This is a genomic window from Bradyrhizobium sp. USDA 336 (assembly GCF_044908355.1).
Lineage (GTDB): Bacteria > Pseudomonadota > Alphaproteobacteria > Rhizobiales > Xanthobacteraceae > Bradyrhizobium > Bradyrhizobium yuanmingense.
In genome coordinates this window covers 6,909,694-6,966,506 of record NZ_JBIYDC010000002.1, presented here as the reverse complement: position 1 = coordinate 6,966,506, position 56,813 = coordinate 6,909,694, and the positions used below count along the sequence as shown (strand labels likewise).

Here is a 56,813-nt window from a genome sequence, read left to right as displayed (position 1 = left end):
CGCGGCGATCGGAATCTGCCGTTTCGCGGCGGCCTGCACGAAGCGGAAGCCGGAATAGACCATCAATGACGAGCCAACGATCAGCATGGCATCGGCCTGCGCCAGATGCTCCTGCGCCGTGGCCACCACCTCACGCGGCACGTTCTCGCCGAAGAACACCACGTCGGGCTTGAGGATGCCGCCGCAGGCTTCGCAAGGAGGCACCTCGAAGGAGGAAAAATCCTCGTGCTCCAGATCGGCATCGCCGTCGGGTGCATCGGCGGCATCGAGCGTCAGCCATGCCTCATTGGCGCGGCCGAGCGCGTGCTGAAACTCCTCGCGCGGCGTCTTCGCCCCGCAGCCCATGCAGCGGACCAGATCGAGCCGGCCGTGCAGGTCGATCACCTGCCGATGGCCGGCCGACTGATGCAACCGGTCGACGTTCTGGGTCAGCAGCATCCCGCACCGGCCGTTCGCCTCGAGCCGGGCCAGCGCACGATGAGCATCGTTCGGCCTCGCCTGGCCGAACCGCCGCCAGCCGATCAGGCTGCGTGCCCAATAGCGCCGGCGGGTTGGCTCCTCCGACATGAAGGCCTGAAAATTGACCGGCTGGGTCCGTTTCCAGTTGCCCTGGCTGTCGCGATAGTCGGGAATGCCCGAATTGGTGCTGCAGCCGGCGCCCGTCAGCACGAACAGGCGTTCGTGCCGGCCGATGAAATCCTGGAGCGGAGGTTTTGCCGGAGGGGCATTCGTCATGGCGCATGATGTAGTTCGCGCCGGCCCGTTTTGCCAGATGACGACAATCCCGGCGCATGGCGGCCGCATAGCCGTTATCGCGGCGACCGCCGTCCCGTGAGATCGAGCGGACGAGCTTTCTCTTGTCCCGCGATCCGCGCGGCCTGCTGCAGCGTCAGCCTGAACTCGTCCCGCTTCTCGTGCACGGAGGCGATCGCATGCCCGACCGCAACGCCGAGGCCGACCAGTGCGGCTTCGGAGAGCTGCAGGCTCGCCTCGATGGTTTCCGGCACCGCATCGGTTGCGCCGATCGCGTAGAGGTGCCGGGCATGATCGGCATCCCGCGCACGCGAGACGATCAGCACGTCCGGCCGCACCGCCCGGACCCGCTCGACGACGGCATCGATCGCCGGCCGCGACTGGATGGTGATGATCACGCCGGTCGTCTGCATCAAGCCGCAGGCTTCGAGGAAACCCGGCTCTGTCGCATCGCCAAAATAGACCTTGTGACCGTCGCGGCGATCACGCGCCACGTCGACGGCCGCGTGATCGACTGCGATGTAGTTCAGGCCATGGCTGGTCAGCAGGGAGCAGACCACCTTCCCAACACGGCCATAGCCGACCACGATGGCGTGCGCGCGGTCGCCGGGCGGCCGCACCGCGAGTTCGGGATCGGGCGTGCGTTCGCTGCTCAGTTTCGCGGCCAATTTTCGTCCAAGAATGCTCAGAAGCGGCGTCAGGGCCATCGTCACGGCGGTCACGGCGACGGCAAAGCTCGACACGCGGGGCTCGATCATGCCTCCGGCCGCCGCCATTCCGATGCTGACGAAGGCGAATTCGCCGACGGGGCCCAGCAGGAAGCCGATCTCGATCGCCGCCGGCCATGACAGCCTGAAGAGGCGCCCCAGGATGATGAGCACGATCGCCTTGCCGACGAGAATGCCGACGACGGCGGCCAGCAGCCAGACGGGCTCGCGCAGGAACACGCGGACGTCGATGGCCATGCCGACGGTGAAGAAGAAGATGCCCAGCAGCAGGCCCTTGAACGGCTCCACGGTGGCCTCGATGGCCTTGCCATACTCGGTCTCCGCCAGCATCAGTCCTGCAACGAAGGCTCCGAGCGCCATCGACAGGCCGGCCTGGTGGGCGGCAAGCCCTGCGCCGACAATGACGAACAGGGTCGCGGCAACGAACAACTCCGTCGAATGGGTGCCTGCAACCATCTGGAAGAGCGGACGCATCAATAGCCGTCCGACCAGCGTGAGGAAGGCTACCGCTAGCACCGCCTTCAGGACCGCACTGGAGATATGCGCCACGACCGAGCCACCGCTTCCCGCGCCGAGCACCGAGACGAAAACCAGAATGGGGACGACTGCGAGGTCTTGAGCCAGCAGCACCGAGAAGCTGGCGCGCCCAGCCGAGGTGGAAAGCCGCCTCTCGGCGGACAGGAGCTCGAGCACGATCGCCGTCGAGGACAGCGCAAGGCTCGCGCCGAGGATCACGGCCGTATCGGAGCTCTGCCCGAAGAGAAGCGCCACGCCGAAAATCATCGCCGACGTCGCGAGGACTTGCAGGCCGCCGAGCCCGAACACCAGACGCCGCATCGTCATCAGCCGTCTGAAAGACAGCTCGAGCCCGATCAGGAATAGCAGGAACACAATGCCGAGATTGGCGATACCCTCGACGTTCTTCGCGTCCGTCACGGTGAACCAGTACAGGAACGGGAGGTCCTTGACGAGCGAGCCGAGCCCGAGCGGACCGAGAATGGCGCCGGCCCCGAGATAGCCCAGCACCGGATTGATGCCCCAATGCCGGACGATCGGCACCACGACGCCGGCGGTGCCGAGGACCACCAGCGCGTCACTATAGGCATTGATGTTGATGGTTGTGGTCACGGGCCCTTCACGTGTCGGCGCTCGCCAATAGCGGCAGCGCCATCCACGGTCGATAGCACACGGCGCCGCAGACCCCCAACCGGTCGCGCCCCTCTATCCCACGCGAGGCGCGCGCAACCCCAAGCCGGTTTTCAGCTTGCCCAGTTCTCCCGAAACTCTGGAAACAGCGTCAGGCCCCCGCAGGCATAGATGGTCTGCCCGGTGATGTAGCTGGCGTCCTCCGAGGCGAGGAAGGCGAACACCGCGGCGATCTCTTCCGGCGTGCCGACGCGCCCCATCGGAATGTGGGAGGTGACGACGCCGCGCTTCTCCGGATCGCCGGTCCAGGCCGCATTGATCGGCGTGTCGATCGCGCCGGGACCAACCGCATTGACGCGGATGCGCTGGCCGGCGAATTCCAGCGCCAGCGTGCGCGTGAGATTGGCCATGCCGCCCTTGCTGATCGAGTAAGCGAGATAGCCGGGTTTGGGGATGATCTGGTGGACGCTGGAGCAGTTGATGATGCTGCCGCCTGCGCCGCGCGCGACGAAATGCGCCAGCGCCTTCTGGGCACACAGCACGGCGCCGTTCAGGTTGACGTCGATGATGCGGCGATAGGTTTCGACGTCGAGCGCCTCGCTCGGCGATTCCCGCTGGAAGCCGGCATTGTTGACGAGACAATCGAGACGCTTGAAGCGCGCCAGGACCGTCTCGAACATCGCGGCGATGTCCTGCTCATTGCCGACATCGGCCTTGACGACGATATGGTCGAGCCTGCCATGGCCGCGATCGCTCGATGCGGCTCGTGCGAGCGCGAGCGTCTCGTCCGCCCCCTCGGGACTGCCGAAATAATTGATGGCGACGGTCGCGCCTTCCTGGGCGAGCCGGATGGCAACGGCACGACCGATGCCTTGTGAGGCGCCGGTCACCAGCGCGTACTGGCCGACGAGGCGCGAGGGAAACGGGGTCGAGCGTTCGGTTTGCGGCATGTGTTTTCTCCGGGATGCATCATCATGGATGGATCCGGCGTTTTGTTCCATCCCTCGCAGATGCCGGCATCTAGTCGGCTCGCTGCGCGCGCGGCGAGGTCAAGATCTGATAGAGGATGATCGCGCCGAACGTCGCGGTGCCGATGCCGCCGATCGTGAATGCACCGAATTTGAGCGTGAGATCGCCGGCCCCTGCGATCAGCGCCACCGCGACCGTGATGAGGTTCGCAGGATTGGCGAAGTCGACCTTGTTCTCGACCCAGATTCGTCCGGCCATCGCCGCGATCAATCCGAACAGCACGATCGAAAGCCCCCCGATGACGGGACCCGGGATGGACAAGATGAGCGCGCCGAATTTCGGCGAGAAGCCGAGCAGGATCGACACCAGGGCTGCGAACGCAAACAGCAGTGTCGAATAGACCTTGGTCGCCGCCATCACGCCGATGTTCTCGGCATAGGTGGTGACGCCGGTACCACCGCCGCACGCCGCCACGATGGTAGCTAAGCTGTCGGCGAAAAGGGCGCGGCCAAGATAAGAATCGAGGCTTCGGCCGGTCATGGCGCCAACGGCCTTGATGTGCCCGAGGTTCTCGGCAACGAGAATGACGGCAACCGGCGCGATGAGGAAGATCGCATCGGCATGGAAGCTCGGCGCAGTGAAGTTCGGCAGCCCGAGCCACGGCGCGGCCGACAATTGCGTGAAGTCGATCGGCTTGCCGAAGCCGAGGCCGTTCGCGAACAGCAGGTACAAGAGATAGCCGCCGAGCGCCCCGAGGATGATCGGTAGGCGGCGCCACAGGCCTGGTGCTGCAACGGCGACCACGCCGATGATCAAGACGGTGGCGAGGCCGATCCAGGTGTCGAATGCATTGGCGCTAACTGCCTTGACCGCAACCGGCGCGAGATTGAGGCCGATCGCGGCGACGACGGCGCCGGTAACGGCCGGCGGCAGCAGCCGCTCGATCCAGCCGACACCGGACCACATCACGACCAGCGAAATCAGGCCATACAGCACTCCGGCGCCGACGATGCCGCCGAGCGCAACCGACAGGTTCGGGTTCGGCCCCTGCCCGGCATAGCCGGTGGCGGCGATGACGACGGCGATGAAGGCGAAGCTCGAGCCGAGATAGCTCGGCACGCGCCCGGCGACGATGACGAAGAAGATCAGCGTGCCGACGCCGGAGAACAGAACTGCAACGTTGGGATCGAACCCCATCAACAGCGGCGCGATGATCGTCGCACCGGACATCGCGACGCAATGTTGAAGACCCGAGACGATGGTCTGGCCCCAGGACAGCCGCTCCTCCGGCATGATCACGCCCGAGGTCTTGAGCTTCCAACGTGGAAAATAGCTCTGCTCGTCCGAGCCTGTTGCGATCGTCATGTTTCCACCCAAGTTCGGCGCAACGACCGATGGTCGTGCCAACAGACAAAAACGTGATTGTCGCTTCTGCGGCGCCCATCACATGATGCAAATCATGCACGATCAATCCGTTCCCGAGCCTACATTATGACACAGATTGCGATCCCGTCAGCCATCCAGCGCCGGCACCAGCCCTGGTACAAGATCCTGTACGTCCAGGTGCTGATCGCGATCGCACTCGGCGTGCTCATCGGCTATGTCTATCCCGATCTCGGCAAGGCCTTGAAGCCACTCGGCGACGGCTTCATCGCGCTGATCAAGATGATGATCGCGCCCGTGATCTTCTGCACCGTGGTGCACGGCATTTCCTCGATGGGCGATCTGAAGCGGGTCGGCCGGGTCGGGCTGAAGTCGCTGATCTATTTCGAGACGGTCTCGACCGTGGCGCTCGCGGTCGGCCTTCTGGTCGGGGAGATTCTCCAGCCCGGGCACGGCTTCAACATCGATCCGGCAACGATCGACCCGAAATCGGTGGCGACCTACGTCACCAAGGCCCACGAAGAGGGCATCGTCGCCCATCTGATGGCGATCATTCCCGACAGCTATCTCGGCGCCATTGCGCGCGGCGACCTCTTGCAGGTGCTGCTGATCTCAATCCTGTCCGGCTTCGCCATCGCCTTTCTCGGCAAGGCCGGCGAGCCTATTGCGGATGCGATCGACAAGGCGGCGAAGATGTTCTTCGGCATCATCCGCATCATCGTGCGCGTCGCGCCGATCGGCGCCTTCGGCGCGATGGCGTTCACCGTCGGCGCCTACGGCCTCGGCTCGCTGCTCAATCTCGCCGCGCTGATCGGCACGTTCTATCTGACCAGTATCCTGTTCGTGCTGATCGTGCTGGGTTCGATCGCCCGGCTCGCCGGCTTCTCGATCCTGCGCTTCATCGCCTATATCAAGGACGAGCTTTTGATCGTTCTCGGCACCTCGTCCTCCGAGACCGTGCTGCCGCAGATGATCCAGAAGATGGAGCATCTCGGCGCCTCACGCTCCGTGGTGGGCCTCGTCATCCCGACCGGCTACAGCTTCAATCTTGACGGCACCAACATCTACATGACGCTGGCGACGCTGTTCCTGGCGCAGGCGACCAACACCCATCTGACCATCTGGCAGGAGCTCGGCATCCTCGGCATCGCCATGATCACCTCCAAGGGGGCCTCGGGCGTGACCGGCGCCGGCTTCATCACGCTCGCCGCGACGCTGTCGATCGTGCCTGATATCCCGATCCAGTCGATCGCGATCCTGGTCGGCATCGACAAGTTCATGAGCGAATGCCGCGCGCTGACCAACCTGATCGGAAATGGCGTTGCCTGCGTGGTCATCAGCATCTCCGAAGGCGAGCTCGACCGCGACGCGCTGCACGAGACCATGGCGCATCCGCTGGAGATCGGTGAGGCGCTGGAGCCGGGTGGAGGCACGCCGTCGTAGGCCGCGCAGTCGATGGGCAGACGAAGCCTAGTTCCGATGCGGTAGTTTCCCGGAGTAGAAAATCGATGCGGCCCGCGTCACAACACTGGCGTTGGGATCACGGATTTATACTCATTTTTTCCGCCCGACGCGCTGGGGGCAGGGCGTCGGGCTTTTGGTAATCACAGCCAGATCCAGAGCGCCAGGCGGGATCAGACGATCCCGCCATCGATGCGCGGCAAATTGGCGGCAAGTTCGATCCGCCGCGTGATCCCGATCGCCTGCAGGAACGCCTCGTCATGGCTGACGACCAGCAGAGCGCCGTCATAGGCCCGCAAGCCGGCCTCGACGGCTTCGATGGACTCGAAGTCGAGATGATTGGTCGGCTCGTCCAGGATCAGCAGCGACGGCGGCGGCTGCCCGCCCAGCACGCAAGCGAGGCCCGCGCGGAACATTTGCCCACCGCTCAGGCTCCCGACGATTTGCAAGGCGGCATCGGCGCGAAACATGAACCGGGCCAGCGCGGCATGGCACTCGTTCGCACCGGCCTTCGGATTGAGACGCCGAAAATTGTCCAGGATGGAGCGCGCCCGGTTCGAGCAGGCTGACCTTCTGGTCGAACAACGCGAAATCCGGCCTGACCCGCACGATGCCCGCAAGCGGACGCAGCTCGCCCACGATGAGCTTCAGCAGCGTCGTCTTGCCGGAGCCATTGGGCCCGACCAGCGCGACGCGCTCCGGCCCGACCACCGCAAATGAGAGGTCGCGCAGGACAGGCTGCTCCGGCCGAAAGCCAGCGCTGACACCGTCAAGCCAAAGCACCTCCCTCCCCGCCGGCAGGTCGGTTGCGGGCAATTTGACCGAGAGCGGCTGAAGAACCTCGATGCGCCGGCGCGCCGTGTCGATGGCTTGAAGTGCTTCCGCGCGCTGCCGCTCGGCGATTTGCGCATTCTTGCCGCCGGTGTCCTCGCTGCGATCCTTGCGGGCGCCGGCCAGGATGCGCGGCATGTCGCCCTTGGCGCGCTTCTTTCTGCCGCCGCTGTCCTTGCGCGCTTTCTTCTCCGCGGCCTCCTGCGCCCTCCCGTCGATCTCGGACAGGCGGTTCTCGGCAAGCGCGAGATCGTGCCTCACAGCCGCGAGCTCGATGGCCTTCTGCGTTCGAAAGCTGCTCCAATTGCCGCCATATCGTGTCGCGCCGAGCGACGTCAGCTCGACGATCGCATCCATGGTGTCGAGCAGTGTCCGGTCGTGGCTGACGATAATCGCGCCGCCGCGCCAGGCAGCCAGCAGATCGGTGACGGCCTTGCGTCCGTCCTGGTCGAGATTGTTGGTGGGCTCGTCCAGCAGCAGGAAGTCAGGCGCAGCGAACACCAGCGCGGCGAGACGAACCCGCGTGATCTGGCCACCGGACAGGCACGACAGCTCCGTATCGGGAGACGGATCGAACCCGAGGCGCGCCAGCGCGGCCCCAAGCCGCGTCTCGAGCGTCCAGTCGACCGCAGCGACCTCGTCGGCGGAGGCGTCGCCCCGCTCGGCACGGCGCAGCAACTCGAGCGCTGGCCGCACACCGAACATATCCGCCACGGTCGCGCCGGCAAGAACCTGCACGTCCTGGCGTAACAAGCCGATAGTGCCGTTGATCAGAACGCGTCCCGACTGAGGAATATGTTCTCCGAGCATCGACGCAAGCAGCGTCGTCTTGCCAACGCCGTTACGGCCGACGAGACCAGTTCGCTCGGCGCCGAATGTCAGATCGAGGTTTGAGAAGAGAGAGCGGCCGTCAGGCGTGGACAGCGACAAGTTCGACAGGATGATTGAAGCGGGCATGGAGTTCCCCGTGAGCAAGGCGGATGGGCGTTGCGGTCGGGGTGAAATCCATGGCTGCGAAGATCCTGATTGAGGAATTCTCTAACTAGTCCCATCAAAGGGCGAGATCAAGGCGCGGCACGAGGAGGCAACAGCGTGATGGGCGCTGTCGTCCTTCCTCGCCGTGCGCCATCAGCCCTTGAGCGCGGTCACCACCACCTCAATTAGCGCGCCGCCGCCGAGATCGGCGACGCCGACGGTGGCGCGGGTCGGCAGATTGTCGCCGAAGAATTCGGTCCAGGCCGCGTCCATCTCCTTCTTCTTGGAGAGATCGGTGACGAAGATCGAGGCGCTGACCACGCGCGACTTGTCGGTTCCCGCCTCCTTCAGATAGCCGGCGATCTTGCCGAGGATGTTGCGGGTCTGCTCACCCATCGAGACCGAGGTGTCGTCGGCGATCGTGCCGCCGAGGAAGACGAAGCCATTGGCTTCGACGGCGCGGTGCATGATGGGCGTGCGGATGCTGCGGGTGATGCTCATGATGTCCTCTTGTTCCTTTGTTTGAGCATGATCTTTTCGGCTATTCGGATCATGCTAGAGTGCGGAAGGGTGGAAGCGGTCGATGCCGAGATCACTGATGCGGGTCTGGGTGCCGCCGTTGACGATCAGCTCCGCCATCACGGCGCCGGCGCCAGGGCCGAGCTGGAAACCGTGCAGCGAGAAGCCGAACTGGTGATAGAGGCCCTTGTGACGCGAGCTCGGCCCGAACACGGGAATGTCGTCCTTCATCTTGGCTTCGATGCCGGCCCAGGCGCGAACGATGGTGGCGCTACGCATCACCGGAAACAGCTCGAACACGATCTGCGCGCTGGTCGCAAGGCTCTTCCAGTCCAGCACCGTTTCGTTGCGGTCCTGATAAGGCGTAGCCAGATGGCCGCCGCCGATCAGCACGGTGCCGTTCTTGAACTGCTTGAAGGACAGCTTCCGGCCGCGCAGGATCACGACGGGGTCGATGAAGTGCGGAACGCGCGAAGTGATCATCAGCATCGGCGCCACGGTCTCGACCGGCACCGGCTCGCCGAGATCAGCCGCGATCCTGCCCGCCCAGGCGCCGGCCGCATTAACCAGCACCGGCGCGGCAAAGCTCTCCGAACCCGCATCGACGTGCCAGAGACCGTCGTTGTGGCGGATGTTGCCGGCCGCGACGCCTTCGCGCACGGTCGCACCTAACTGCTCGGCCTTGCGGCGGAACGCCGTCGTCGTCTGCGCCGGATTAGCCGCGCCATCCCGGCGCGAGACCACGCCGCCGGGACAGGTCTCGGCCACCGCCGGCACCAGCCGGCGCAGTTCGGCGGCGCCGATCAGCTCTTCGTGGGTGAAGCCCAGTGCGTTGAGCTCGGCGACCCGCGCGCGGCAGGCCGCGAGCTCGTCCTCGTTCTCAGCGACGAGAACCTGGCCGTAGCTCTCAAAGCTGCAATCGTCGTCGAGGAGCTCCGAAATCTTCTCCCAGATTCCCATCGAGCGGATCGACAGCGGGATCTCCGGGATGTGCCGGGCGAGCTGACGAACGCCACCGGCGTTGACGCCCGAGGCGTGGCGGCCGGCATAGTCCTTTTCGATCAACACCGGCTTCAGGCCGGCGAGACACAGATGCAGCGTGGTCGAGCACCCGTGGATGCCGCCGCCAATGACGATCGCATCCACGTTTGTGCTCATCCGCGCACCACGGCCTTGACGTCGGCCTCGCTCTTCGGAACGGCGGCGAGCTCGGCCAGCGTGATCGGCTTCACCGGCGCGCGCAGGCGGTAGTAACCGATCTCCTGCGGGGTCTTGCCGCGCGCCTGCGCCATCAGCTCGGTGACGGTGAGGCCGCAGAGCCGGCCCTGGCACGGGCCCATGCCGGTGCGGCGATAGGCCTTGAGCTGATTCGGTCCGGTCGCGCCGATCGCGACGGAATCGAGCACGTCCTTCGCGGTCACCTCCTCGCAGCGGCAGACGATAGTATCGCCCGAGGGAACGCGGAAGTGCGGCGCGGGGCGGAACAGCGTGTCGAGAAACAGGCGGCCACGCTCGGCCTTGGCGAGGTCGGAACGGAGCGTCGCCATTGCGGGAAGTTTTGCGGCAGAAGCGGGCGCCAGTGCTTCGACCGCGGCGCGCGCGGCAATGCGACCGCGCACCACGGCTGCACTCGCGCCGCCGATGCCGGCCCCGTCACCGGCGATCGCGATGCCGGCGACCGACGAATTGCCGCTCGCGTCCAGCACCGGCGACCAGCAGAGCTGCAGATCATCCCAGCGATGCTCGATGCCGGCGGACATCGCCAGATTGACGTTGGGCACGACACCCTGATGCAGCAGCAACAGATCGGCGGGAATGGTCTCGCGCTTGCCGCCGGCGACATAGCTCACGCTGGCAAGCTGGCCATCACCGGAAGCCGCAAGCTCGGTGACGCCAGAGACGACCTGCACCTTTGCCTTCACTTCGCGCACCATCGACAGGCCCTTGGCGAAATAGGGCGAGGTCAGGAACGCGAAGGCATGCGGCAGCGCGGCGAAATAATTGCCGCGCTCGGTGGTGTCTAGAATACGATCGATGCGGCCGCCAAGCCGCAGGATCTGCGCGGCGAGCAGCCACAGCAGCGGCCCCTGCCCTGCGATCACCGTGCGTCCGTCGGGCACCAGCGCCGAGGACTTCAGCATGGTCTGCGCCGCGCCCGCGGTCATCACGCCCGGCAGCGTCCAGCCGGGAATTGGGAAGGGCCGCTCCAGCGCGCCGGTCGCGAGAATCACGCGTTTCGCCTTGACGAAGGCCGAGGCGCCGCCGATCGAGACGGCAATATCGAGATTGCGGTCGAGGCTCCAGACAGTCGCACGCTGGATGACTTCCGCGCTGCTCGCGCGCAGCGACTGCACGAGCTCGGCCCCGACCCAATAATCGGCGCCGAGCTGATTGCGCTCGGTGACCGGAGTCGAAGAAATCGCACGGAACACCTGACCGCCGGGGCCGATGTTCTCGTCGAGCAGCAGCGTCGAGAGGCCAGCCTCAGCGGATGTTGCGGCAGCAGCAAGGCCGGCAGGCCCGGCGCCGATCACCACGACGTCATAGTTTTCGCGCTTGGGAGCCACGCTCATTTTCCGATCTCCCGCTTGCCCTTCTGAATTTCGATCTGCATGCCCTCGGCGACGGGCACGAGGCACCCTTGCCGGTTGCCGACGCCGTCGATGGTGACGAGGCAGTCGAAGCAGACGCCCATCATGCAATAGGGCAGACGCGGCGCGCCGCTGACAGCGGTGGAACGCCGTGCGTCGCAGCCCGAGGCCAGCAGCGCGGCAGAGACGGTGTCGCCCTGGCGCGCTGCGACGGCGACGCCGTCGACGAAGATCTGCACCTCTGGCCGGTTGTCCTGTTCGGATCGCTTGAACATGGGGATGCCTCTTGGCTCCTTCTCAGAATCTCTAGTAGCCGCTGCTGTTCGCCGCGCCTGCGCCGCCAAAGCGGCTGGCTGAGAACGCGCCGACCAGCTCCGGCTCGAGCGCGCCCTGCGCCACCATGCGCGCGATCTCGAAGGCGTGGTTGGAGGCGAGCGTCACGCCGGAATGGCAGCAGGCGACGAAGGCGCCGGGATGCGTCTCCGACCGGTCGTAAATCGGAAAGCCGTCCTGCGGCATGACGCGAATGCCGGACCAGCTCCTGACCACGTTGAGCCGCGCCAGATGCGGAAACATGCGCTGCGCGCGATCGGCCATGACGCCGCTGATCGACGGCTTCAGCGTGCGATCATCGACCTCGTCCTCCTTGCTGTCGCCGATCATCACCGTGCCCTCGTCGGTCTGGCGGATCGTGGTCAGCGGATGCGGCAGGAACGGCATGGTGCGCTCGGTCACGACGACCTGGCCGCGAGTCGGGCCCATCGGCGCAAAGAGGCCGACCATCGGCGCCAACGTCTGGTTGGCATTGCCGGCGGCAAGCACGATCTTGGCGGCACGCAGCTCGCCCTGCGGCGTGGTCAGGCGAAATTCGCCGCCGCTCTTGCTGATCGCCGAGACCGGGCGCTCCGGAAAATAGTCGATGCCGAACGCAATGAAGCCGGTGTGGAAGGCGCGGAAAGTGCGCAGCGAATTGACGTGGCCGTCGAGCGGACAATAGCTGCCGCCGGAGACCTCGGGGCCGATCAGCGGTAGTGCCTTCTTCACCTCGGACGGCCGCAGCATCTCCATCTTGTAGTCGGCCGCGCCGACCTGGTTGTGCATGCGCTTGACGAGCTCGGTGCGCTGGCCGAACTCGTCCTCGCCGAGCGTAAGATGAAAACCGCCGTTCTGCTGCAGGGCGACGTCGAGGCCCGTCTGCTGCTTCAGCTCGGAGGCCAGCCGGCCCCACGCTTGCGAGGCCTGCACGGTCCACCGCGTATAGGCAGGCATGCCGAGCCCTTTGCTCTGCACCCACACCAGCGCGAAGTTCGCGCGCGAGGCGCGCTTGGTGATGTCGCCTTCGTCGAGCACGGCGACCTTCTTGCCGAGCCGGCCGAGGCCCCAGGCAATGGCGGAGCCGAGCAATCCGCCGCCGACGACGGCGACGTCGTATTCTCCTGGCATGAGTTCTCCTATCGTCCCGTATCGCCCTTGCCGGCGAGCACACGGTCGAGCCCGTAGAAGCGGTCGAGCAGAATGAGGGCGGCCATGGTGATTGCGATCACGCAGGCCGAGACCGACGTCACAAGCGGATCGATGTTGTCCTGGATGTAGAGAAACATGCGGACCGGCAACGTCTCGGTCCCTGGCGCAGCAAGGAAGACGGTCATGGTGAGATCGTCGAAGGACTGGATGAAGGCGAGCGCCCAGCCGCTGATGACGCCGGGCAGGATCAGCGGCAAGGTCACGCGGCGAAACAGCGTCCAGCCGCCGGCGCCGAGCGAGACCGCCGCCATCTCGACCGTGCGGTCCATGCCGGTCGCCGCCGCCAGCGTCAGCCGCAGCGCGAACGGGAACACGATGATGACATGGGCGATGATCAGCGCGGCAAAGCTTCCGCCTAGTCCCGCCGAGGTGAAGAAGCGCAGGAAGGCGATGCCGAGCACGACGTGCGGGATCATCAGCGGCGACAGGAACAGCGCCGCCAGCGCATCACGGCCGCGGAAACGATAGCGCGCGATTGCGAGCGCCGCCGGCACCGCGAACAGGAGCGCCACGAGCGAGGACAGCGCGCCAAGGCCGAGGCTGACCCAGAATGCATGGATGAACTCGGGGTAGTTCGCGATGGTCCTGAACCAGCGCAGCGAAAACCCGTTGGTCGGCAGCGACAGAAAACCTTCGGGCGTGAAGGCGACAAGACAGACCACCAAGATTGGCGCCACCATGACGATGACGAAGACGGTGTGGAAGATCAGCGCGAGCGGTCCGTTCCGGCTCATCGGAACACCTCCGCATAGCGGCGCTCGATCAGCGCGTTGCTGCCGACGACGATCAGCACCAGTGCGGCCAGCAGCAGCGTCGCGACGGCGGCACCGAGTGGCCAGTTCAGGGTGTTGAGGAATTCGTCATAGGCGAGCGTTGCCGCGACCTTGAGCCGGCGGCCGCCGATGATCGCAGGCGTTGCGAAGGCGCTGGCCGAGAGCGAGAACACGATGATGGCGCCCGACAGCACGCCCGGCATGATCTGGGGCATGATGATGCGGCGGATGATGGTCGCAGAGCCCGCGCCGAGCGACATCGCGGCATTCTCGATCTGCGGATCGAGCCGCTGCAGCGCCGCCCACACCGAGAGCACCATGAACGGCATCATCACATGCGCGAGCGCGATCACCACGCCTGTTTCGGTGAACATGAAGGGAATGGGGGAGCCGATTAGCCCGAGTGACATCAGGAGCTTGTTGACCAGCCCGTTGTTGCCGCCAAACAGCAGGGCCCAGCCCAGCGTGCGCGCCACCACGGAGATGAGAAGCGGCCCGAGAATGACCAGCAGGAAAAAACTCTTCCAGCGGCCGCTCATGCGGTTGAGGATATAGGCTTCGGGTGCCCCGAGTAGCGCCGTGAGCAGCGTGGTCAGGATCGCGATGCGGAAGGTCCGCCAGAACATCTCGGCGTAATAGGGATCGGTCGCGATCTCGTGCCAGTTCTTGAGGATGAAGACCGGCTCGATGCCCTTGTACTGGCCCCAATCGTGGAACGACAGCATCACCGTCATCGCCAGCGGAATCAGCAGCACGCCGACGAATAGCATCAAAGCGGGCGCGGTCAGCACCCACGGCGCGCGCAGGCTGCGCTCCTCGGCCGCCATGCTCATGCGCCGGCCCTCGCGCGCACGCTCATGTCCTCGGGCCGCCAGGTGAGGCGAACCGCGTCGCCTTCGGCCGGCTGCGCTTTGCCGTCGTTCTGGCGGATCACGATCGCCGGGCCGCATTCGCTGTCGCACTGGAACAGCCAGTGATTGCCCTGGAAGATGCGCGTGATGATCTTTGCGCTGAGCCCCGTATCGCCGAAGCCGATTCTTTCGGGACGCACACTGACGGTCACGGGACCGCCAAGCCCCGCCGGCGCCGGTGCGCGCCAGGAGCCGGCCACCAGTTGCGTCGGCGCCACGGTCCGGTCGATCATTCCGGCAAAGTCGTTGGTCTTGCCGAGGAATTGCGAGACGAAGGCCGAGGCCGGCTTCTCATAGGTTTGCTGCGGCGTGCCGATCTGCTCGATCTTGCCCTGGCTCATCACCACGATACGGTCGGACAGCGACATCGCCTCGTTCTGGTCGTGCGTGACCAGGATCGTGGTGGTGCCGACGGTGCGCTGGATCTGGCGCAGCTCGATCTGCATCTCCTCGCGCAGCTTGGCGTCGAGGTTGGACAGCGGCTCGTCGAGCAGCAGCACGCTCGGCTTGATCACCAGCGCACGCGCCAGCGCCACGCGCTGCTGCTGGCCGCCGGACATGCGGCGGGGGTGACGGTCCTCGTATCCGGCGAGGCCCACCATCGCGAGTGCGGCGCGGACGCGTTCGGACCTTTCAGCGCGCGGCACGCCACGCATCTCCAGGCCGAAGGCGACGTTCTCCGCCGCGGTCATGTGCGGAAACAGCGCGTAGCTCTGGAACACGATGCCGAGGCCGCGCTTGGCCGGATGGATCGCGGTCAGGTCCTTGCCCTCGAGCCGGATCGCACCGCGTGTCGGATCGAGGAAGCCCGCGATCATCTGCAGCGTCGTGGTCTTGCCGCAGCCGGACGGGCCGAGGAAGGAGATGAACTCCCCCTTCCCCGCCGACAGGCTGAAGTCATCGACCACGGTCTGCGTGCCGAACTGCTTTGCGACCCGATCGAGCTCGAGATAGGCCATGACGCTGTCTCCGCGGCGACCGATCAGCGTTCGACCTCGCGATTCCAGCGCTTGGTCCACTCCTCGCGCTTCTCGTTGATGACGGTCCAGTCCGGATTGTAGAGCTTGGCCGCGCGCTCGCCGATCGGCGCCATCTTGCCGAGCTCGGGCGGGATCACCAGCGATTTCAGCACCGGGCCGTAGCCGTAATCCTTCAGCATCACGAGCTGGGTTTTCGGATCGAGCAGCATCTTGACGAAGCTCGCAGCCAGCGGCGAAGCGTTGGGCTTGTTGATCGGGCACGCCGTGGTCAGCAGAGTCGCTGCGCCTTCCTTGGGATAGACGAAGTCGACAGGGAAGCCGGTATTGGCGAAGCTCTGCACGCGGCCGGTGCCCCACACCGCGATCACGGCCTGGCCGGACTGGAACAGCTCGGTCATCTTGCCCGGCGACGGCTCATAGGCCAGCACGTTCGGATTGATCTGCTCCTTGAAGATCTTGAAGCCGGACTCGACGTTGGTCTCGCCGCCGCCGTTCATCTTCGACAGCATCACCAGCGCTTCGAGGCCATAGGTGTTGTTGATCGGCGGGATCACGAGCTGTTTTGCGTATTTCGTGTCCTTCAGATCGTTCCACGAGGTCGGCGGCGCCCAGCCTTTCTCCTTGAACACCTTGGTGTTGTACATCAGGCCGGTAGCGACGATGCCGATCGCGACGGCGCGATCGTCCTTGAAGCGCGCGGTGTCGTAGAGATCGGCGGGCAGGCCGTCGAGCTTGCCGCAGAAGCCGAGCTGGATGGCCTGGTACATCGGGCCGTCGTCGACGATGGCAACGTCGATCTGCTGGTTGCCCTTCTGGGCCTGGAGCTTGGCCAGCGTGTCGGTGGAGTTGCCAGCGACGTATTCGACCTTGACGCCGTTCTCCTTCTCGAAGGCCGGGATCACCTCGTCGCGGATGGTCTTCTCGAACGAGCCGCCATAGCCGGCGACGTAGAGCGTCTTTTGCTGGGCCGAGGCGGCCGAGGGAACGGCAATGAGCGCTGCGATGCTGACCGCGGTCAGAAGGCGAAAAGTCTTCATGTGGACCGATCTCCAATACCGGAATGAGGTGACGTGCCGACGAGTCTCGCTTGGCTGAAGCGCGTTGCCGCATTCCCTTCCGCGCGAATCCCTCTCCGATCAGGGCTCCGGCCCCCATTCGGTGGGTTTTGGCGCGATCTGGAGGTTTGAACCCCTCCAATCTGCTGAAAAAGCGGGCTGTCTCCAGTCCTGATGAAAAAGATCGCAGACCCAAGCTTCCATCGTCCAATGAATAATGGCATCCTCTGCATGCCGAAATGTTATGGATGGGGTTGGGGATGGCGCGGATCAATTCGCGGCAGGTGGAGGCCTTCCGCGCGACGATGCTGACTGGCAGCGTGACCGAGGCGGCGGCGCTGATGAAGGTGACGCAGCCGGCCGTCAGCCGCTTGCTGCGCGACCTCCAGGCCCTGCTCAAAATGGAGCTGTTCGAGCGGCGCGGCACCGGTCTGGTGCCGACCGCCGCGGCGATGGCGCTCTACACCGAGGTCGAGCGCTCCTTCGTCGGCCTCGAACGCATCACCGCGGCGGCGGAAGAAATCCGTGGCCGCCGCACGGGCTCGCTGCGCATCGCAGCACTGCCAGCGCTGTCGAACGGCTATCTGCCGCGGCTCACCGGTCACTTCCTGAAGGAGCGGCCCAACCTCAACCTCGCCTTCTTCGGTGTCATCTCGCCGATCGTGGTCGACTGGGTGCTGAACAATCAATGTGACGTCGGCTTTGCCGAGGTGCCGATCGCGCATTCCGGTCTGCCGAGCCAGAGACTGCCGGCGCCAGCGCGCGTCGCAGTGCTGCCGACCGGTCATCGCCTCGCGGAGAAGGAAGTGCTGGAGCCGCGCGATTTCGAGGGCGAGACCTTCATCTCGCTGTCGGCGGGATCCTCGAGCCGGCATCTCGTCGACCAGGTCTTCCACCGCCACGATGTCCGCCGCGTGCTGCGCGTCGAGACCACGCTGTCGGAGATCATGTGCGGCATGGTGTCGTCGGGCCTTGGCGTCGCGATCTGCGATCCCTTCACGGCGCAGGAATTTGCAACGCGCGGCGTCGTCGTGCGCCGCTTCCTGCCGCGCATCGATTTCGAATTCTCCGCGGTGTTTCCTGCGCAGCGCAGCCCGTCGCCGGTGGCGCTGGACCTTGTCGAGACCATGCGCAAGGCGCTGGCGGAGTTTGAGGATGACGAAGTCGGGGTCAGCCGTTGAACGCGGCCTGCGCCTCCGGCAGGTCCCAGATCTTGCCGATCGCGGCGGTGCCCGCCGCAATAATCGCAGCTTCGTCCGCGCCGAGATAGCGTCCCTCATCGACCAGCACGCGACCATCGACCATGACCTGATCGATATTGGCGCGGTTGGCGAGTGCGATCAGCGCGCGCCGCGGGTCGAACAGCGGCTGCAGATGCGGATGGGTGAGATCGACGACGGTGAGATCGGCCGTCGCGCCCGGCTCGATGCGGCCGAGATCCGGCCGCTTGATGACGTCGGCGGCCACCGTCGTGTTCGCTTCGATCAGCTCGGGAGAGTTCGCGACGTCGGGGCGCGCCGAAATGATCTTGGAGATCAGCGACGCCGCATTGAGCTCGCCGAGCAGGTCCATGTTGTAGCCGTCGGTACCGACCACGGTGCGGACGCCGTGCGCGGCGAAGCGGCTGAACGCCGCGGTGATCCCAGCGCGCGCGAACACGCGCGGGCAGTTCAAGACGGTCATGCCGCGCGCGGCCATCAGCTTGAGATCGTCGTCGCTCGAGAACATGCAATGCGCCGCCATCAGATCGGGGGCGAGTAGGCCGAGCCAGTCCAGATATTGCGCCGGGGTGCGGCCGCCATGACGCTTGCCGATGGTCTCGACCTCGGCGCGGCTCTGCGCCATGTGCGTGGTGATGGGTACGCCAAGCTCGCGCGCCCGGGCGGCGCAGGCCTTGAGCAGATCGGGGCCGCAAGTGTCGGTGGCATGCGGGCTCATGGCAAGGCTGATGCGGCCGTCGCCGCGATTATTCCAGCGCTGATAGAGCGCGTCCCACGTCGCCATATCCCCGGCGCCGTCATCGCCGGAATATTGGACCACACCATCCGGCCCGGCCTTGGCGTCGGACGTCGAGAACAGATAGGGCGCGCCATAGAAGCGGATGCCCATCTCCTCCGCCGCGTCGAACATCTCGGGGATCGAGTTGCGGAACGGCTCCATCACCGTGGTGGCGCCGCCCTTGAGCAGCTGGAGGATGCCGAGCCGCGCCACCGCAAGCCGCTCCTCCGCCGACAGGATATCGGCGCCGCGCTTGGTCAGCGGCAGCAGCACCGTGTAGACGATGCTCTGGTTGTTCTTGCGGCCGTTGCCGTCCTCAGTGTGACTGCGCGCCACCGCTTCCGAGAAGCAATGATTGTGCAGGTTGAGCAGACCCGGCAGGACGAAGCGGCCTGGGCGATCATAGACCTGATCGGCGCGCGGCTTGTCGCGCGTGATCGCCGCAATCTTCTTGCCTACGACCAGAACCCAGTGGTCGCGCAAGACATCCTGCGCGCCGTCTTTGCGTGACAGCACATAGCTGCCGAAGATGGCTGTGGTGCTCATGCGGGGCGCACGTTCCAAAACACGGCGGTGCCGTCGAGAATGCCGGTGATGGCCTTGCGATAGGCCGTCGGCTGCTTGTAGAGGCCGATCGGAATATAGGGGATTTCCTCGAACGCCACCCTCTGGACTTCGCGGCAGATGCGCTGCTGTTCGGCGAGCTCGGAGGCCGCCAGCCACTGGCTGCGCAACTCGCCCATCTTCGTGCTCGCGTACCAGCCGGCGACCTTGCCTTCACCGCGGATGTTGGTGTTGCCGGCCGGGTTGAGCCAGTCGATGCCCTGCCAGTTGCCGACCGCGGCGCTCCAGCCGCCCTGCGGAAGCGGATCCTTCTTCAGCTGGCGCTGCAGCACCACGGCGAAATCGAGGCCGGCATATTCGACGTTCATGCCGGCCTTGCGCAACGAGTCCACCGCGATCTCGCCAAGCGGCTTTTGCGCCAGCGAGTTGGTCGGAACGAGCAGCACGATCTTCTCGCCGTTATAGCCGGCGGCCTTGAGGTCAGCCTTGACCTTGGCGTAGTCGCGCGGGCCGCGGAACACGTCGAGGCCGACGTCGTTCGCCATCGGCGTACCGGGTGCGAAATAGCCGACCGGCGAGACCTGGAACGCCGGATCGGTGCCGGCGACGGCGGTCATGAACGCGGACTGGTCGATCGCCCCCAGGAGCGCGCGGCGGATGGCGGGATTGTCGAACGGCGGCTGCAGGTGGTTGAGGCGCAGCATGCAGGCGTAGCCTCTGGGATCGAGGATGCGCGTCTCGATATCGCCGGCGGCCTTGATCACCGGCAAGAGATCGTGCGGCGTGGTCTCCTGCCAATCCTGCTCGCCGGTCTGGAGCGCGGCAACGCCGGTGCCGGCATCGGGCGTCGTGGTCCAGACCACGCGATCGTAGTGCACGATCTTCGGCCCCGCGGTCCAATCCGGCTTGCCGTCGGTGCGCGGCTGGTAGCGCTCGAATTTGGCATAGGCGTTGCGGGCGCCCTGTACGCGCTCGTCGGCGAGATAGCGGAACGGGCCGCTGCCGATCACCTCCGTGAGCGGCTTGAACGGATCCTGGCTCGCCAGCCGCTCCGGCATCATGAAGCAGGCATTGATCGCGGCCTTGCCGAGCGCCTGCGGCAGCAGCGGAAAAGGACGCTTCAGACGGAAGCGGATGGTGCGGTCGTCGGCAGCGGTGAGCTCGGCGGTCGCCTCCATCAGCTCGCCGCCAAAGCCGTCGCGCGCGGCCCAGCGGCGGATGCTGGCAACGCAATCGCGGGCGAGCACGCGCTCGCCGTCGTGCCAGAACAGACGATCACGAAGCGTGAGGTCCCACTGCAGCTGGTCCGCGGAGATGGCGTGGCCCGACAGCATCTGCGGCGAGACCTGGAGCGAGGCGCTCATGCCGTACAGCGTGTCGTAAACCATGAAGCCGTGGTTTCGCGACACCTGTGCCGTCGAATAGATGGGATCGACGAAGGCGAGATCGATGACGGGGATGAAGCGCAGCGTGGATTGCGATTCAGCGCGGACGATACCCGGCAGCGACAACGCCGGCAGGGCCACGCCAGCCTTGAGGAGCGAACGGCGGGAGATCGACATTATCGGTGACCCGCTTCGTGACGCAGGAAGTTTTTCGCGATGTTCTCGCCGGTGGTGATCCAGACATCCGGGCACGACTTTGCGTAAGTCAGGAACTCGCGCAGCAGACGCAGCCGCATCGGGCGGCCGCTGCATTGCGGATGCAGCACGGTCGTCACCATCGCGCCCCAGTCGCGGACCTCATCCAGCTCGTCCTTCCACATCGAGAGCACGTGCTCCCTAGGAAAGATCGAGCGCGGGCTGAAACGCGCGGACAGGCCGTGCATCCAGTCGTCATAGCTCGCGGTGACCGGCAGCTCGATCGTGCCGGGCTTGCCGTCGGCGAGGCGATGGCGATAGGGCCTGACGTCGTCGCGGAACGAGGACGTATAGACGATACCGTGCCGCACCAGCGCGACGCGCAGTTCCTCCGTGAACTCGCCATAGGGCGCGCGATAGCCGGTCGGCTTGACGCCGAGCCGGCGCTTCAAAGCCTCGAAGCCGCGCTCCAGCTCCTCCTCGATCCAGGGATCGCCGGGATCCGGCAGCAGATGGTGATAGCCGTGATGTCCGATCTCGTGACCGGCCTTCAAGATGGATTCCGCCATCGCCGGATGCGCGTCGACCGACCACCCCGTGACGAAGAACGTCGCCTTGAGATCGAGCTGGCCGAGCAGCTCCAGCAGCTTCGGCGTGCCGACGCGCGCCTCATAGCCGCCATAGCTCATGGTGATGAGCCGCTGCGCATGACCTGCGTCCTTGCTGGTCCAGGCACTCTCGGCGTCCACGTCGAACGACAGGAACATCGCGGATGTGCACGGCTTCGGCCAGGGATATTCGGGCGCGGGACCCGCGGTGTTGGCCGGAACGAGCGGAATGCTCTGGAGTGCCTTACTGTCCAGCATTGATGGTCGCCTTCTCGATTGCGTTGTCGCTCAATTTCCACTTCGCCAGCAGCGTCTTGTAGGTGCCGTCCGCGATCAGTGCGTCGACGGCTTCCAGCATTGCCTGCTGCAATGCCTTCTCCTTCACCGGCAGAGCAATGCCGGTGAATTGCTGTGCGATGGGCTCGCCCACGGTCGCATAGGTGTTGGGCTCGAGGTCCATGATGTAGGGCAGCGTTTCGTTGCCCTGGGCGGCGGCATCGATGCGGCCCTGCCGCAGCTGGGTGCGCGCATCGGCCGAGCCGTCGGTGCCGACGACCTGGATCGGATTGCTGCCGCAGTTCTTCTCGCTCCACGCGGTGATCTGGGCCGGGAACATGGTGCGGCGGCTGGAGCCGACCTTCTTGCCGCACAGCGATACCGCATCCTTGAATTCCGCCTTGCGCGACGCCTGCACGAAGAACTGCGGGCCGCTGCGCAAATAATCGACGAAGGTCGCGACCTCGTGCCGGCTCGCATAGTCGGTGAAGCCGGACAGGATGGCATCCACCCGCCCGGTCGAGATCGAGGGCATGAACTCGGCAAAGCTGGTCTCGGTCCATTCGATCTTGACGCCGAGCTTGCGGCCGATGGCTTCACCGAGATCGACGTCGAAGCCGGAAAGCGCGTTGGTGGCGGGATCGCGGAACTCCATCGGCGGATAATTCGGCACGACCGCCACCTTGATGCTGCCGCGCTTTGCGATTTCAGGCGGCAATTCGGCCGCCATTGCCGACGCGCTCATGACGCCCAGGAACGCCGCTGCAAGCAAAAGTCTCTTCATCACATACCCCCAATGTCAGATCACTGCCGATAGAAATGCCTTGGTGCGCTCCTCGCGCGGCGCGCCCAACACGTCGGAGGCGCGGCCCTGCTCGACGATCGCGCCCTGATCCATGTAGACGACGCGGTCGGCGACCTCGCGGGCGAAGCCGAGCTCGTGCGTCACCACCATCATTGTCATGCCGCTTCGCGCCAGCTCCTTCATGACCGCGAGCACCTCGCCGACGAGCTCGGGATCGAGTGCGCTGGTGGGCTCGTCGAACAGCATCAGCATCGGCTTCATGGCGAGCGCCCGCGCGATCGCGACGCGCTGCTGCTGGCCGCCGGAGAGCTGCGCTGGATAGGAATCCGCCTTGGCCGCCAGCCCGACGCGGCGTAGCAGTTCGGTCGCCTCGGCGCGCACCTCGTCCGGTTTGCGCCCCTGCACCTGGGTCGGGCCTTCCATGATGTTCTCCAGCGCGGTCTTGTGCGGAAACAGGTTGAAGCGCTGGAACACCATGCCGGTCTTGAGCCGCTGCCGCCCGATCTCGCGCTCGCTGAGGCGATGGAGCTTCCCGCCTTGCTCGCGCACCCCGAGCAGCTCGCCGTCGAGCCAGATGCCGCCGGCATCGATCGTGGCGAGCTGATTGATGCAGCGGAGCAGCGTGGTCTTGCCGGAACCCGAGGCGCCGATCAGGCACATCACCTCGCCGGGCCAGACGTCGAGCGAGACGTTGTTGAGAGCCTGAAACTCTCCAAAGTTCTTGGCTACGGAGCGGATCGCGACGAGCGGTTTTGTCATCGCGCCAGCCGCAATGTGCCGCGCGCAAAGCGGCGTTCGAGCAACATCTGGAGCGGGGTCAGGATCGAAACCGCGAGCAGGTACCAGAGCCCGGCGACGATCAGGAGCTCGATCACGCGCGAATTGGTGTAGTAGATGTTCTCGGCATTGTGCAGCAGCTCCGGATACTGGATCACGCTGGCGAGCGAGGTCGCCTTCACCATGCTGATGAACTCGTTGCCGAGCGGCGGAAGCACGACGCGCATCGCCTGCGGCAGCACGATCCGGCGCAGCGCCCGCAGCCGTCCCATGCCGATCGCCTGCGCCGCCTCATATTGCCCGATATCGACCGACAGCATGCCGGCGCGCATGACCTCGGAGGTGTAGGCGCCCTGGTTGATGCCGAGCCCGAGCAGCGCGGCAAGGAACGGCGTCATGACGTCGACGGCGCGTGCAGACCACAGGCCGGGAATACCGATGGTCGGAAACACCAGCGCGAGGTTGAACCACAGCAGCAGCTGCAGGATCAGCGGCGTGCCGCGGAACAGCCAGGTGTAGCCGGCGGCGACCGACTTCAGCACCGGATTGGGCGACAGCCGCATGATCGCGACGACGATGCCGAGGAAGATGCCGAGCATCATCGCCAGCACCGCCATTACCATGGTGTTGACGATGCCTTCGAGGATGACCTTTGCGGTCAGGAAGCGGCTGACATAGGACCATTCGATCTGGCCGTTCGCAAAGGCGCGCGCGATCGCCGCCAGCACGAGGACGATCAGGGCCGCGCTGATCCAGCGAAACCAGTGCGGTTCGCGCGCGATCCGCATGCCCGACAGATCGGGAAATCCTTGCGCGAGTGCCGGCGCCTGCTTCATTGCGGCGCCGCGTTCAGCATGGGCTGGGCGACTGCATTGGTCCCCAAGCCCCATTTGTCGAGAATGGCCTTGTACGAGCCGTCAGCGATCATCGCCGCGAGCTTCTCCGTCACGACCTCGCGCAAGACCGCATCGTCCTTGCGGAACATGATGCCCTGATAGCCCCTGGCAAAGGGCTCGCCGACGGTGCGATACTTGCCGGGCTCCTGTTGCTGCGCATAAGGCAACGTCTCGCTGCCCTGCACGGCGGCGTCGACGCGGCCCTGCTTGAGCTGGTTGCGGACGTCGATGGAATTCTCGCCCGGAACGTACTGGATCGCGGGCTTGCCGACCGGCTCACAATTTTGCTTGCTCCACTTCTCGATCTCGACCGGGAAGCTGGTGCTGCGGGTGGTGCCGACCTTCTTGCCGCAGAGATCGGTGGCGTCCTTGGCCGCGCTCTCCGCCATCACGAAGAACTGCGGGCCGGTCGCGAGATAATCGACGAAGTCGGCGGTCTCGCGCCGCGAGGCACGATCGGAAATGCCGGAAATGATGAAGTCGGCGCGCTTGGTCTGGAGCGAGGGGATCAGCTCGGCGAACGGCGTCTCGCTCCAGACGATCTTGAGGTCGCCAAGCCGCTTGGCGAGCTCTCTCGCCAGATCGATGTCGAGCCCGACCAGCTCGTTGGTTGCGGGATCGCGATATTCCATCGGCGCGTAGGTGGAGTTGACTGTCAGCTTCAGCGTGCCGGCCTGCTTGATCTCCGCCGGGAGCTCGGCGCCTCGCGCCGACGTCACCGCGGCCAGCGCCGCGCAGGCAAGCAAATACGAGAGGCGTGTCATGTCAGCTCCTTTTGCCAACGCCGCGACCGGCCGTTGGTCAATCTGCGTCGAGAACGGCCGGCTCGATGATGCCGGCACGCTCGGTGATCACCCTGTATTGCTCGGGCCGCCGGTGGGCGGCGAAGTTGAACATCTTGTCCTTGCCCTGGCGGCAGAGATCGAGATCGATGTCGGCGACGATCACCTCGTCGGCCAGCGTCTGCGCCTGCGCGACGATGCGGCCGTTGGGATCGACGATGCAGGAGCCGCCGATCAGGCCGGAGCCGTCCTCCTCGCCCGCCTTCGCCACCGAAATCGCCCAGGTCGCGTTCATGTAGGCGTTGGCCTGCGTCACCAGCGTCGAGTGGAAGGTGCGCAAGGCTCCGTCTTCGGTCGTGCCGCCGTTGGGATCGTAGGCCGCCGAATTGTAGCCGATGCAGACGAGCTCGACGCCTTGCAGACCGAGCACGCGCCAGGATTCCGGCCAACGACGATCATTGCAGATCATCATGCCCATGATGGCATGGGCCCAGGACGAGCCGGCGCGGAAGGCGGGAAAGCCGAGGTCGCCATATTCGAAGTAGCGCTTCTCGAGTTGCTGGTAGCGCGCGCCCGGACGCGGCTCGACCGAGCCCGGCAGATGCACCTTGCGATAGCGGCCGAGAACCTCGCCGTCGCGATCGACCAGGATGGAGCAATTGTAGCGCCGCCCCTCCGCCGTCAGCTCGGCATAGCCGACGTAGAAGCCGACGCGGAGCGCACGCGCGCGGTCGAACAGCTTTGCCACGGCAGGGTTCGGCATGCTGCGCTCGAAATACCGGTCGAGCGCCTCGCCTTCGAGCAGCCAGCGCGGGAAGAAGGTGGTGAAGGCGAGTTCCGGAAACACCACGAGGCTCGCACCCCGACCGGCCGCCTCCTCCAGCATGTCGAGCATCCGCGACAACGTGTGCTCGCGCGTATCGGCTTTTTGCGTCGGCCCCATCTGAGCGGCGGCGGTGCGAACGACACGAACCAAGATTGCCTCCAATCTGTGCGCGTTGCTGCCTCAATGGGCGAACGAACCCTTTGATGCGACGTGCAAATCCGCTGCCATTACGGGCAAGCACTGCTGCAAAATCAATTCGCGTTGCTATGATGTTTTGGCCCTGACTATAATCGGCAGTGATATGAACCTGCGCCAGCTCGAGATCCTTCGCGCCGTGATCCGCCACCGCACCACGGTGGCGGCGGCGGACGAGCTGGCGCTGTCGCAGCCGGCGGTCAGCAACGCGCTGAAGACGATGGAGGCGCAGGCGGGCTTTGCGCTGTTCGAGCGCGTCAACAACCGGCTGTTTCCAACCGCCGAAGCGATGGCGCTCTACAAGGAGAGCGAGGCGATCTTTGCGCTGCACGCCAAGCTCGAGAACCGCATGCGCGATTTGCGCGAGAACCGCGCCGGGCATCTCGCCATCGTGGCCACGCCGCCGCTCGCCTACAGCATCATTCCGTCCGCGCTGTCGGGCTTCCTGCGGCGCCGCCCGGAGACGCGGGTGTTCTTCGATGTACGGCGCTACGAGGGGATCATCGAGGGTGTGCTGAGCCGCGTCGCCGAGCTCGGCTTCGCGCTCGGCCTCACGCATCATCCCGGCATCGCGCATGAGGTGGTGCACACCGGCGAGATGGTCTGCGTGCTGCCGCCACAGCATCCGCTCGCGGAACGACCGGTGATCTCGGCCGCTGATCTCTCCGGCCTGCCCTTCATCGGGCTCGAACGCGGCACGCGGCTGGGCGAAGCCGTGCGCGACAGCTTTGCCCGTGCCGGTGCGCCGTTCCGGCCGACGGTCGAGGTGCGCTACTGCAACACGGCCTGCGTGCTGGCCGCCGCCGGCGTCGGCGCGGCGGTGGTCGATCCCTTCTCGCCGCGGCAGAACGGCGGCAGCGGCCTCGTCGTCCGTCCGTTCACGCCGACGACGCAGGCGGTCGCCTATATGTTATGGTCTGAAGCCGAGCCGCTGTCGCGTCTGGCCAAGGCCTTTCTCAACGAGATCCGCAAGGAGAGCGCTCTGCTCGAGCGCACAGCGCCGCACCAGCAACATGGGGCAGAAAGCGGCTGAGCTTCGCAACCTTTTGACCGGGAGGCCCATGGCACGCATCACCATCATCGAGACCGGAGAGGTGCCGCAAAAATACCGCGAGCGTCACGGTTCATTTCCGGACATGTTCGCGCGCATGATCCGCGCCGAGGAGCCGGCCGCGACGATCGAGGTCGTCAGCATCCCCAACGGCGATGCACTTCCCGATCCGAGCAAGCTCGAGGCCGTCCTGATCACCGGCGCGGCGGCCGGGGTCTATGACGGGCTCGACTGGATCGCGCCGCTGGAAGATTTCGTGCGGACGGCTTACGCCAACAAGACACCGATGGTCGGTGTCTGCTTCGGCCACCAGCTGATCGCGCAGGCGCTCGGCGGCACCGTGCGCAAATCGGAGCATGGCTGGGGCATCGGCCGGCATGTCTATCAGGTGCTGCCGGAAAACGGCGTCATCGACGGTGAAGCGGTTGCGATCGCCGCCTCGCATCAGGACCAGGTGATCGAGCCGCCAAACGATGCGCTGACGATCCTCTCCTCCGAATTCACCCCGCATGCCGGCCTGCTCTATGCCAATGGCGCGACGCTGACAGTGCAGCCGCATCCGGAATTCGATGTCGGGTTTGCGCAAGTGTGCTGCGATCTGCGCGACGGCAAGGCACCTGATGAAGTCGTCGCCACCGCGAGGGCGTCGCTGGCGGAGCCGATGGATAATGCGAAGCTCGGCGGGGCGATTACAAGATTCCTGACGAAACGGTGAGTTCACCTCGCCCCGCTTGCGGGGAGAGGTCGGATTGCGCGCGGCGATGCGAAGCATCGTCTGCGCAATCCGGGTGAGGGGGGACTCTCCGCGAGTCCGTCTGCCATCGAGTTTGCTGAGACAGCCCCTCACCCCACCCCTCTCCCCGTAAGAACGAGGAGAGGGAGAGGAAGCGGTTCAGAACGGATCGCTTCCCAATCCCGGCACATCGGCCGGTCGCGGGCCCGGCGCCGCCCAGTGAAACCGGCGGTCCTTCTCCGCAATGGCGATGTCGTTGATCGACGCCTCGCGCCGCTTCATCAGGCCGTGCTCGTCGAACTCCCATTGCTCGTTGCCGTAGGAGCGGTACCACTGGCCGCTTGCATCGTGCCATTCGTACTGGAAGCGCACCGCGATCCGGTTGCCGTCGAAGGCCCAGAGGTCCTTGATCAGGCGGTAATCCTGCTCCTTCTCCCATTTGCGGGTGAGGAAGGCGACGATGGCCTCGCGGCCCTGAAACACTTCCGAACGGTTGCGCCAGCGGCTGTCCTCAGTATAGGCGAGCGAGACGCGCACCGGATCGCGTGAATTCCAGGCGTCCTCGGCCATGCGGGCCTTTTGCGCGGCGGTCTCGTGGGTGAAGGGTGGAAGTGGCGGGCGCGACATGATGGCCTCATCGGTTGATCGGGACCGCGAATGTATCGTCGCAATCAGCGGAGTCGATAGGCCATCCACTATCGAGCGATCACGAAACCAGATCGGCCTTCATCAATTGGCGGATCGATTTCGGGATCGGCTGGGCGCGGCCGCCGCTGATGAAGGCAACGCGGACCTCGGCTTTCACCAGCACGTCATCACCGCGCCGCACCTCCTGCGCCAGCATGATGGATGCCCCCTTCACCGCGACCGGCCAGGTCACGACGTCGAGCACGTCGTCCATTCGCGCGGGCTTCAGGAAGTCCAGATGCATCGAGCGCACCACGAAGGCAAAGCCGGCGCCGTCCGTCTCGGCCTGCTCGAACAGCACCTGCTGCTCGGCGCCCATCAGCCTGAGATGATTGGTGCGTCCGCGCTCCATGTAGCGCAGGTAATTGGCATGATAGACGATGCCGGAAAAATCCGTGTCCTCGTAATAGACGCGGACCTGCATGTGGTGGCGGCCGTCGCGGATCTCGCCGTCGAGATGAGCTGTCACGTCCGGAGCCTCTTCGCTGGTCGGTAACCGGCTCGTTGTGCGCAAAAACAGCCGGACGCGCAAGCGTGTTAGGACACAACCGCCCCGGACCTTCCCAGCGTCACCTCGACGATCTCAGGCGGCACGCCGAAGCGGAGCGGCATGATGCTGCAACCGAGGCCGCCCGAGACGATGAGATCGCATTTCAGGCGGAAATGGCCATAGGCGAGCCGCAGGCCGTTCTTGGGTGCGACGGCCGGGGACCAGCCGAGCAGGCGGACCTGGCCGCCATGGGTATGGCCGGACAATTGCAGCGCGACGCGCGCGGGCACGAGCGGCGCGATATTGGGCTCGTGCGCGAGCAGGATGACCGGTGCATCGTCGGTGATCTTGGCCAGCGTGGCGTTGAGATCGTCGGCACCGAAGTGCGCCATGCTCCGGAAGCGCCGCGCCGGCAGGAAGGCGAGCTGATCGCCGAGGCCGGCAAGCCAGAACGGACGTCCGTCCTTGGTGAGGCGGACGGCATCATTCTCGTAGACGGGGATGCCGGCCGCCTCCAGCGCCCGATGCGCGATGGTCGGCCCGTGCCCGGCCCGCTGCACGGTCCTGTCGTCCCAATAATCGTGATTGCCCATCACGGCATGGACACCGAGCGGTGCCTTCAGGCGCCCCAGCACCCTTGCCCATTCGCTCGACGGAATGAAGCGCGTGACATGGTGAAGGCCGGCGACATAGTCGCCGAGCAGCACGATGAGATCGGCATTGAGCGCATTGGTCCGGTCGACGATGTCCTCGATGCGCTCCAGCGACATCCAGGGATCGCAGGCATGGATGTCGGCGATGGCGGCAATCTTCAGCGGAAAATCCGCCGGCCACTGCCGCGGCGCGGGATGATAGCGCGTGACGCGCAGCCGCAGCACCGGCTCGACGCCGACGCCATAGGCGGCGGTCGAGACGCCGAGGGCGGACAGGCCGCCGATGGAACGGATGAGGTGACGACGCGTGATCATGGAAGCCCGATGATGATGCGGCGTCTTGATGATATCCGATTGGAGCGGAATTGGGATGCTTTCGTGCAGATCGTCTGCACGAGGTTAACGGAAATTCATCAAAGCCGGAACGGCGCGGTTCAGCAGATCACTCGTCGCTGTCATCCGTGCCGAACAGGCCGAACTGCGCCGCCGCATCGCGCGAGGGCTCGGCGAGGCCGAGATGGCGGAAGGCGTGCGAGGTCAGCAGGCGGCCGCGCGGCGTGCGCTGTAGATAGCCGCACTGGATCAGATAGGGCTCGATGATGTCCTCGATGGCATCGCGCGGCTCCGACAAGGCCGCAGCCATGGTCTCGACGCCGACCGGGCCGCCGCCATAGTTGAGCGCGATGGTCGAAAGATAGCGTCGATCCATGGCGTCCAGCCCCGCGGCATCGACCTCGAGCGCGCTCAGCGCGTGGTCGGCAATCTTGCGGTCGATCTTGTCGGCATCGGCCGCGGACGCGAAATCGCGCACGCGGCGGAGCAGGCGGCCGGCGATGCGCGGGGTGCCGCGGGCGCGGCGCGCGATCTCGTTGGCGCCGTCCGCGCTCATGCCGACGTTGAGCACGCGCGCGCCGCGGCTGACGATGCTCTCCAACTCCTCGATCGTGTAGAAGTTGAGCCGGACCGGAATGCCAAAGCGGTCGCGCAAGGGATTGGTGAGAAGGCCGGCGCGCGTGGTGGCGCCGACGAGGGTGAATTTCGACAGCTCGATCTTCACCGAGCGCGCCGCCGGTCCTTCGCCGATGATGAGGTCGAGCTGAAAATCCTCCATCGCGGGATAGAGCACCTCTTCCACCGCGGGGCTGAGGCGATGGATCTCGTCGATGAAGAGCACGTCGCGCTCTTCGAGATTGGTCAGCAGCGCAGCGAGGTCGCCGGCCTTGGCAATGACAGGCCCCGAGGTGGCGCGGAAGCCGACGCCGAGCTCCTTTGCGACGATCTGCGCCAGCGTAGTCTTGCCGAGGCCGGGCGGGCCGACGAACAGCACGTGATCCAGCGCCTCGCCGCGCTTGCGCGCCGCCTCGATGAAGATCGAGAGATTCTTGCGCGCCTGCGCCTGGCCGACGAAGTCGGACAGCGATTGCGGCCGCAGCGCGGTGTCGCCGACATCGTCGCTGCGCCGCTCGGGCGAGACCATGCGGCTGGCCTTGGGGTCGCTCACTTCGCGAGCTCCTTCAGGCCAAGGCGAATGAGCTGCGCCGTCTCGGCGCCCTCACCCGCACTGCGCGAGGCCGAGGCAATCGCGGCGGCGGCCTGCGGCTGGCCGTAGCCGAGATTGACCAGGGCGGAGATCGCATCAGCGACGGGCCGCGGCGCGCGCTGGTCGTCGACGGCGCCGGCAAGATGCACGACGGCGGGATCGACATTGGCGAAGGCCGGCGCCTTGTCCTTCAATTCGGTGACGATCCGCTCGGCGACCTTGGGGCCGACGCCGGGCGTGCGCGCTACCGCGGCCTTGTCGCGCAGCGCAATCGCATTGGCGAGATCGGCTGGCGACAGCGTGCCGAGCACGGCCAGCGCGACCTTGGCGCCGACGCCCTGCACGGTCTGGAGCAGGCGAAACCATTCGCGCTCCTGATCGGTGCGGAAGCCGAACAGCTTGATCTGGTCCTCGCGGACATAAGTCTCGATCGACAGCACGGCGGCCTCGCCCGGCGAAGGCAGATGCTGCAGGGTGCGCGAGGAGCAATGTACCTGATAGCCGACGCCGCCGACGTCGAGGATGACGAAATCCTCGCCGTAGGAATCGATCAAGCCCTTGAGCTTGCCGATCATATCAAGACCTCATTCGCGGCAGAGTCTTCTCCATCGTCATGGCCGGGCCTGACCCGGCCATCCACGCCTTCAACGCCGACAAGAAAGAACGTGGATGCCCGGGACAAGCCCGGGCATGACGGCGAGAACGCGTGACGACCAATCATATCCCCACCACCTTCAGCCTGAGAGCGGTGCTCTGGCGATGATGGGCGTGGGTGATGGCGATGGCGAGCGCGTCGGCTGCGTCCGCGGACGGCGGCTCGGCCTTCGGCAGCAAGATTTTCAGCATCATCGCGATCTGTTGCTTGTCGGCGTGGCCGGCGCCGACCACGGTCTTCTTGACCTGGTTCGGCGCGTATTCGGCGACAGAGATGCCGAACATTGCGGGCGCCAGCATGGCAACGCCGCGGGCTTGGCCGAGCTTCAGCGTCGCGACGCCGTCCTTGTTGACGAAGGTCTGCTCGACCGCAGCTTCCACCGGCCGGTGATTGGACAAGACGGAAGCGAGCCCTTCATGGATAGCGAGCAGCCGGCTCGACAGCGGCAAATCGTCGGGCGGTTCCACCGAGCCGCAGGCGACGTAGACCAAGCGATTGCCCTCGGCCTCGATCACGCCCCAGCCGGTGCGGCGCAGGCCGGGGTCGATGCCGATGATGCGAACGGGGCCACGAATCGGGAGCGCAGTCATGCGCCAGTGATAGCGGCTGGCTGCCCTGGAGGAAACAGAAACAGAACGGAAGTAACAGGGGAAGTAGGGCCGTCGAGCCCTACCCGCCCATCTTCGCAACAAGCGCGTCCGACACCTCGAAATTGGCGTAGACGTTCTGCACGTCGTCGTGCTCGTTGAGCAGGTCCATCAGCTTCAGGAGCTTCTCGCCGGTCTCGTCGTCGACCGCAACCGTGTTCTGCGGCTTCCAGATCAGCGCGGCCTTGCGCGGCTCGCCGAACTTGGCTTCCAGCGCCTTGGCGACATCGCGATAGCTTTCCGTCGAAGCGTAGATCTCGTGACCGTTCTCGCCAGAGACCACATCGTCGGCGCCGGCCTCGATCGCGGCATCCAGCACCGCATCGTCCGAGGCGACGCTGCGGTCGTACTCGATGATGCCGGTGCGGTCGAACATGAAGGAGACCGAGCCGGTTTCGCCGAGATTGCCGCCGGACTTGGTGAAGAAGGAGCGGATGTCGGAGGCGGCGCGGTTGCGATTGTCGGTCAGCGCCTCGACGATGACGGCGACCCCGCCGGGGCCGTAGCCCTCGTAGCGGATCTCGTCATAATTCTCGCCGTCGCTGCCAAGCGCCTTCTTGATGGCGCGCTCGATATTGTCCTTCGGCATGTTCTCCTGGCGCGCAGCGATCACGGCGGCGCGCAGGCGCGGGTTCATGGCGGGGTCGGGGGTGCCCAGCTTGGCAGCGACGGTGATTTCCCGCGCCAGCTTGCCGAACAGTTTCGACTTCTGGGCATCCTGCCGCCCCTTGCGGTGCATGATGTTCTTGAATTGGGAATGTCCGGCCATGCGTGGTCTCTTGATGGAAGCGTGCGTCAAGGTAAATGCGGGAAGCGCGGCCTTATAGGCCGCCCACCCACCGGAATCAAAGGGCTCGGCTTGTCCTGAGGTAGCCCTGTAAAGGTAACCGCCGCCATGGCGCCCGCCTAGATGTCAGGCACCGTTAACCCTGATTTCATTCCGGACTGCGAAAATAGTGCCCGACCGTTCCCCGACAAGAGAGACCCGATGGCGTTCGGACTATTTCGGAAGCGTCTGCCGGACACGGCCGCGCCTGCGGCAGCCCCGGAGGCTGCGCAGCCGGCAGCCCCTGCCGCACCCGCCCCGACCGCCGAAAGTGATTCGGCCCGGGAAATCCTGGAATTGCTGGAACTCGAGCTCGGCGCCATGATCCGCCAGCTCGAGCGCGCCGCCAATTCGGTGGCCGGCGGCGCCGAGGCGACCGCGGCGACCCTTGCCGCCATTCGCGACCGCACCGACGCCCTGACCGGCCGGACCAACGCGGCGCAATCCACCGCCTCCACCTTCGCCCATGCCGCCGACAAGTTCACCCAGTCCGCGCAAGGGATCGGCGCGCAGGTCCGCGAGGCCGGCAAGCTCGCCGACGAGGCCAGCGCCGCCGCCCAGGAAGCCCGCGCCAATGTCGACCGCCTGCGCGAATCCTCCGCCGCGATCGGCAACGTCGTCAATCTGATCGCGCAGATCGCGCGGCAGACCACGCTGCTCGCGCTCAACTCGACGATCGAGGCCGCGCGCGCGGGCGCAGCCGGAAAAGGCTTTGCCGTCGTCGCCACCGAGGTCAAGGCGCTCGCGGTGCAGACCCAGAGCGCGACCGAGGAGATCACGAAGAAGATCGATGCGCTCCAGCGCGACGCCGCCGGCTCGGCGGACGCCGTGCACCGCATCTCGCAGGCGATCGAGGCGATCCGTCCGGTGTTCGACACCGTCAACGGCGCGGTCGCCGAGCAGAATGCCACAACCAGCGAAGTCTCCGGCAATGCCGCCAGCGCCTCGGAGTTCATCATCTCGGTCGGCGAGAGCGCAGCCGAGATCGACGCGGCGACCAAAGCGGCCGAGACCCATGGCGAGAGCGTCGCCAGCGCCGGCAAGGCCGTCACCACCTTCGCCCGGAAGCTGAAATCGCGTTGCGCGGTGCTGCTGCGCCAAAGCGAGCACGACGACCGCCGCAAGACCGAGCGGCTGCCCTGCCACCTCAAATTCGAGACCGCGCGCGGCGTGATGCCGGTCTATGAAATCGCGATGGAGGGCGTGCTGATCGGCGGCGCGGACGCAAGCCGGCTCGGGGCGCAAGCAACGATCGAAGGCAGCTTAGAGGACATCGGCGCCTGCCGCCTGCGCGTGATCGAACAATCCAAGGCCGGCGCCCGCGCGCAATTCGTAGGCGCCACCGCTGCGCTCAGCGAGAAGATCGAGGACAAGCTCTGGTCGATCCATGAGGAGAACACCGAGTTCGTCACCCGCGCCATGGAAGCGGGCAATGCACTGACGCAGATATTCGAGCAGGCGGTTGCGCGCGGCGAGGTCAAGCTCGACGACCTCTTCGACACGGACTATTTGGAAATCGCCGGCACCAATCCGCAGCAATACCGCACCAAATATCTCGACTGGGCGGATCGCGCCCTGCCGCCGTTCCAGGAAGCCTTTCTGGCGCGGGAGTCGCGGATGGCGTTCTGCGCCATGGTCGACCGCAACGGCTTTTTGCCGGTGCACAACAAGATCTATTCGCATCCGCAGCGGCCGGGCGACGTCGCCTGGAACACGGCCAACAGCCGCAACCGGCGCATCTTCAACGATCCGGCGGGGTTAGCTGCCGCGCGCAACCTGCGATCGTACCTGGTCCAGAGCTATGCGCGCGACATGGGCAACGGGAACACGGTGATGATGCGCGAGATCGACGTCCCGATCCGCGTGCAGGGCCGGCACTGGGGCGGCTTCCGCACGGCCTACAAGCTGTAGCGCCCCCACGCGTGCACGCACCTGCACGCACCTGCACGCACCTGCACTCCTGGGCAAGACGCCGGGCGCGAATCATCCTCTAAGGTCGGACCTGGAATCGGAATGCCGCCAAGGAGCCGATCAACGGCTCCGACTGGAGAGAGCCCGTACATGTCCTCTGCACAACTTGCCGTATTGGACACCGCATCCAACCGGACGCTCGCCGAACGCCTGATCGACCAGCTCGCCGACCGCATCGGCGGTCTCGGCGTCGAGCTCGCCGACATCGCCGGCAACGTCCAGGACGTCGCCAACCGCGTCGCGAGCCAGTCGGAACGGTTTCACCGTCTGCAGAAGACGGCCGAGACGATGGTCTCGACCAACCACGACATCGCCAATGCCTCGCAGGCGGTGCAAACCACGACGTCGGCCGCGGTCGGCGAGATCGCGCAGTCGCGCGGCGCGGTCGACACCGCGGTCAGCCACATCTCCGAGCTCGTCGCCGCGGTGGAGCGGATCGAGGCGCGCCTGTCCGCCGTCGGCGCGGCGCTGGCGCAGGTGGCGAAGGTCTCCGGCTCGATCGAGGCGATCGCCAAGCAGACCAACCTGCTCGCGCTCAACGCCACCATCGAGGCGGCGCGCGCCGGCACTGCCGGCCGCGGCTTCGCGGTGGTCGCAAGCGAGGTCAAGAGCCTCGCAGAGGCCACGCGCCAGGCCACGCATGAGATCTCCGACACGGTGCGCGATCTCGACGGCCAGATCGAAGGCCTGATCGGCGAGAGCAGCGACGCCTCGCAGCGCGCCAAGACCGCCGGCGAAGGCGCGCAAGCGATCTCCGGCATCATCTCGCGCGTCCAGCAGGGCTTCGCCTCCGTCGAAGCCGAGATCGACGGCGTCGCCCGCGCGGCGACCTCCAACCTCGGCCACTGCGACACCGTGATCAGCGAGCTCAACGAGCTCGCCAAGGGCGTAGACCTCTCCTCGCGCGACCTCAGGAGCGCCGACGATCGGGTGGCGAAGCTGCTCGACACCTCGGAAGGCCTGATCGCGCTGATCGCCGACAGCGGCGTGGAGACGTCGGACGCGCCGCTGATCCGCATCGTCGTCGACACCGCGAAGCGAATCTCGGCGGAATTCGAAGCTGCGATCGACCGCGGCGAAATTACGCTCGACCAGCTCATGGACGAGACCTACCGCGAGATATCAGGCACCGATCCGAAGCAGTACCTGACCAACTACGTCGAGTTCACCGACCGCGTGCTGCCCGCGATCCAGGACCCGATCCAGAAGTCCGATCCGCGCATCGTGTTCTGCGTCGCCTGGGCCAAAGGCGGGTACCTTCCGACCCACAATCCGAACTACCGCCTGCCGCAGGGCAAGGACCCGGTCTGGAACAACGCCAATTGCCGCAACCGCCGCCTGTTCACCGACCGCGCGGTGAAGAAGGTCGCGGCCAGCACAAAGCCCTTCCTGCTCCAGACCTATCGCCGCGACATGGGCGGCGGGCAGTTCGTGCTGATGAAGGACCTGTCCTCGCCGATCATGATCCGCGGCAAGCACTGGGGCGCCTTCCGAATGGGATTCCGGCAAGGCTGACGGAGGCCTCCCGCGTCCTCAAAACGAAAACTCGAAAACAACCCCATGCACAGTAGCCGGGGTGTGCGAAATCAATGGCTTGCGCCGGCAGGCCGTTGCGCGCGTTGACCCGTCGGGCAAAACAGGGGTAGAATGCTAATATTCCGAAAATGTGAAGGCATTCGGTTCGCCCCGCCGCCTGCACTGGTGCGGCGGCCGACGTTGCCGTAGAAGTGCCGCCGCGCATTCGAACCCGAACACAGCAAGCTGGTTTTTCGATGTCCTGTCCACCCGCCCAAATTGGCGCGCCGTTTTCCGAGATCGATACACCGGCGCTAATCATCGACCTCGACGCCTTCGAGCGCAATCTCGATACGATGGCGGCACAGGTCGGCAAGCTCGGCGTTCGCTTGCGTCCGCATGCGAAGACCCACAAATCGCCGATCATTGCGGCCAAGCAGATCGCGCGCGGCGCAATCGGCATGTGCTGCCAGAAGGTCGCCGAGGCCGAGATCCTGGTTGCGGGCGGGGTGAGCGACGTGCTCGTCAGCAATGAGGTGGTGGGCCTGCGCAAGCTGGAACGGCTCGCGGCGCTGGCGCGCCATGCGCGTATCAGCGTTTGCGTCGACGATGCTCTCGGGGTCGAGCAACTGGCGCACGCCGCGGAGCAGGCCCGAGCGCACATCGAGGTCCTGGTCGAAATCGACGTCGGTGCCGCTCGCTGCGGCGTCAGGCCGGGACCGGCGGCGGCCACCCTGGCGCGGCAGGTGGCGGCTTCACGCTTCCTGTCGTTCGGCGGCTTGCAGGCCTATCACGGCTCTGCCCAGCATTTGCGCACGCCGGAGGAGCGGCGCGGTGCCATCGCGAGCGCCGCCGATGCGACCGCGGAGACATTGCGCGTGCTCAAGGAAGCGGGCTTTCAGTGCCGGACGATTGGAGGTGCAGGAACCGGCACGTTCGAGCTCGAAGGCGCGAGCGGTATCTGGAACGAATTGCAGGCGGGCTCCTATATCTTCATGGACGCCGACTACGCCAAGAACCTCGCCGACGGGGCGCGCAACGCCAATCCGTTCGAGCATGCGCTGTTCGTGATCGCGACCGTGATGAGCACCGGCGCCGGCGAACGCGCCGTCATCGATGCCGGTCACAAGGCCCTGTCGAACGACAGCGGATTTCCGGTCGTGCTCGGCCGGCCCGACTTGCGCTATCATCGGCCCTCTGACGAGCATGGCTTGCTCGATTTCGACAGCGCTTCGTCACGACCGGCGATCGGCGACAAGGTAACGCTGATCCCCGGCCATTGCGACCCGACCGTCAATCTCTACGACTGGTATGTCGGCGTGCGCGGCTTCAACACGCCGGATGCCCGCGTGGAGGCGCTTTGGCCAGTCGCGGCGCGGGGCGCGGTCACCTGAGATCGACGCGTGATTGCGCGCGCCGATCTCCGCCGTCGCCCCGGACAAGCGAAGCGCAGATCCAGGCCCATATGCCGCAGCATTGGTTTGGCGAAGACGCGGAGCGACAAGTTTGCGAATCGACTACGCGTTTGGAGTTATGGTTCTGGCCCCTCGTTCCCAACTGCGGGCCAAGGCGTACACTCATAATTCGGGATGCCTGTTTCCAAAGGACGAGCAGACGTGGCCTGCCCCGACTGGGAACGACTGCAAATGACCCAAAGCGGCACTGGCCGAGTTCGCAGGACATGTTCTGGTTGCCAGTCTGTTAGGCCCTCTGGGTACTGTCCGTAACTTGTTCCAGTGTCCTAAGTTGAAATTTTGAAGTGTCTGAAGTTGGTTTCGGGTATAGGCTAATCCCATGGTCGAGGGGGAACAGTCATGCTGAGTTCGACCGAATGCCGCGAACTGGCGATGCGCTATCGACGCGAAGCAAACGAGCCCGGTCTACCTCCGAGGAGGTCATGCCTCCTCCGGAACATCTCGCACAGCTTTAGCGCCCTATCACACCAGCTAAATATGCTCGACCAAGACATTGAGGAAGATCAGCGTCGCGCGCGTTAGCCCGGCTCAGATGGCGGCCTCTTGGTTTTCAGGACGTCTACTCTTCCCACCGGCGAAGTAGCGGCGCACCTCCTTTGAGGTCCGCTCATTCAGGCATGGCGGACCAGATTCGCTCAGGTTGAGTTCGCAGTTCCAACGCCGACATTTCGCAGGGGTCGCTTTCGGCTTTCTCATTGCTATTATCTTTTCTTGGAGATCGCGCACCGGTCGACTACTCGGGATAAGTCTCCCGGACATCCGGCGTCGCCTTGTTGAAAAGGATAAACGTCAGGGGATTGCCGGGCTCGGACATTGCATCGCTGCGCTGACCCGTCACCTCTCCAGCCACACTGCTGGTATACTCCGCAACCACTTCGCCGAAGTTGTTGCGTTGAATCGCCACCTTCTGTCCGGCTTCGACTTTGTCGTTAAGCCTGACCAGATGCTCAACGAGCCCGCCTTGAGTCGCCAGGATTGGAAACGCACTGTCGCCGACAAAAACACGCACATCCTTTCCTGTGCGTCCCATCGGCCCGGCAACGATCCCGTGATGCTTGAGGACGTTCATCGTGCCTTCCACAAACAGCTGGATCATCTGGAGGTTCAGAACGCGAGCAGCGCCGATCTCCGGCGTAAAGGCCGGGATTCCGACGTCGACAAACGCATTATGCAAGACACCGGGATACGCATGATTGTCGAAGATCTGGCCGACTGGGTACAGTTCCAGCATCGACTTGATCTCCGGCACGTTCATCTCGCCAAGATTGAATGCTGTGACATTGAATCCAGTTGTACCGGTATGGAAGTCGATTGCTGCGTCGGCGTTCGGCCGGAGGAGCCGGTTGAACAGAATCCAAGCGTGTCGGCTGGCCGCGGTGACACCATTCTCGTTTCCGGGCCATTCCCGATTCATATCGATTAGATCAGGGCCTCTGCCAGAGTTGGGCCACCTGCGCTGCATGCTTTCCATGGCTGGGCGGGCCACGTCCGTGACTGCCGTCACCGTGCCCGACATCTCCGCCGGATTGAGCTGGTTCATTACGGTCTGGACCGTATGCACAGAACTCATCTCGTCGCCATGCACGCCGCTGGTCAGGACTACGCGCTTGCCCGGCCTTGCTCCCTTCGCGACCACGACGGAGACGTACCAGTGTTGCCCCGTGGGCATTCCCACGCCCTGAAAATAGAAGAGATGCTTCTGCCCAGGCGCAAGGTCGTTGACGTTAAGCGCGCTAATGACCTTCTTCCCGTGGATCACATCGCCGGTATAGACCGTTCCCTGCGGCGCACCCGGTGCCGCGTTGTCCGGCATAATGGAGGTCCCCTCTTTCACGAGATGGTACGCTCGAACAATGGCACGCATATTGGTCGCAAACGCTGATCGCGAAGGTACATGCGCGACAACAGTATGCCGGGTAATCCAAAGCTGGAGCGCCTAACTTTTCAGCGATGTATGTAGCGTCGGCCAACCACTCGGCCGCTTCTTGCATCAATCGTCAGCCTTAAGATGTCGCGCCCCCGGCGCGCCTCACCAGTCACGACCCAGTATCTGCCGCGCCTGTCGACGCTTCGGATGCGATCGACGCCATTGCGTCGCGCGATTCGTGTTGCGTCCTGCCGATCAATGCGTCCTCTGCGATCGATGCGAACACCGTCGCGATCGATCGTAACGCTTTGCGCAACTGCGTTGGGAATGACGGGAGAAAGCAACTCAGTCAAAATGAGAAATGAGGCCCCCAACAGAACTGCGAGGACTTTGTTCATCGAGCATTCTCCACATCACCGCGTTGTCGCGATTAAGTTGCGCTCGTTATCACGCGCACTATATAGGGACGTTTCCCCTTAGCAATGGCGCAGGTCCGCCGCTTATTGAACCTTTCCCGCGAAAAATACTCAAGAATAGGTAAGGGGCAGTGGCTGATCTGGAGCACTTCTGCTGTTGGCCGATTCCGTTGAAAAAGGCCGGCAGTATTTTGTTGTAATAGCTCCGTCGCGACGTGACCGAACTGCTCCATCGACCCTATGCGAGCCTCGCGGTGGGCATCGGGATGAGCTTGGCCATCTTTCGAAGGTTCTGGGCGGTGGCCGCGAGGATGAACTCATCGCGCGCGCCGTTCGGGCCTCGTAAACGCAAACGGTCGAGCTTGAGGATGCGCTTGAGGTGGGCGAACAACATCTCGATTTTCTTGCGAAGCCGGCGCGAGGTGCCTCCCTCCCACGATTTGGCGATCTGGCGCGCCATGTCGCGAGCGCCTTCGTAGATGGAGCGCGGCACCCTCCGTGATGCCTGCTTGGGGCAACACCGAGCCTTCAATGCGCATCGATCACAATCGCGCTTGCTGGCGAGGTAAAGCATGGTGGCACCATCATTCACCAACGTTCCGGTGGTGGTAAGAACTTTGCCACCAGGGCAACGATAGATGTCGCCAGCATGGTCATAGGTGAAGTCGTCGCGCGAGAAGATACCGTCTGTGCGGGCGGACTTATCGAAGACTGTAACGTGCGGTTCGATGCCGTGCTCATAGACCAGCCAAGCGAGCATCTCGGCCGAGCCATAGCCGCTGTCACCGAGTAGCCGGCTCGGATAGAGATCAAACCGCTCTAGCGATCGTTCAATCATGCGCTTGGCGGCCAATACCTCCGCCTGCCGGATCGCCGTCGTTGCCTCAACATCGACGATGATCGCGTTCTCGACGTCGACCAGGTAGTTCGTCGAATAAGCGAAAAACGCTTGGCCACCGTGCGCCCCCGTCCAGCGCGCCGCCGGGTCGGAGGGCGATACGAACTTCGGGGTAACCTCGGTCGCCGCTCCGAACGCGGCATCATCGAGGACAGCCAGATACTCATCGATTGCTCGGCCGGCAGCCTCCGGCGGAAGTCCCTTATCGCCTTCGATGCCCTTCTGCCGATTGGCATCGGCCTTGATTAGGCTCGCATCAACCGCAAATCCCTCACCGCCAACCAGTCGTTCCTCGATGCAGCGGCGCAGCACGCTCTCGAACACGCGACGGAAGAGGTCGCTGTGCCGGAAGCGGCCGTGCCTGTTCTTGGAGAATGTCGAATGATCCGGCACCGCTCCATCCAGACCGAGCCGGCAGAACCACCGGTAGGCCAAATTGAGGTGAACCTCATCGCAAAGGCGCCGTTCCGATCGAATGCCGAAGCAGTAACCGATCAGGAGCATCCGGATCATCAGTTCAGGATCGATCGAAGGTCGGCCGATGCTACTGTAGAAAGGTGCCAGCTCCCGCCTGATCTCTTGCAGGTCGACGAACCTGTCGACCGATCTCAAAAGATGGTCGGAGGGAATATGCTTCTCGAGCGAGAACTCATAGAACAACGCAGCCTGCTCGACTTGCTGATGCCCCATCATGATCTTCAGTCCTGCCAATTAGACAGACTGAATCACTGCTATCCTTGAGTCGCAACTGCCGCGTTTTTCAACAAAATCGGCCCTTAGAGGATGTCCCTTGGTTGCCCGCCAATGTCCGCTGCTGAGGCAAAGTTGATATATTCGCCCGGGGACGACACCGGGTGATTTGGCTTCGCGCTTCAGCTCAACCAGAACTTCGGCGTTGCCGGCTCCAGCCTTCCGCCCATGCGCACCGGCGCAATCTTCAGCGCTAGCCCGGTCGCGTCGTCCGTTTCCACCGCGACGCCGCTCAGCGTCGCCGCACCTGCCGCAGGCTCGAAGCGGGCCGACGGAATCCCCGACGTGAACCTGCGCAGCGGCTCTTCCTTCTGCATGCCGATGATGGAATCGTAATCGCCGGTCATGCCGGCGTCGGTCATGTAGGCGGTGCCGCCCGAGAGGATCTGGTGGTCGGCGGTCGGCACATGCGTGTGCGTGCCGACGACGAGGCTGGCGCGGCCGTCGCAGAAGAAGCCGATGCCCTGCTTCTCGCTTGACGCCTCGCAATGGAAATCGACGACGATAGCGTCGGCGGCAACACCGAGCGGACAGGCGCCAAGCTCGCGCTCGAGCGCGGCGAAGGGATCGTCGAACGGGGTCATGAAGACGCGGCCCAGCGCATTGACGACGAGGGCGTGCTTGCCGTTCTTGGCTTCCACCAAGGCGGCGCCGCGGCCGGGCGTGCCGCGCGGATAGTTTGCGGGGCGCACCAGTCGGTCGGCGCGCTCGATGAAGACGAGGGCCTCGCGCTGGTCCCAGGAGTGATTGCCGAGCGTCACCGCATCGGCGCCGGCCTCGAGAAACTCCTGGTAGATCGCCTCCGTGATGCCGAAGCCGCCGGCCGAATTCTCGCCGTTGACGACGACGAGATCGAGCGACCAGTCCTTGACCATGCCGGGCAGATATTCGGAGACGGCCTCGCGCCCGCTGCGGCCGACGACGTCACCCACGAAGAGAATGCGCAACTTCAGAACTCCGGAAATCGAACACGTCCGATTCCGTTAGCACATAATCCAGCGCCACGTCGTGCGATAGTGCCGGAACCGCCTCGATCTCCTGCGCCGCGAATGCGAGCCCGATGCCGACGATCTGCTTGGTTTTGCGCAAATGCGCGAAGGTGAAATCGTAATGCCCCGCACCATAGCCGATGCGATGGCCGAGCCGGTCGAAGGCGGCGAGCGGCGTCAGCATGACGTCGGGGATGACTTCGGCCGCTGCCGGCGACGGTTCGGGAATCCCGAGCGGACCGAGCATCAGGCGGTCGTTCGGATGGAAGAGACGGAAGATCAGCGACTGGCCGCGCGCGGTGACGCAAGGCAGCGCCAGCCTGGCGCCCTCTTCCGCGAGTCTTGCAAGCAGCGGCATCGGATCGATCTCGCTGCGGATCGGCGAATAGCCGGAGACGATGCTGCCGGGCAGCAGCTTGAACGGCAGCCCACGCTTGGCGAGCTTCGCGGCGGCAGCGATGCGTTTCTTCTCGCTCAGCGCATCGCGCTTGGCGAGGGCTTTGGCACGGAGCTCGGCTTTGGAGTTGGGCATGCGCTTTGGTCCCCACGTCATCACTCGCGAATGCGGGTGATCCAGTATTCCAGAGGCGGTGGTGATTCACACAAAGGCCGCGGCGTACTGGATACCCCGGGGCAAGCCGAGGCATGACACCTGTTGAACTGGCCGCAGTCGTTTCAACAGCACAAACCAAGCAAACGAAAGCGCGAAGCCGCGAACGCCGTTGAAGCACTCGATCCCGGAGTTCCCTACGAAAGTAGGTGGGCACCATATGTCCGGGCCCACGGGCCCGGCCAGGGACAGTTCCCTAAAGGATCGATAAGGCCCCGGGGATATATGGCTCCTGACGCACGTCGCAGCCTCGCGGAGGCAATGTAACAACTGTACTGACGAATCGCCAGTGCGGCGAATGTGCCGAGCTTCGGTGTAGTGAAGCGGGCGGCGAGCCACGACGGAGGTGAACTCCCTCTCCCGCCTGCGGGAGAGGGTTGGGGAGAGGGCTCTCACCTCTTGGGGGTTCTCGCCCAGCGGAGACACCCTCTCCCCAACCCTCCCCCGCAAGCGGGGGAGGGAGCGCACTGGCCGCGTGGCTACTATCGAGCTTCAGCCGATCGCGATCCCATTGCCGACGGTGCGGTTCAGCACCTGCGTCGACTTCTCGATGCGTTCGGCGGCGGCGTTGAGCGCATTCACCACGGCGGTCTGCGTCATCCTGGCGCGCTCGACGGCGGCGTTGCGGAAATCCCTGAGCTCGATCAATTCCTGCTCCAGGGTGCGGACGCGGTTGGTGGTGTCGATCAGCTCATCGCACACGGTGAGCGCAGCCATGACGGTGAGGCGCGCATCGCCGATCTCGCCGAACTTTCCGCGCAGCGACTGGATGCGCGTCTCCAGCGTCTCGGCGAGCTTGAGCAGCCGCACCTCCTGGCCCTCCTCGCAGGCCATGCGATATTGCCGGCCGTTGATGGTGACGTTGATGTGGCTCATCCGTCCTCTCCGGTATCGAGCACCGAGCGTATCGTGACGATCGCGGAATCCAGCCGGTCGGAGATCTCGCGATTGGTGCGCTCGAGCTTGCGTGCCTTCACCAGCGCGCCGTCGAGTTCGTCGGCAAGACGCGAGCGATCCGCGCCGAGCGCCTGGATTCGCGCCGCAAGCTCGTTCTCGTCGCGATCGGCGTCGCGCCGCCGCTCCACCGCACTTTCAAGCGCGTCGAGCGCCGCCATGAGTCTGCGGGTGGCAATCTCGATCTCGACGGCGGACGACTCCGTCATGGCGGAACTGTTGGATACGCGATCGTTCATGCAGTCAGCGGCGGAACCTGGCGGCCTTTGCCCAGTGGCCTTTCCCTGGAGCTTGCCGTCCGGCAAAAGACTCGGTTCGGCAAGCGGTTAGAAGCAGAAATTTACAAAGCAAGCTAGCCAAGCGCAACGCCGCCGCAAAACTATGCACCGATCAATCGGGACGACCTGCCGATCCGTCGCTTCCGCCCAGCGCGACCCCAGCGGAAAACCGATGTCCACACAGGCAACTTTTGCGGCCAAACCGGCGTTCGATTGCCTTGGACTCCCGGAACCGAGGTGCTATCCCAGCGCCAACCTTCAGTGGCCGCCAGGCTTCTCCCCGCGCGGGCAACCATCGCCAAGCGCTTCATTTCAGACGGATTTCAGACATGACGCAGGTCGATCACACCCGTATGGCCAACGCGATCCGCGGCCTTGCGATGGACGCTGTCGAGAAGGCGAAATCGGGCCATCCCGGCCTGCCGATGGGCGCCGCCGACATCGCCACCGTGCTGTTCACGCAATTCCTGAAATTCGATGCCGCCGCGCCCGCCTGGCCGGACCGCGACCGCTTCGTGCTCTCGGCCGGCCACGGCTCGATGCTGCTCTATTCGCTGCTGTATCTGACCGGCAATGACGAAATGACGCTGGACCAGATCAAGCAGTTCCGCCAGGTCGACTCGCTGACCCCCGGCCACCCCGAGAACTTCCGCACCAAGGGCATCGAGACCACCACCGGCCCGCTCGGCCAGGGCATCTCGACTGCGGTCGGCATGGCGCTGGCCGAAAAGATGCTCGCCGCCGAATTCGGCAAGAAGATCGTCGACCACCACACCTATGTGCTCGCCTCCGACGGCGACCTGATGGAAGGCGTGTCGCAGGAAGCGATCGCGATGGCCGGGCACTGGAAGCTCAACAAGCTGATCGTGCTCTACGACGACAACGGCATCTCGATCGACGGCCCGACCTCGATCTCCGATTCCGTCGACCAGGTGAAGCGCTTCAAGTCGGCGGGCTGGGCCGCCGAAAAGATCGACGGCCATGACCAGGCTGCGATCGCCGACGCCATCACGCGCGCGAAGAAATCCAGCAAGCCGACGCTGATCGCCTGCCGCACCACCATCGGCTTCGGCGCGCCGCACAAGCAAGGCACCTCGAAGGTGCACGGCGAAGCACTCGGCGCCGACGAGCTCAAGGCCGCCAAGGAAAATCTCGGCATTTCGCTTGAGCCGTTCGCGGTCGCCGACGACGTGCTGAAGGCATGGCGCGCTGCCGGCAGCCGCGGCGCCGCGGCACGGCAGGAATGGGAAGCCCGGCTCGGTGAGCTCGGCAGCCGGAAGCGCGCCGAGTTCGAGCGCCGCCTGCGCCATGAGCGTCCGGCTTCGCTGGCAAAGGCGCTGAAGGCGCACAAGAAGGAGCTGCTGGAGAAGCCGCTGACGGCTGCCACGCGCAAATCCTCGGAGGCGGCGATCGAGGCGATCGCAGCCGCAATGCCGATGGAATTTTTGGCAGGCTCGGCCGACCTCACCGGCTCCAACAACAACAAGGCGAAGTCGGCGACCGCCTTCTCGGCCAAGACGCCGAAGGGCCGCTTCATCCATTACGGCATCCGCGAGCACGGCATGGCCGCCGCGATGAACGGCATTTTCCTGCACGGCGGCTTTGCGCCGAATGGCGCGACCTTCCTCGTGTTCACCGATTATGCGCGTCCGGCGATGCGCCTTGCCGCGCTGATGGGCGCCGGCGTCGTCTACGTGATGACCCACGATTCCATCGGCCTCGGCGAAGACGGCCCGACCCATCAGCCGGTCGAGCATCTCGCCGCGCTTCGTGCCATTCCCAACATGCGCGTATTCCGTCCCTGCGATGCCATCGAGGTCGCCGAGTGCTGGGAGCTCGCGCTCAACCGCGTCGATGGCCCGACCGTGCTGGCACTGACGCGCCAGAACCTGCCGCAGCTGCGGACCACGGCACCCAACGACAATCCCTGCGCGGCCGGTGCCTATGAGCTGGTCGCCGCCCAGGGCGAAGCCAAGGCGACGCTGTTCGCCTCCGGCTCCGAGGTCGAGATCGCGGTCGCGGCCCAGAAGCAGCTGGCGGAACGCGGCGTCGCCTCGCGCGTTGTCTCCGTTCCCTCGCTCGAGCTGTTGCTAGCGCAACCAGAGGCCAAGCGCGCCGCCATCATCGGCAACGCGCCGGTCAAGATCGCGATCGAGGCCGCCGTGCGCTGGGGCTGGGATGCCGTGATCGGCCAGGACGGCGAATTCATCGGCATGCATTCGTTCGGCGAAAGCGGCCCTGCCAAGGAGCTGTACAAGCATTTCGGCATCACCGCCGAGGCCGCGGTTAACGCTGTGCTGAAGCGCGTTTCCTGAGAGTTGAGCTTGCCGCAAAAAAGGACTACCTAATCTCCCATATGATCAAGCACCGCCCGGCCGAACCGGGCGCCCGCCCCTAAAAAACCTCGCAGGCGCGCTATCCGCGCGTTGTGCGGGATGACAACGGTCATTGAAGGAGACGAAACATGGCAGTCCGCGTCGGAATTAACGGTTTTGGCCGCATCGGCCGCAACGTCCTGCGGGCTATCGCCGAGTCAGGCCGCAAGGATATCGAGGTTGTCGGCATCAACGACCTCGGCCCGGTCGAGACCAACGCCCATCTACTCCGCTTCGACAGCGTCCATGGCCGCTTTCCCGGCACCGTCACCGTCGACGGCGACTCCATCAACCTCGGCAACGGCAAGATCAAGGTGACCGCCGAGCGCGATCCCTCGAAGCTGCCCTGGAAGGATCTCGGCGTCGACATCGCGCTGGAATGCACCGGCATCTTCACCTCGAAGGACAAGGCTTCCGCGCACCTGACCGCCGGCGCCAAGCGCGTGCTGGTCTCCGCGCCCGCCGACGGCGCCGATGCCACCATCGTCTACGGCGTCAACCACGACACGCTGACCAAGGATCACCTCGTCGTCTCCAACGGCAGCTGCACCACCAACTGCCTCGCCCCGGTCGCCAAGGTGCTGAACGACCTCGTCGGCATCGAGACCGGCTTCATGACCACGATCCACGCCTATACCGGCGACCAGCCGACGCTGGACACGCTGCACAAGGATCTCTACCGCGGCCGCGCCGCGGCGATGTCGATGATCCCGACCTCGACCGGTGCTGCGAAGGCGATCGGCCTCGTGCTGCCCGAACTGAAGGGCAAGCTCGACGGCGTTGCGATCCGCGTGCCGACCCCGAACGTCTCGGTCGTCGACCTCAAGATCGTCGCCAAGCGCTCAACCGACGCCAAGGAAGTCAACGCGGCGATGAAGCGTGCCAGCGAGCAGCAGCTCAAGGGCATCCTCGGCTACACCAGCGCGCCCAACGTTTCGATCGACTTCAACCACGACCCGCACTCCTCGACCTTCCACGAGGACCAGACCAAGGTGCAGAACGGCACGCTGGTGCGCGTGATGTCCTGGTACGACAACGAGTGGGGCTTCTCGAACCGCATGGCGGACACCGCCGTTGCGATGGCGAAGGTGATCTGACCAGAGTCTCGTGTCCCGGACGCGGTGCAGCGCGCTTGCGCTGCTCCGCAGGGCCGGGACCCATCTTAACCGCGGGGCTCGCCGTGACGTGGGTCCCGGTTCAGCGCAGCGGCGCCCTGCGCCGCAGCGCGCCCGGGACAAGGAAGCGTGAGATGACGAACAAATTCCGCACCCTCGACGACGTCGACGTGAAGGGCAAGCGCGTGCTGCTGCGCGTCGACCTCAACGTGCCCATGGAGAGCGGGCGCGTCACCGACGCCACCCGGCTCGAGCGCGTTGCACCGACCATCACCGAGCTCGCCGACAAGGGCGGCAAGGTCATCCTGCTCGCGCATTTCGGCCGCCCGAAGGGACGCGATGCCAAGGACTCGCTGAGGCCCGTCGCGGAGGCGCTGGCGAAGGTGGTGAAGAAGCCCGTCGCGTTTGCCGAGGATTGCATCGGCGAGCCCGCGGCCAAGGCCGTCGCCGGCTTGAAGGATGGCGACATCCTGTGCCTGGAAAACACCCGCTTCCACAAAGAGGAAGAAAAGAACGATCCCGCCTTCGTCGCGGAACTCGCGAAGCTCGGCGACATCTGGGTCAATGACGCGTTCTCGGCCGCGCACCGCGCCCACGCCTCGACCGAAGGCCTCGGCCACAAGCTGCCGGCCTATGCCGGCCGCACCATGCAGGCCGAGCTGGACGCGCTGGAGAAGGCGCTGGGCTCGCCGAGCAAGCCCGTCATCGCCATCATCGGCGGCGCCAAGGTCTCGACCAAGATCGACCTGCTGGAAAACCTCGTCACCAAGGTCGACGCGCTCGTGATCGGCGGCGGCATGGCCAACACCTTCCTGCACGCGCAGGGCGTTGCGGTCGGCAAGTCGCTGGCCGAGAAGGATCTCGCCGCCACCGCGCTGCGCATCATGGAGAAGGCTGAAGCCGCCAATTGCGCCATCATCCTCCCGGTCGATGCCACCGTTGCCTATCACTTCGCCGCCAACGCGCCGTCGCACGCCTATGGGCTCGATGCGATCCCGGCCGACGGCATGATCCTCGACGTCGGTCCGCAATCGATCGCGCGCGTCCATGCCGCGATCGACGATGCGGCGACGCTGGTCTGGAACGGCCCCCCTGGGCGCTTTCGAGATGCAGCCGTTCGACCGCGGCACGGTCGCGGCCGCCAAGCACGCCGCCGAGCGCACCAAGGCCAAGAAGCTGATCTCGATCGCGGGCGGCGGCGACACCGTCGCAGCGCTCAACCAGGCCCATGTGGCCGGTGACTTCACCTATGTGTCGACGGCCGGTGGCGCGTTCCTTGAATGGATGGAAGGCAAGCCCCTGCCCGGCGTTGAAGTTCTGCGTAGCAAGTAATCAAGCGGCCTTTGAGGCCCCAACGGGAGACAAAGACAGATGGCTCGGATCACGTTACGTCAATTGCTCGACCACGCGGCGGAGAACGATTACGGCGTACCGGCCTTCAACATCAACAACATGGAGCAGGCGCTGGCCATCATGGACGCGGCCAACCAGGTCGACGCGCCCGTCATCATTCAGGCCTCGCGCGGCGCGCGCTCCTACGCCAACGACGTCATGCTCAAGCACATGATGGACGCGGTGACCGAGATCTATCCGCACATTCCGGTCTGCGTGCATCTCGACCACGGCAACGAGCCGGCGACCTGCATGACCGCGATCCAAGCCGGCTTCACCTCGGTGATGATGGACGGCTCGCTCAAGGCCGACGGCAAGACCCCCGGCGACTGGGGCTACAATGTCGGGGTCACCAAGACCGTGACCGACATGGCCCATCTCGGCGGCATCTCGGTGGAAGGCGAGCTCGGGGTGCTCGGCTCGCTCGAGACAGGCATGGGCGACAAGGAAGACGGCCACGGCGCCGAAGGCAAGCTCAGCCACGACCAGCTCCTGACCAATCCGGACGAAGCCGTGAAGTTCGTGCAGGAGACCAAGGTCGACGCGCTCGCGATCGCGATGGGGACGTCTCACGGCGCTTACAAATTCACCCGCAAGCCCGACGGCGACATCCTCGCCATGAACGTGATCGAGGAGATCCACCGCAAGCTGCCGAACACGCATCTCGTCATGCACGGCTCCTCCTCGGTGCCGCAGGACCTGCAAGACATCATCAATGCCTATGGCGGCAAGATGAAGCCGACCTGGGGCGTGCCGGTGGCCGAGATCCAACGCGGCATCAAGAACGGCGTGCGCAAGATCAACATCGACACCGACAACCGCATGGCGATGACCGGCCAGATCCGGAAAGTTCTCAAGGACAACCCGGAAGAGTTCGATCCGCGCAAGTACCTGAAGCCGGCGATGGAAGCCATGACCAAGCTGTGCAAGCAGCGCCTGCAGGAGTTCAACACCGCAGGCCAGGCCTCCAAGATCAAGAAGGTGCTGACCACCGCCGAGATGGCCAAGCGCTACGCCAAGGGCGAGCTGGATCCGAAGGTGGCGTAAGCGATCCCCGCGTCGCGTAAGCGATCGCGAGGTTGCGTAATCTCTCCTCCCTCTCCCCGTTCTTACGGGGAGAGGGTCGGGGTGAGGGGCTCTCTCCGCGAGTTGTGCCCTATCGACAGACCTGTACCCCCTCACCCGGATTTTACGCGTTGCGTAAAATCCGACCTCTCCCCGCAAGCGGGGCGAGGTGGAGGTCCGCCCAGCCCGGCCAGCCATTTTACCCAACAGACCTCCCCGACCCCCTGCGACGAACGATAACTCGGCAATTGCCCGAGAACGGTCTATTTTCACGGGCAAGGGCAGAATCGTTTTGGGAGGACCTCTCGATGAATCTGACTGAGCTCAACAAGATCGCGACCGCCATGGTCGCGCCGGGCAAGGGCATCCTTGCCGCCGATGAATCCTCCGGCACCATCAAGAAGCGTTTTGACGCCATCGGCGTGGAATCGACCGAGGAGAACCGCCGCGACTATCGCGAGATGCTGTTCCGCGCCAAGGACGCCATGAGCCAGTACATCTCCGGCGTGATCCTCTATGACGAGACGATCTGGCAGAATGCCAAGGACGGCACGCCGCTGGTCAAGCTGATCGAGCAGGCCGGCGCCATTCCCGGCATCAAGGTCGACGAAGGCACGCAGGCCTTGCCGATGTGCCCGGGAGAGTTGGTCACGGTGGGGCTCGACAAGCTCGCCGAGCGGTTGAAGAAATATTACGAGCGCGGCGCGCGCTTTGCCAAATGGCGCGCGGTGATCGATATCGGCAGCGGCATTCCCTCGATGACGGCGATTAGCGTCAATGCCCACGCGCTGGCGCGCTATGCCGCGCTGTGCCAGGCCGCGCAGATCGTGCCGATCGTCGAGCCGGAGGTGCTGATGGACGGCGACCACGACACCGAGCGCTGCTACGAGGTAACGAGCCGCGTGCTCAACAAGACCTTCCAGGAACTGCGCGTGCAGCGCGTGGCGCTGGAAGGCATGGTGCTGAAGCCGAACATGGCGATATCAGGCAAGAAATGTCCGAAGCAGGGCTCAGTCGAGGAGGTCGCGGAGAAGACGATACGGCTGCTGAAGGCCTGCGTGCCGGCGGCCGTGCCCGGCATCGCCTTCCTGTCCGGCGGCCAGTCGGACGAAGAGGCGACCGCGCATCTCAACGCCATGCACAAGCTCGGGCCGCTGCCCTGGGGCCTGACCTTCTCCTACGGCCGCGCGCTGCAGGCCGCGCCGCAGAAGGCCTGGTCGGGCAAGCCTGAGAACGTCGCGGCCGGCCAGCGCGCCTTCAGCCATCGCGCCCGCATGAACGGCCTCGCCTCCAAGGGCGAATGGCAAAGCAGCCTGGAACAGAAGGCAGCCTAGACCTTGTCGAACAAACCGCCTCCGCCGCGCCCGGCGCCGCGTCTCTATCTCGCGACGCCCGTCGTCGATGATCCCGCGACGCTGGTCGCCGAGCTGCCGGGGCTGATCGCGTCCGCCGACATTGCCGCCGTGCTGCTGCGGCTGAAGGAGACCGATCAGCGCGGCATGATCTCGCGCGTCAAGGCATTGGCGCCGCCGGTGCAGAAGGCGGGCGCGGCACTCCTCGTCGACGGCCATCCTGATATCGTCGCGCGCGGCGGCGCCGACGGCGCGCACCTGCCCGGCATCGCCGCGCTGAAGGAGGCGCTGCCGTCGCTCAAGCCAGATCGCATCGCCGGTGTCGGCGGGCTGACGACGCGGCACCATTCCATGGATGCGGGCGAGATGGGCGCGGATTACGTGCTGTTTGGCGAGCCCGATGCGAAAGGCCAGCGGCCGTCGTCGCAGGCGATCGCCGAGCGGCTCGACTGGTGGGCCGAGCTGTTCGAGCCGCCTTGCGTCGGCTTTGCCACCACGCTGGACGAGGCCTACGATTTCGCCGCCAGCGGCGCCGATTTCGTGCTGGTCGGCGACTTCATCTGGGCCGATCCGCGCGGGCCCAAGGCCGCACTGATCGAGGTCGATGCCGCGATCAAGAAGGCCCATGCGACGGCGCTGGCCGGCCAGGATCCTGCGGGCCAGGAGCACGGCCAGCGCCCGACATGAAGCTCCCGTGCATCACCATGCTGGCCACGCTGCTGCTGACAGTGCCCGCGGCCGCGCAGCTGCAGATCACCCCGCCGGCGACGACGCCGAGCGCACCGGCAGAGAAGCAGAAGCCAAAGCCGCCCGCGCCTGCCAAGAAGAAGGAGGCAGCACCGGCGCCGAAGCCTACGGCATCTCCCAAGCCGTCCGCTTCGCCCAAGCCGGCAACCGTGATCCCCGCGCCGCCGTCCGACGATCCCAACGTCGACCTCGTGTTCGGCGCCTATCAGCGCGGCCAGTACAAGACCGCGTTCGAGCTCGCCACCGTGCGCGCGCAAGCCGGCGATGCCAAGGCGATGACCATGCTCGGCGAGCTCTATTCCAACGCCATGGGCATAAGGCGCGATTACGCCAAGGCGGCCGAATGGTACAAGCGCGCCGCCGATGCCGGCGATCGGGAGGCGATGTTCGCGCTCGCCATGCTGCGCATCTCCGGCCGCGGCGGCCCGGTCGACAAAAACGAGGCGGTCAGGCTGATGGCCTCGGCTGCCAAGCTCGGCGAGCCCAAGGCGGCCTACAACCTCGCTCTGCTCTACCTGGACGGCCAGACGCTGCCGCAGGACGTCCGGCGTTCGGCGGAACTGCTGCGCCAGGCCGCCGATGCAGGCCTGCCCGAAGCGCAATACGCGCTCGCGACCTTCTACAAGGAAGGCACCGGTGTGCCGAAGGACCCCGAACGCGCGGTGCGGCTGCTCCAGGCCGCCGCGATCGCCGACAATGTCGATGCCGAGGTCGAATATGCCATCGCGATGTTCAACGGCACCGGCACGCCGAAGAACCAGCCGGCGGCTGTCGCCCTGCTTCGCAAGGCCTCCCGCCAGGGCAGCGCGATCGCGCAGAACCGGCTGGCCTGGGTGCTGATCAACGGCGTCGGCACGCCCGTGGACAAGATCGAAGGCTTCAAATGGCACCTGGTGGCCAAGACGGCCGGCAAGGGCGACCCCGAGCTCGACAAGCAGCTTTCCGATCTGCCGGCGGATGAGCGCGCCAAGGCCGAGGCCGCCGCCAGGAAGTGGCTCGGGTCCAAATGACTTGACGCGGGGCCCCTCACGGGGCACCCAATCCCCCAAACAGGCGCGTTTCCGCGCCCCTCCCCCCGATCAAGACCAGAAGCATATGCTGTATTCCGCCACTATCAACGTCATGGTCAAGGCAGCGCGCCGCGCCGGCCGCAGCCTCAAGCGCGATCTCGGCGAGATCGAGCATCTCCAGGTCTCGCTGAAGGGTCCCGCCAATTTCGTCTCGCTCGCCGACAAGCGCGCCGAGGAGATCCTCTACCAGGACCTCGCCAAGGCCCGGCCCGGCTACGGCTTCATCGGCGAAGAGGGCGGCACCCGCGAGGGCACCGACAAGAGCCACACCTGGATCGTCGATCCCTTGGACGGCACCACCAACTTCCTGCACGGCATCCCGCAATTTGCGATCTCGATCGGGCTCGCGCGCGAGGGCACCGTGATCGCGGGCGTGATCTACAATCCCGCCAATGACGAGCTCTACATCGCCGAGCGCGGCAAGGGCGCCTTCCTCAACGACCAGCGCCTGCGCGTCGCCGGCCGCCGCCAGCTGAGCGAATGCGTGGTGGCCTGCGGCCTGCCCCATATCGGCCGCGGCGACCACGAGGAATTCCGCCGCGAGATGACCGCGATCCAGGACCGCGTCGCCGGCTTGCGCCGTTTCGGCGCCGCCTCGCTCGATCTCGCCTTCGTCGCGGCCGGCCGGCTCGACGGGTATTGGGAGCGGAATTTGTCGCCCTGGGACATCGCGGCCGGGCAGATCATGGTGAAGGAAGCCGGCGGCACGGTGAGCGACATCGCGACCCCGGGGGATCCGCTGATCACCGGGCATGTGGTGTGCGGCAACGAGTACGTGCACGGGGAGCTGGTGAAGATTTTGCGGAAACCGGCGTAAGGCGGAAGCTCGCACTCCACATTCCCCGTCATTCCGGGGCGCGCCTCTTGGCGCGAGCCCGGAATCCATTCATCGACCGTGAACGCGGCCCGATCGATTCCGGGCTCGTGCTTCGCACGCCCCGGAATGACAGAGAGAAGCGTCAGTGGCCGGTGTGCGCCCGCGCCGGCCGGCCATGCGCTTCAGCGTCCCGCGCCGGCGCCGGCTCGCGATCCCCCGCCAGCACGCGCTGCACCGAGACGAAGAACACCGGCACCATCAAGAGCGCCAGGATCACCACCGCGATCATGCCGCCCATCACCACGCTGCCGAGCGCCTGCTGGCTGGCGCCGCCGGCGCCGTGGGCGATGGCCATCGGCAGCACGCCACAGATGAAGGCAAGGCCGGTCATCAAAATCGGGCGGAAGCGCAGGCGGCAGGCTTCGATGGTGGCTTCGACCAGCGGCTTGCCTTCTTTCCGCAGATCTTTCGCGAACTCGATGATCAGGATCGCGTCCTTTGCGGCGAGGCCGATGATCGTGATCAGGCCGACGGTGAAATAGACGTCGTTGGGCAGGCCGCGCAGCATGGCGGCAGTGACCGCGCCGACGATGCCGAGCGGCACGGTGAGCAGCACCGCGAGCGGAATGGTCCAGCTCTCGTAGAGCGCGGCGAGGCACAGGAACACCACGAACACCGACAGGGCGAGCAGGAACGGCGCCTGCGAGCCCGACAGCTTCTCCTGCAGCGACTGTCCGGTCCATTCATAGCCGAAGCCGCGCGGCAACCGGTCGGCGAGCCGCTCCATCTCGGCGATCGCATCGCCCGAGGTGAAGCCGGGCCTGGCCTCGCCGGAGATGCGCACCGCCGGATAATAGTTGAAGCCGGCGATCTGCGTCGGGCCGCGCGCCCATTCGATCGTGGTGAAGGACGAGAGCGGCACCAGCTGGCCGCGGCTGTTCTTGACGTTGTAGTTGAGGATGTCCTCGGCCCGCATGCGGTCGCGCGCGTCCGCCTGCACCACGACGCGCTGCATGCGGCCGCGGTTCGGGAAGTCGTTGATGTAGTTCGAGCCGAGATTGGTCGAGATGGTGTTGTTGATGTCCTCGAAGGTGACGCCGAACGCGCCGGCCTTCTCGCGGTCGATCATGAGATTGACCACGCCCGCCTCGGGCAGGCCTTCGATATAGACCTTCTGCAGCACCGGGCTGGCATTGGCCTCCGCGATCAGCTGGTCGGCGGCGCGCATCAATTGCTGATAGCCCTTCTGGCCGCGATCCTGGAGGCGGAACGAGAAGCCGGAGGAGTTGCCGAGATTGTCGATCGGCGGCGGCTGCAGCGCCGAGATTTTTGCGTCGCGGATCGACGAGCCCAGGTCGCGGTTGACGTCGTTGACGATCGCGGCAGCGGAGTCCTTCGGCCCGCGCTCCGACCAGTCCTTCAGCGTGATGAAGGCCTGGGCGGTGTTCATGCCCTGGCCGGAGAAGCTGAAGCCGGTGAGGAAGGTGACGTTGTCGACGCCCGGCCGCGCGGCGAGATATTTTTCGACCTTCTCGATCACGGCCTCGGTGCGGGCATAGGACGAATCCGACGGCGTCTGCACGTCCGTGGTGATGAAGCCCTGGTCGTCGACGGGCAGGAAGCCGCCGGGCAGGTTGACGAAGGCCCAGGACAGGCCGACCAGCAGCGCGGCATAGACCAGCATCAAGCGGCCGGTGCGATTCAGCGAAAAGCCGACGGTGCGCGAATAGCGTTCCTTGACGCCTTCGAGCATGCGGTTGAACCAGCCGAACACGAAGTTGGTCGAATGACCGTGCCCCTTTGCCACAGGCTTCAACAGCGTCGCGCACAGCGCCGGCGTCAACGACAGCGCCAGGAAGGCGGAGAAGCCGATCGCGGCGACCATGGTGACGGAGAACTGGCGATAGATGATGCCGACCGAGCCCGGGAAGAACGCCATCGGCACGAACACCGCCATCAGCACCAGCGT

The 56,813-nt window shown here is 65.2% G+C and carries 50 protein-coding genes, 1 other RNA gene and 2 pseudogenes (2 of these 53 only partly in view); 15 read left to right on the top strand and 38 right to left on the bottom strand.

Annotated features, from left to right (window positions below; genetic code table 11):
• From ABIA45_RS33610 to ABIA45_RS33595, 4 genes are all read right to left on the bottom strand, one after another.
• Positions 1 to 735, bottom strand: partial view of an NAD-dependent protein deacetylase gene (locus tag ABIA45_RS33610; RefSeq protein ID WP_271542911.1) — the 5' portion only. Its footprint begins 87 nt before the window's first position; 735 of the gene's 822 nt are visible here — the first part of the coding sequence; the start codon lies at positions 733 to 735; its stop codon lies beyond the left edge, outside the window.
• Between the two features lie 74 nt (positions 736 to 809).
• Positions 810 to 2,609, bottom strand: coding sequence for a cation:proton antiporter (locus ABIA45_RS33605; protein ID WP_271542910.1), 1,800 nt, complete (start codon positions 2,607 to 2,609; stop codon positions 810 to 812).
• A 131-nt stretch (positions 2,610 to 2,740) separates the two neighbouring features.
• Positions 2,741 to 3,577: an SDR family oxidoreductase gene (locus ABIA45_RS33600; protein WP_404545977.1), complete on the bottom strand. Its 837-nt coding sequence runs from the start codon at positions 3,575 to 3,577 to the stop codon at positions 2,741 to 2,743.
• Between the two features lie 70 nt (positions 3,578 to 3,647).
• The gene (locus ABIA45_RS33595) at positions 3,648 to 4,961 is read right to left on the bottom strand and encodes a solute carrier family 23 protein (protein WP_404545975.1); all 1,314 of its coding nucleotides are present in this window, start codon (positions 4,959 to 4,961) and stop codon (positions 3,648 to 3,650) included.
• A gap of 126 nt (positions 4,962 to 5,087) precedes the next feature.
• Here ABIA45_RS33595 and ABIA45_RS33590 point away from each other — a divergent pair, with 126 nt between their 5' ends.
• Positions 5,088 to 6,422: a dicarboxylate/amino acid:cation symporter gene (locus ABIA45_RS33590; protein ID WP_404654897.1), complete on the top strand. Its 1,335-nt coding sequence runs from the start codon at positions 5,088 to 5,090 to the stop codon at positions 6,420 to 6,422.
• A 191-nt stretch (positions 6,423 to 6,613) separates the two neighbouring features.
• Here the strand turns inward: ABIA45_RS33590 and ABIA45_RS33585 are convergent.
• The 10 genes and pseudogenes from ABIA45_RS33585 to ABIA45_RS33540 form a co-directional block, all read right to left on the bottom strand.
• Positions 6,614 to 8,228: pseudogene (locus ABIA45_RS33585) on the bottom strand (ABC-F family ATP-binding cassette domain-containing protein).
• A gap of 171 nt (positions 8,229 to 8,399) precedes the next feature.
• Positions 8,400 to 8,747 (bottom strand): RidA family protein, encoded by a 348-nt coding sequence (locus tag ABIA45_RS33580; protein ID WP_028138431.1) that lies wholly within the window; start codon positions 8,745 to 8,747, stop codon positions 8,400 to 8,402.
• A gap of 54 nt (positions 8,748 to 8,801) precedes the next feature.
• Positions 8,802 to 9,923, bottom strand: coding sequence for an FAD-binding oxidoreductase (locus tag ABIA45_RS33575; RefSeq protein WP_271542905.1), 1,122 nt, complete (start codon positions 9,921 to 9,923; stop codon positions 8,802 to 8,804).
• Positions 9,920 to 11,338 (bottom strand): NAD(P)/FAD-dependent oxidoreductase, encoded by a 1,419-nt coding sequence (locus tag ABIA45_RS33570; protein ID WP_404654896.1) that lies wholly within the window; start codon positions 11,336 to 11,338, stop codon positions 9,920 to 9,922. Before ABIA45_RS33570 ends, ABIA45_RS33575 begins: the two co-directional genes overlap by 4 nt.
• The gene (locus ABIA45_RS33565) at positions 11,335 to 11,631 is read right to left on the bottom strand and encodes a (2Fe-2S)-binding protein (RefSeq protein ID WP_271542903.1); all 297 of its coding nucleotides are present in this window, start codon (positions 11,629 to 11,631) and stop codon (positions 11,335 to 11,337) included. The genes ABIA45_RS33570 and ABIA45_RS33565 overlap by 4 nt, the downstream gene beginning before the upstream one ends.
• 31 nt (positions 11,632 to 11,662) lie before the next feature.
• Positions 11,663 to 12,799, bottom strand: a complete 1,137-nt coding sequence (locus tag ABIA45_RS33560) for an NAD(P)/FAD-dependent oxidoreductase (protein WP_404654895.1) — start codon at positions 12,797 to 12,799, stop codon at positions 11,663 to 11,665.
• Positions 12,800 to 12,807: 8 nt separating this feature from the next.
• Complete coding sequence (locus ABIA45_RS33555; protein ID WP_404654894.1) at positions 12,808 to 13,614, bottom strand: ABC transporter permease; 807 nt, start codon at positions 13,612 to 13,614, stop codon at positions 12,808 to 12,810.
• On the bottom strand, positions 13,611 to 14,486 hold the full coding sequence (locus ABIA45_RS33550) for an ABC transporter permease (protein WP_404654893.1): 876 nt from the start codon (positions 14,484 to 14,486) through the stop codon (positions 13,611 to 13,613). The genes ABIA45_RS33555 and ABIA45_RS33550 overlap by 4 nt, the downstream gene beginning before the upstream one ends.
• Positions 14,483 to 15,523 carry an ABC transporter ATP-binding protein gene (locus ABIA45_RS33545; RefSeq protein WP_404654892.1) on the bottom strand — a complete coding sequence of 347 codons (1,041 nt, stop codon included), beginning with the start codon at positions 15,521 to 15,523 and terminating at the stop codon, positions 14,483 to 14,485. Before ABIA45_RS33545 ends, ABIA45_RS33550 begins: the two co-directional genes overlap by 4 nt.
• A 23-nt stretch (positions 15,524 to 15,546) precedes the next feature.
• The gene (locus ABIA45_RS33540) at positions 15,547 to 16,581 is read right to left on the bottom strand and encodes an ABC transporter substrate-binding protein (RefSeq protein WP_404654890.1); all 1,035 of its coding nucleotides are present in this window, start codon (positions 16,579 to 16,581) and stop codon (positions 15,547 to 15,549) included.
• A 278-nt stretch (positions 16,582 to 16,859) separates the two neighbouring features.
• On the opposite strand from ABIA45_RS33540, the gene ABIA45_RS33535 reads away from it, so the two are divergent.
• A complete protein-coding gene (locus ABIA45_RS33535) occupies positions 16,860 to 17,780 on the top strand; it encodes a LysR substrate-binding domain-containing protein (RefSeq protein ID WP_275498028.1) in 921 nt (306 codons plus the stop codon).
• Here the strand turns inward: ABIA45_RS33535 and ABIA45_RS33530 are convergent.
• Genes ABIA45_RS33530 through ABIA45_RS33495 form a run of 8 tightly spaced genes read right to left on the bottom strand, consistent with a single transcriptional unit; the run spans position 17,770 to position 25,861 of the window.
• Entirely contained in the window at positions 17,770 to 19,143 is a 1,374-nt protein-coding gene (locus ABIA45_RS33530) for an amidohydrolase family protein (RefSeq protein ID WP_404654888.1), read from the bottom strand. The two genes, ABIA45_RS33535 and ABIA45_RS33530, sit on opposite strands and share 11 nt — an antisense overlap.
• Positions 19,140 to 20,723, bottom strand: coding sequence for an ABC transporter substrate-binding protein (locus ABIA45_RS33525; protein ID WP_404654886.1), 1,584 nt, complete (start codon positions 20,721 to 20,723; stop codon positions 19,140 to 19,142). The genes ABIA45_RS33530 and ABIA45_RS33525 overlap by 4 nt, the downstream gene beginning before the upstream one ends.
• On the bottom strand, positions 20,723 to 21,607 hold the full coding sequence (locus tag ABIA45_RS33520) for a polysaccharide deacetylase (protein ID WP_404654884.1): 885 nt from the start codon (positions 21,605 to 21,607) through the stop codon (positions 20,723 to 20,725). Before ABIA45_RS33520 ends, ABIA45_RS33525 begins: the two co-directional genes overlap by 1 nt.
• Positions 21,594 to 22,409, bottom strand: a complete 816-nt coding sequence (locus ABIA45_RS33515) for an ABC transporter substrate-binding protein (RefSeq protein ID WP_404654883.1) — start codon at positions 22,407 to 22,409, stop codon at positions 21,594 to 21,596. Before ABIA45_RS33515 ends, ABIA45_RS33520 begins: the two co-directional genes overlap by 14 nt.
• Before the next feature lie 15 nt (positions 22,410 to 22,424).
• Positions 22,425 to 23,189, bottom strand: coding sequence for an amino acid ABC transporter ATP-binding protein (locus ABIA45_RS33510; RefSeq protein ID WP_404654882.1), 765 nt, complete (start codon positions 23,187 to 23,189; stop codon positions 22,425 to 22,427).
• Positions 23,186 to 24,043 carry an amino acid ABC transporter permease gene (locus ABIA45_RS33505; protein WP_404654881.1) on the bottom strand — a complete coding sequence of 286 codons (858 nt, stop codon included), beginning with the start codon at positions 24,041 to 24,043 and terminating at the stop codon, positions 23,186 to 23,188. The genes ABIA45_RS33510 and ABIA45_RS33505 overlap by 4 nt, the downstream gene beginning before the upstream one ends.
• Entirely contained in the window at positions 24,040 to 24,867 is an 828-nt protein-coding gene (locus ABIA45_RS33500) for an ABC transporter substrate-binding protein (protein ID WP_404654880.1), read from the bottom strand. Before ABIA45_RS33500 ends, ABIA45_RS33505 begins: the two co-directional genes overlap by 4 nt.
• A gap of 37 nt (positions 24,868 to 24,904) precedes the next feature.
• The gene (locus tag ABIA45_RS33495) at positions 24,905 to 25,861 is read right to left on the bottom strand and encodes an N-carbamoyl-D-amino-acid hydrolase (RefSeq protein ID WP_404654879.1); all 957 of its coding nucleotides are present in this window, start codon (positions 25,859 to 25,861) and stop codon (positions 24,905 to 24,907) included.
• Positions 25,862 to 26,012: 151 nt separating this feature from the next.
• On the opposite strand from ABIA45_RS33495, the gene ABIA45_RS33490 reads away from it, so the two are divergent.
• Positions 26,013 to 26,939, top strand: coding sequence for a LysR family transcriptional regulator (locus tag ABIA45_RS33490; protein WP_271542892.1), 927 nt, complete (start codon positions 26,013 to 26,015; stop codon positions 26,937 to 26,939).
• A gap of 28 nt (positions 26,940 to 26,967) precedes the next feature.
• The gene (locus tag ABIA45_RS33485; RefSeq protein ID WP_271542891.1) at positions 26,968 to 27,672 is read left to right on the top strand and encodes a type 1 glutamine amidotransferase; all 705 of its coding nucleotides are present in this window, start codon (positions 26,968 to 26,970) and stop codon (positions 27,670 to 27,672) included.
• Between the two features lie 177 nt (positions 27,673 to 27,849).
• On the opposite strand, the gene ABIA45_RS33480 is transcribed toward ABIA45_RS33485, so the two are convergent.
• The 7 genes from ABIA45_RS33480 to ABIA45_RS33450 all read right to left on the bottom strand — a co-directional run bounded on the left by ABIA45_RS33480 (position 27,850) and on the right by ABIA45_RS33450 (position 33,131).
• Positions 27,850 to 28,317, bottom strand: a complete 468-nt coding sequence (locus tag ABIA45_RS33480; protein ID WP_404654878.1) for a DUF1348 family protein — start codon at positions 28,315 to 28,317, stop codon at positions 27,850 to 27,852.
• Positions 28,318 to 28,396: 79 nt separating this feature from the next.
• The gene (ybgC, locus tag ABIA45_RS33475; protein WP_156447009.1) at positions 28,397 to 28,846 is read right to left on the bottom strand and encodes a tol-pal system-associated acyl-CoA thioesterase; all 450 of its coding nucleotides are present in this window, start codon (positions 28,844 to 28,846) and stop codon (positions 28,397 to 28,399) included.
• 68 nt (positions 28,847 to 28,914) lie between these two features.
• Positions 28,915 to 29,835, bottom strand: coding sequence for a metallophosphoesterase (locus ABIA45_RS33470; protein WP_404654877.1), 921 nt, complete (start codon positions 29,833 to 29,835; stop codon positions 28,915 to 28,917).
• A gap of 127 nt (positions 29,836 to 29,962) precedes the next feature.
• The gene (gene ruvB, locus ABIA45_RS33465) at positions 29,963 to 30,997 is read right to left on the bottom strand and encodes a Holliday junction branch migration DNA helicase RuvB (RefSeq protein ID WP_157283837.1); all 1,035 of its coding nucleotides are present in this window, start codon (positions 30,995 to 30,997) and stop codon (positions 29,963 to 29,965) included.
• A 20-nt stretch (positions 30,998 to 31,017) separates the two neighbouring features.
• On the bottom strand, positions 31,018 to 31,635 hold the full coding sequence (ruvA, locus tag ABIA45_RS33460; protein ID WP_035998377.1) for a Holliday junction branch migration protein RuvA: 618 nt from the start codon (positions 31,633 to 31,635) through the stop codon (positions 31,018 to 31,020).
• A gap of 142 nt (positions 31,636 to 31,777) precedes the next feature.
• Entirely contained in the window at positions 31,778 to 32,305 is a 528-nt protein-coding gene (ruvC, locus tag ABIA45_RS33455; protein ID WP_271542886.1) for a crossover junction endodeoxyribonuclease RuvC, read from the bottom strand.
• Positions 32,306 to 32,384: 79 nt separating this feature from the next.
• The gene (locus ABIA45_RS33450) at positions 32,385 to 33,131 is read right to left on the bottom strand and encodes a YebC/PmpR family DNA-binding transcriptional regulator (RefSeq protein ID WP_035998371.1); all 747 of its coding nucleotides are present in this window, start codon (positions 33,129 to 33,131) and stop codon (positions 32,385 to 32,387) included.
• Between the two features lie 219 nt (positions 33,132 to 33,350).
• On the opposite strand from ABIA45_RS33450, the gene ABIA45_RS33445 reads away from it, so the two are divergent.
• The 3 genes from ABIA45_RS33445 (at position 33,351) to ABIA45_RS33435 (ending at position 38,068) form a co-directional block, all read left to right on the top strand.
• Positions 33,351 to 35,099 (top strand): methyl-accepting chemotaxis protein, encoded by a 1,749-nt coding sequence (locus ABIA45_RS33445; protein WP_404654876.1) that lies wholly within the window; start codon positions 33,351 to 33,353, stop codon positions 35,097 to 35,099.
• Between the two features lie 150 nt (positions 35,100 to 35,249).
• Entirely contained in the window at positions 35,250 to 36,674 is a 1,425-nt protein-coding gene (locus tag ABIA45_RS33440; protein WP_404654875.1) for a methyl-accepting chemotaxis protein, read from the top strand.
• A gap of 257 nt (positions 36,675 to 36,931) precedes the next feature.
• A complete protein-coding gene (locus ABIA45_RS33435; RefSeq protein WP_404654874.1) occupies positions 36,932 to 38,068 on the top strand; it encodes a DSD1 family PLP-dependent enzyme in 1,137 nt (378 codons plus the stop codon).
• Positions 38,069 to 38,882: 814 nt separating this feature from the next.
• Here the strand turns inward: ABIA45_RS33435 and ABIA45_RS33430 are convergent.
• The 8 genes from ABIA45_RS33430 to ABIA45_RS33395 all read right to left on the bottom strand — a co-directional run bounded on the left by ABIA45_RS33430 (position 38,883) and on the right by ABIA45_RS33395 (position 44,872).
• Positions 38,883 to 40,013, bottom strand: a complete 1,131-nt coding sequence (locus ABIA45_RS33430) for a succinylglutamate desuccinylase/aspartoacylase family protein (RefSeq protein WP_404654873.1) — start codon at positions 40,011 to 40,013, stop codon at positions 38,883 to 38,885.
• A gap of 80 nt (positions 40,014 to 40,093) precedes the next feature.
• Complete coding sequence (locus tag ABIA45_RS33425; RefSeq protein ID WP_404654872.1) at positions 40,094 to 40,414, bottom strand: hypothetical protein; 321 nt, start codon at positions 40,412 to 40,414, stop codon at positions 40,094 to 40,096.
• Between the two features lie 256 nt (positions 40,415 to 40,670).
• A complete protein-coding gene (locus ABIA45_RS33420; protein WP_271539860.1) occupies positions 40,671 to 42,023 on the bottom strand; it encodes an IS1182 family transposase in 1,353 nt (450 codons plus the stop codon).
• Between the two features lie 179 nt (positions 42,024 to 42,202).
• A complete protein-coding gene (locus tag ABIA45_RS33415; RefSeq protein ID WP_404654871.1) occupies positions 42,203 to 43,027 on the bottom strand; it encodes a TIGR00282 family metallophosphoesterase in 825 nt (274 codons plus the stop codon).
• On the bottom strand, positions 43,005 to 43,601 hold the full coding sequence (locus ABIA45_RS33410; RefSeq protein ID WP_404654870.1) for a 5-formyltetrahydrofolate cyclo-ligase: 597 nt from the start codon (positions 43,599 to 43,601) through the stop codon (positions 43,005 to 43,007). Before ABIA45_RS33410 ends, ABIA45_RS33415 begins: the two co-directional genes overlap by 23 nt.
• 171 nt (positions 43,602 to 43,772) lie before the next feature.
• Positions 43,773 to 43,933, bottom strand: a non-coding RNA gene (gene ssrS / locus ABIA45_RS33405) — 6S RNA.
• A gap of 238 nt (positions 43,934 to 44,171) precedes the next feature.
• The gene (locus ABIA45_RS33400) at positions 44,172 to 44,555 is read right to left on the bottom strand and encodes a cell division protein ZapA (RefSeq protein WP_157283748.1); all 384 of its coding nucleotides are present in this window, start codon (positions 44,553 to 44,555) and stop codon (positions 44,172 to 44,174) included.
• Positions 44,552 to 44,872 carry a DUF4164 domain-containing protein gene (locus ABIA45_RS33395; protein ID WP_020608063.1) on the bottom strand — a complete coding sequence of 107 codons (321 nt, stop codon included), beginning with the start codon at positions 44,870 to 44,872 and terminating at the stop codon, positions 44,552 to 44,554. Before ABIA45_RS33395 ends, ABIA45_RS33400 begins: the two co-directional genes overlap by 4 nt.
• A 368-nt stretch (positions 44,873 to 45,240) precedes the next feature.
• Between ABIA45_RS33395 and tkt the strand changes: the two genes are divergently transcribed.
• From tkt to ABIA45_RS33355, 8 genes and pseudogenes are all read left to right on the top strand, one after another.
• Positions 45,241 to 47,226: a transketolase gene (gene tkt / locus ABIA45_RS33390; RefSeq protein ID WP_404654869.1), complete on the top strand. Its 1,986-nt coding sequence runs from the start codon at positions 45,241 to 45,243 to the stop codon at positions 47,224 to 47,226.
• A 149-nt stretch (positions 47,227 to 47,375) separates the two neighbouring features.
• Positions 47,376 to 48,383, top strand: a complete 1,008-nt coding sequence (gap, locus tag ABIA45_RS33385; protein WP_157283746.1) for a type I glyceraldehyde-3-phosphate dehydrogenase — start codon at positions 47,376 to 47,378, stop codon at positions 48,381 to 48,383.
• A 152-nt stretch (positions 48,384 to 48,535) separates the two neighbouring features.
• A pseudogene (locus ABIA45_RS33380) lies at positions 48,536 to 49,733 on the top strand (phosphoglycerate kinase).
• Between the two features lie 39 nt (positions 49,734 to 49,772).
• Positions 49,773 to 50,840 (top strand): class II fructose-bisphosphate aldolase, encoded by a 1,068-nt coding sequence (gene fba, locus ABIA45_RS33375; RefSeq protein WP_025034030.1) that lies wholly within the window; start codon positions 49,773 to 49,775, stop codon positions 50,838 to 50,840.
• A 326-nt stretch (positions 50,841 to 51,166) separates the two neighbouring features.
• Positions 51,167 to 52,192, top strand: coding sequence for a class I fructose-bisphosphate aldolase (locus tag ABIA45_RS33370; protein ID WP_404654868.1), 1,026 nt, complete (start codon positions 51,167 to 51,169; stop codon positions 52,190 to 52,192).
• Positions 52,193 to 52,195: 3 nt separating this feature from the next.
• Positions 52,196 to 52,897: a thiamine phosphate synthase gene (locus ABIA45_RS33365; RefSeq protein WP_404654867.1), complete on the top strand. Its 702-nt coding sequence runs from the start codon at positions 52,196 to 52,198 to the stop codon at positions 52,895 to 52,897.
• Complete coding sequence (locus tag ABIA45_RS33360; protein WP_271542872.1) at positions 52,894 to 53,967, top strand: tetratricopeptide repeat protein; 1,074 nt, start codon at positions 52,894 to 52,896, stop codon at positions 53,965 to 53,967. The genes ABIA45_RS33365 and ABIA45_RS33360 overlap by 4 nt, the downstream gene beginning before the upstream one ends.
• A gap of 85 nt (positions 53,968 to 54,052) precedes the next feature.
• Positions 54,053 to 54,844, top strand: coding sequence for an inositol monophosphatase family protein (locus ABIA45_RS33355; protein WP_157283741.1), 792 nt, complete (start codon positions 54,053 to 54,055; stop codon positions 54,842 to 54,844).
• A 142-nt stretch (positions 54,845 to 54,986) separates the two neighbouring features.
• Here the strand turns inward: ABIA45_RS33355 and ABIA45_RS33350 are convergent, their stop codons facing one another.
• Positions 54,987 to 56,813, bottom strand: the 3' portion of a protein-coding gene (locus tag ABIA45_RS33350) for a multidrug efflux RND transporter permease subunit (protein WP_157283740.1). It continues 1,335 nt past the right edge of the window; only the last 1,827 of its 3,162 coding nucleotides appear in the window; its start codon lies off the right edge, out of view; its stop codon occupies positions 54,987 to 54,989.

Bases quoted from the DNA above. Each gene is read 5' to 3' on its own strand.
- ABIA45_RS33600 (WP_404545977.1), bottom strand. From the start codon at position 3,577: ATGCCGCAAACCGAACGCTCGACCCCGTTTCCCTCGCGCCTCGTCGGC.
- ABIA45_RS33595 (WP_404545975.1), bottom strand. From the start codon at position 4,961: ATGACGATCGCAACAGGCTCGGACGAGCAGAGCTATTTTCCACGTTGG.
- ABIA45_RS33590 (WP_404654897.1), top strand. From the start codon at position 5,088: ATGACACAGATTGCGATCCCGTCAGCCATCCAGCGCCGGCACCAGCCC.
- ABIA45_RS33580 (WP_028138431.1), bottom strand. From the start codon at position 8,747: ATGAGCATCACCCGCAGCATCCGCACGCCCATCATGCACCGCGCCGTC.
- ABIA45_RS33575 (WP_271542905.1), bottom strand. From the start codon at position 9,923: ATGAGCACAAACGTGGATGCGATCGTCATTGGCGGCGGCATCCACGGG.
- ABIA45_RS33570 (WP_404654896.1), bottom strand. From the start codon at position 11,338: ATGAGCGTGGCTCCCAAGCGCGAAAACTATGACGTCGTGGTGATCGGC.
- ABIA45_RS33565 (WP_271542903.1), bottom strand. From the start codon at position 11,631: ATGTTCAAGCGATCCGAACAGGACAACCGGCCAGAGGTGCAGATCTTC.
- ABIA45_RS33560 (WP_404654895.1), bottom strand. From the start codon at position 12,799: ATGCCAGGAGAATACGACGTCGCCGTCGTCGGCGGCGGATTGCTCGGC.
- ABIA45_RS33555 (WP_404654894.1), bottom strand. From the start codon at position 13,614: ATGAGCCGGAACGGACCGCTCGCGCTGATCTTCCACACCGTCTTCGTC.
- ABIA45_RS33550 (WP_404654893.1), bottom strand. From the start codon at position 14,486: ATGAGCATGGCGGCCGAGGAGCGCAGCCTGCGCGCGCCGTGGGTGCTG.
- ABIA45_RS33545 (WP_404654892.1), bottom strand. From the start codon at position 15,523: ATGGCCTATCTCGAGCTCGATCGGGTCGCAAAGCAGTTCGGCACGCAG.
- ABIA45_RS33540 (WP_404654890.1), bottom strand. From the start codon at position 16,581: ATGAAGACTTTTCGCCTTCTGACCGCGGTCAGCATCGCAGCGCTCATT.
- ABIA45_RS33535 (WP_275498028.1), top strand. From the start codon at position 16,860: ATGGCGCGGATCAATTCGCGGCAGGTGGAGGCCTTCCGCGCGACGATG.
- ABIA45_RS33530 (WP_404654888.1), bottom strand. From the start codon at position 19,143: ATGAGCACCACAGCCATCTTCGGCAGCTATGTGCTGTCACGCAAAGAC.
- ABIA45_RS33525 (WP_404654886.1), bottom strand. From the start codon at position 20,723: ATGTCGATCTCCCGCCGTTCGCTCCTCAAGGCTGGCGTGGCCCTGCCG.
- ABIA45_RS33520 (WP_404654884.1), bottom strand. From the start codon at position 21,607: ATGCTGGACAGTAAGGCACTCCAGAGCATTCCGCTCGTTCCGGCCAAC.
- ABIA45_RS33515 (WP_404654883.1), bottom strand. From the start codon at position 22,409: ATGAAGAGACTTTTGCTTGCAGCGGCGTTCCTGGGCGTCATGAGCGCG.
- ABIA45_RS33510 (WP_404654882.1), bottom strand. From the start codon at position 23,189: ATGACAAAACCGCTCGTCGCGATCCGCTCCGTAGCCAAGAACTTTGGA.
- ABIA45_RS33505 (WP_404654881.1), bottom strand. From the start codon at position 24,043: ATGAAGCAGGCGCCGGCACTCGCGCAAGGATTTCCCGATCTGTCGGGC.
- ABIA45_RS33500 (WP_404654880.1), bottom strand. From the start codon at position 24,867: ATGACACGCCTCTCGTATTTGCTTGCCTGCGCGGCGCTGGCCGCGGTG.
- ABIA45_RS33490 (WP_271542892.1), top strand. From the start codon at position 26,013: ATGAACCTGCGCCAGCTCGAGATCCTTCGCGCCGTGATCCGCCACCGC.
- ABIA45_RS33485 (WP_271542891.1), top strand. From the start codon at position 26,968: ATGGCACGCATCACCATCATCGAGACCGGAGAGGTGCCGCAAAAATAC.
- ABIA45_RS33480 (WP_404654878.1), bottom strand. From the start codon at position 28,317: ATGTCGCGCCCGCCACTTCCACCCTTCACCCACGAGACCGCCGCGCAA.
- ABIA45_RS33470 (WP_404654877.1), bottom strand. From the start codon at position 29,835: ATGATCACGCGTCGTCACCTCATCCGTTCCATCGGCGGCCTGTCCGCC.
- ruvB (WP_157283837.1), bottom strand. From the start codon at position 30,997: ATGGTCTCGCCCGAGCGGCGCAGCGACGATGTCGGCGACACCGCGCTG.
- ruvA (WP_035998377.1), bottom strand. From the start codon at position 31,635: ATGATCGGCAAGCTCAAGGGCTTGATCGATTCCTACGGCGAGGATTTC.
- ruvC (WP_271542886.1), bottom strand. From the start codon at position 32,305: ATGACTGCGCTCCCGATTCGTGGCCCCGTTCGCATCATCGGCATCGAC.
- ABIA45_RS33450 (WP_035998371.1), bottom strand. From the start codon at position 33,131: ATGGCCGGACATTCCCAATTCAAGAACATCATGCACCGCAAGGGGCGG.
- ABIA45_RS33445 (WP_404654876.1), top strand. From the start codon at position 33,351: ATGGCGTTCGGACTATTTCGGAAGCGTCTGCCGGACACGGCCGCGCCT.
- ABIA45_RS33440 (WP_404654875.1), top strand. From the start codon at position 35,250: ATGTCCTCTGCACAACTTGCCGTATTGGACACCGCATCCAACCGGACG.
- ABIA45_RS33435 (WP_404654874.1), top strand. From the start codon at position 36,932: ATGTCCTGTCCACCCGCCCAAATTGGCGCGCCGTTTTCCGAGATCGAT.
- ABIA45_RS33430 (WP_404654873.1), bottom strand. From the start codon at position 40,013: ATGCGTGCCATTGTTCGAGCGTACCATCTCGTGAAAGAGGGGACCTCC.
- ABIA45_RS33425 (WP_404654872.1), bottom strand. From the start codon at position 40,414: ATGAACAAAGTCCTCGCAGTTCTGTTGGGGGCCTCATTTCTCATTTTG.
- ABIA45_RS33420 (WP_271539860.1), bottom strand. From the start codon at position 42,023: ATGATGGGGCATCAGCAAGTCGAGCAGGCTGCGTTGTTCTATGAGTTC.
- ABIA45_RS33410 (WP_404654870.1), bottom strand. From the start codon at position 43,601: ATGCCCAACTCCAAAGCCGAGCTCCGTGCCAAAGCCCTCGCCAAGCGC.
- ABIA45_RS33400 (WP_157283748.1), bottom strand. From the start codon at position 44,555: ATGAGCCACATCAACGTCACCATCAACGGCCGGCAATATCGCATGGCC.
- ABIA45_RS33395 (WP_020608063.1), bottom strand. From the start codon at position 44,872: ATGAACGATCGCGTATCCAACAGTTCCGCCATGACGGAGTCGTCCGCC.
- tkt (WP_404654869.1), top strand. From the start codon at position 45,241: ATGACGCAGGTCGATCACACCCGTATGGCCAACGCGATCCGCGGCCTT.
- gap (WP_157283746.1), top strand. From the start codon at position 47,376: ATGGCAGTCCGCGTCGGAATTAACGGTTTTGGCCGCATCGGCCGCAAC.
- fba (WP_025034030.1), top strand. From the start codon at position 49,773: ATGGCTCGGATCACGTTACGTCAATTGCTCGACCACGCGGCGGAGAAC.
- ABIA45_RS33370 (WP_404654868.1), top strand. From the start codon at position 51,167: ATGAATCTGACTGAGCTCAACAAGATCGCGACCGCCATGGTCGCGCCG.
- ABIA45_RS33360 (WP_271542872.1), top strand. From the start codon at position 52,894: ATGAAGCTCCCGTGCATCACCATGCTGGCCACGCTGCTGCTGACAGTG.
- ABIA45_RS33355 (WP_157283741.1), top strand. From the start codon at position 54,053: ATGCTGTATTCCGCCACTATCAACGTCATGGTCAAGGCAGCGCGCCGC.